At 71.0% G+C, this 56,883-nt stretch carries 49 protein-coding genes, 9 tRNA genes, 1 other RNA gene and 1 pseudogene (1 of these 60 only partly in view); 38 read left to right on the forward strand and 22 right to left on the reverse strand.

The window, feature by feature from the left end; all coding sequences use genetic code 11:
• The 3 genes from ABZ565_RS19605 to ABZ565_RS19615 form a co-directional block, all read right to left on the reverse strand.
• On the reverse strand, positions 1-1,891 hold a 1,891-nt coding region (locus ABZ565_RS19605; protein ID WP_361028450.1), incomplete at its 3' end, for a DEAD/DEAH box helicase.
• Positions 1,892-2,132: 241 nt separating this feature from the next.
• Positions 2,133-2,720, reverse strand: coding sequence for a hypothetical protein (locus tag ABZ565_RS19610; RefSeq protein WP_361028096.1), 588 nt, complete (start codon positions 2,718-2,720; stop codon positions 2,133-2,135).
• A gap of 136 nt (positions 2,721-2,856) precedes the next feature.
• Entirely contained in the window at positions 2,857-3,207 is a 351-nt protein-coding gene (locus tag ABZ565_RS19615) for a metallopeptidase family protein (RefSeq protein ID WP_018101725.1), read from the reverse strand.
• An 86-nt stretch (positions 3,208-3,293) separates the two neighbouring features.
• Between ABZ565_RS19615 and ABZ565_RS19620 the strand changes: the two genes are divergently transcribed.
• The 6 genes from ABZ565_RS19620 to ABZ565_RS19645 all read left to right on the forward strand — a co-directional run bounded on the left by ABZ565_RS19620 (position 3,294) and on the right by ABZ565_RS19645 (position 9,403).
• Complete coding sequence (locus tag ABZ565_RS19620) at positions 3,294-4,811, forward strand: metallophosphoesterase (RefSeq protein WP_361028099.1); 1,518 nt, start codon at positions 3,294-3,296, stop codon at positions 4,809-4,811.
• Between the two features lie 80 nt (positions 4,812-4,891).
• Positions 4,892-4,964, forward strand: a tRNA-Glu gene (locus ABZ565_RS19625).
• Positions 4,965-5,002: 38 nt separating this feature from the next.
• Positions 5,003-5,077, forward strand: a tRNA-Asp gene (locus ABZ565_RS19630).
• A 24-nt stretch (positions 5,078-5,101) separates the two neighbouring features.
• A tRNA-Phe gene (locus ABZ565_RS19635) sits at positions 5,102-5,178 on the forward strand.
• A 124-nt stretch (positions 5,179-5,302) separates the two neighbouring features.
• Positions 5,303-9,223, forward strand: coding sequence for an ATP-dependent RNA helicase HrpA (hrpA, locus tag ABZ565_RS19640; protein ID WP_361028102.1), 3,921 nt, complete (start codon positions 5,303-5,305; stop codon positions 9,221-9,223).
• Positions 9,224-9,328: 105 nt separating this feature from the next.
• A tRNA-Asp gene (locus tag ABZ565_RS19645) sits at positions 9,329-9,403 on the forward strand.
• Positions 9,404-10,191: 788 nt separating this feature from the next.
• Here ABZ565_RS19645 and bldC read toward each other — a convergent pair.
• Both bldC and ABZ565_RS19655 read right to left on the reverse strand, forming a co-directional pair.
• Entirely contained in the window at positions 10,192-10,398 is a 207-nt protein-coding gene (bldC, locus tag ABZ565_RS19650; RefSeq protein WP_003949541.1) for a developmental transcriptional regulator BldC, read from the reverse strand.
• Positions 10,399-10,932: 534 nt separating this feature from the next.
• The gene (locus ABZ565_RS19655) at positions 10,933-11,778 is read right to left on the reverse strand and encodes a hypothetical protein (protein ID WP_361028105.1); all 846 of its coding nucleotides are present in this window, start codon (positions 11,776-11,778) and stop codon (positions 10,933-10,935) included.
• 178 nt (positions 11,779-11,956) lie between these two features.
• Here ABZ565_RS19655 and ABZ565_RS19660 point away from each other — a divergent pair, with 178 nt between their 5' ends.
• Both ABZ565_RS19660 and ABZ565_RS19665 read left to right on the forward strand, forming a co-directional pair.
• Positions 11,957-13,048: a Glu/Leu/Phe/Val dehydrogenase dimerization domain-containing protein gene (locus ABZ565_RS19660; protein ID WP_361028108.1), complete on the forward strand. Its 1,092-nt coding sequence runs from the start codon at positions 11,957-11,959 to the stop codon at positions 13,046-13,048.
• A 290-nt stretch (positions 13,049-13,338) separates the two neighbouring features.
• Positions 13,339-13,596, forward strand: a complete 258-nt coding sequence (locus ABZ565_RS19665; protein WP_073966783.1) for a DUF3073 domain-containing protein — start codon at positions 13,339-13,341, stop codon at positions 13,594-13,596.
• A gap of 126 nt (positions 13,597-13,722) precedes the next feature.
• On the opposite strand, the gene purM is transcribed toward ABZ565_RS19665, so the two are convergent.
• The 4 genes from purM to ABZ565_RS19685 all read right to left on the reverse strand — a co-directional run bounded on the left by purM (position 13,723) and on the right by ABZ565_RS19685 (position 18,295).
• A complete protein-coding gene (gene purM / locus ABZ565_RS19670) occupies positions 13,723-14,796 on the reverse strand; it encodes a phosphoribosylformylglycinamidine cyclo-ligase (RefSeq protein WP_361028111.1) in 1,074 nt (357 codons plus the stop codon).
• A gap of 60 nt (positions 14,797-14,856) precedes the next feature.
• A complete protein-coding gene (gene purF / locus ABZ565_RS19675) occupies positions 14,857-16,383 on the reverse strand; it encodes an amidophosphoribosyltransferase (protein ID WP_073966781.1) in 1,527 nt (508 codons plus the stop codon).
• Between the two features lie 410 nt (positions 16,384-16,793).
• Positions 16,794-17,594: a sterol carrier family protein gene (locus ABZ565_RS19680; RefSeq protein WP_361028115.1), complete on the reverse strand. Its 801-nt coding sequence runs from the start codon at positions 17,592-17,594 to the stop codon at positions 16,794-16,796.
• Positions 17,595-17,656: 62 nt separating this feature from the next.
• Positions 17,657-18,295 (reverse strand): helix-turn-helix domain-containing protein, encoded by a 639-nt coding sequence (locus ABZ565_RS19685; RefSeq protein ID WP_361028118.1) that lies wholly within the window; start codon positions 18,293-18,295, stop codon positions 17,657-17,659.
• A 124-nt stretch (positions 18,296-18,419) separates the two neighbouring features.
• Here ABZ565_RS19685 and ABZ565_RS19690 point away from each other — a divergent pair, with 124 nt between their 5' ends.
• Complete coding sequence (locus tag ABZ565_RS19690; protein ID WP_361028121.1) at positions 18,420-19,952, forward strand: MFS transporter; 1,533 nt, start codon at positions 18,420-18,422, stop codon at positions 19,950-19,952.
• 123 nt (positions 19,953-20,075) lie between these two features.
• On the opposite strand, the gene purL is transcribed toward ABZ565_RS19690, so the two are convergent.
• From purL to purS, 3 genes are read right to left on the reverse strand one after another with little or no spacing between them, the layout of a single operon-like run.
• Positions 20,076-22,325, reverse strand: coding sequence for a phosphoribosylformylglycinamidine synthase subunit PurL (gene purL / locus ABZ565_RS19695; protein ID WP_361028124.1), 2,250 nt, complete (start codon positions 22,323-22,325; stop codon positions 20,076-20,078).
• Positions 22,322-23,002 carry a phosphoribosylformylglycinamidine synthase subunit PurQ gene (purQ, locus tag ABZ565_RS19700; protein ID WP_164402307.1) on the reverse strand — a complete coding sequence of 227 codons (681 nt, stop codon included), beginning with the start codon at positions 23,000-23,002 and terminating at the stop codon, positions 22,322-22,324. The genes purL and purQ overlap by 4 nt, the downstream gene beginning before the upstream one ends.
• On the reverse strand, positions 22,999-23,259 hold the full coding sequence (gene purS, locus ABZ565_RS19705; protein ID WP_361028127.1) for a phosphoribosylformylglycinamidine synthase subunit PurS: 261 nt from the start codon (positions 23,257-23,259) through the stop codon (positions 22,999-23,001). Before purS ends, purQ begins: the two co-directional genes overlap by 4 nt.
• Positions 23,260-23,645: 386 nt before the next feature.
• On the opposite strand from purS, the gene ABZ565_RS19710 reads away from it, so the two are divergent.
• The 8 genes from ABZ565_RS19710 to ABZ565_RS19745 all read left to right on the forward strand — a co-directional run bounded on the left by ABZ565_RS19710 (position 23,646) and on the right by ABZ565_RS19745 (position 28,394).
• Positions 23,646-23,981 (forward strand): Lsr2 family protein, encoded by a 336-nt coding sequence (locus ABZ565_RS19710; protein ID WP_361028130.1) that lies wholly within the window; start codon positions 23,646-23,648, stop codon positions 23,979-23,981.
• A gap of 133 nt (positions 23,982-24,114) precedes the next feature.
• Positions 24,115-24,186: transfer RNA gene (locus tag ABZ565_RS19715), tRNA-Gly, on the forward strand.
• A 79-nt stretch (positions 24,187-24,265) separates the two neighbouring features.
• Positions 24,266-24,338: transfer RNA gene (locus tag ABZ565_RS19720), tRNA-Gly, on the forward strand.
• Positions 24,339-24,509: 171 nt separating this feature from the next.
• Positions 24,510-25,454, forward strand: coding sequence for an ABC transporter ATP-binding protein (locus ABZ565_RS19725; RefSeq protein WP_361028133.1), 945 nt, complete (start codon positions 24,510-24,512; stop codon positions 25,452-25,454).
• The gene (locus tag ABZ565_RS19730; RefSeq protein WP_361028136.1) at positions 25,451-26,251 is read left to right on the forward strand and encodes an ABC transporter permease; all 801 of its coding nucleotides are present in this window, start codon (positions 25,451-25,453) and stop codon (positions 26,249-26,251) included. The genes ABZ565_RS19725 and ABZ565_RS19730 overlap by 4 nt, the downstream gene beginning before the upstream one ends.
• 18 nt (positions 26,252-26,269) lie before the next feature.
• Complete coding sequence (locus ABZ565_RS19735) at positions 26,270-27,685, forward strand: histidine kinase (protein WP_361028138.1); 1,416 nt, start codon at positions 26,270-26,272, stop codon at positions 27,683-27,685.
• Positions 27,686-27,687: 2 nt separating this feature from the next.
• A complete protein-coding gene (locus ABZ565_RS19740; protein ID WP_073863787.1) occupies positions 27,688-28,299 on the forward strand; it encodes a response regulator transcription factor in 612 nt (203 codons plus the stop codon).
• Between the two features lie 22 nt (positions 28,300-28,321).
• A tRNA-Gly gene (locus ABZ565_RS19745) sits at positions 28,322-28,394 on the forward strand.
• Positions 28,395-28,444: 50 nt separating this feature from the next.
• Here the strand turns inward: ABZ565_RS19745 and ABZ565_RS19750 are convergent.
• From ABZ565_RS19750 to ffs, 6 genes are all read right to left on the reverse strand, one after another.
• Entirely contained in the window at positions 28,445-29,359 is a 915-nt protein-coding gene (locus ABZ565_RS19750) for a phosphoribosylaminoimidazolesuccinocarboxamide synthase (protein WP_361028141.1), read from the reverse strand.
• A gap of 119 nt (positions 29,360-29,478) precedes the next feature.
• Complete coding sequence (locus tag ABZ565_RS19755) at positions 29,479-30,930, reverse strand: N,N-dimethylformamidase beta subunit family domain-containing protein (protein ID WP_361028454.1); 1,452 nt, start codon at positions 30,928-30,930, stop codon at positions 29,479-29,481.
• Between the two features lie 194 nt (positions 30,931-31,124).
• Complete coding sequence (locus tag ABZ565_RS19760) at positions 31,125-32,882, reverse strand: hypothetical protein (RefSeq protein ID WP_361028144.1); 1,758 nt, start codon at positions 32,880-32,882, stop codon at positions 31,125-31,127.
• Positions 32,883-33,122: 240 nt separating this feature from the next.
• On the reverse strand, positions 33,123-34,391 hold the full coding sequence (purD, locus tag ABZ565_RS19765) for a phosphoribosylamine--glycine ligase (protein ID WP_361028147.1): 1,269 nt from the start codon (positions 34,389-34,391) through the stop codon (positions 33,123-33,125).
• 83 nt (positions 34,392-34,474) lie between these two features.
• Positions 34,475-36,643 (reverse strand): DNA polymerase III subunit gamma and tau, encoded by a 2,169-nt coding sequence (locus ABZ565_RS19770; RefSeq protein WP_361028150.1) that lies wholly within the window; start codon positions 36,641-36,643, stop codon positions 34,475-34,477.
• A gap of 63 nt (positions 36,644-36,706) precedes the next feature.
• Positions 36,707-36,803, reverse strand: an RNA gene (ffs, locus tag ABZ565_RS19775) — signal recognition particle sRNA small type.
• 110 nt (positions 36,804-36,913) lie between these two features.
• Here ffs and ABZ565_RS19780 point away from each other — a divergent pair.
• From ABZ565_RS19780 to ABZ565_RS19800, 5 genes and pseudogenes are all read left to right on the forward strand, one after another.
• A tRNA-Ser gene (locus ABZ565_RS19780) sits at positions 36,914-37,001 on the forward strand.
• Between the two features lie 534 nt (positions 37,002-37,535).
• Positions 37,536-38,140 (forward strand): annotated as a pseudogene (locus tag ABZ565_RS19785) (HNH endonuclease).
• 67 nt (positions 38,141-38,207) lie between these two features.
• On the forward strand, positions 38,208-38,486 hold the full coding sequence (locus ABZ565_RS19790) for a CopG family transcriptional regulator (protein ID WP_361028153.1): 279 nt from the start codon (positions 38,208-38,210) through the stop codon (positions 38,484-38,486).
• Positions 38,483-38,908 carry a PIN domain-containing protein gene (locus ABZ565_RS19795; protein WP_361028156.1) on the forward strand — a complete coding sequence of 142 codons (426 nt, stop codon included), beginning with the start codon at positions 38,483-38,485 and terminating at the stop codon, positions 38,906-38,908. Before ABZ565_RS19790 ends, ABZ565_RS19795 begins: the two co-directional genes overlap by 4 nt.
• 343 nt (positions 38,909-39,251) lie before the next feature.
• A complete protein-coding gene (locus ABZ565_RS19800; RefSeq protein ID WP_361028159.1) occupies positions 39,252-40,145 on the forward strand; it encodes a phosphorothioated DNA-binding restriction endonuclease in 894 nt (297 codons plus the stop codon).
• 7 nt (positions 40,146-40,152) lie between these two features.
• Here ABZ565_RS19800 and serS read toward each other — a convergent pair whose 3' ends face one another.
• Positions 40,153-41,445: a serine--tRNA ligase gene (serS, locus tag ABZ565_RS19805; protein WP_361028162.1), complete on the reverse strand. Its 1,293-nt coding sequence runs from the start codon at positions 41,443-41,445 to the stop codon at positions 40,153-40,155.
• A 262-nt stretch (positions 41,446-41,707) separates the two neighbouring features.
• Between serS and ABZ565_RS19810 the strand changes: the two genes are divergently transcribed.
• The 4 genes from ABZ565_RS19810 to ABZ565_RS19825 all read left to right on the forward strand — a co-directional run bounded on the left by ABZ565_RS19810 (position 41,708) and on the right by ABZ565_RS19825 (position 45,594).
• Positions 41,708-43,786 carry a TerD family protein gene (locus ABZ565_RS19810; RefSeq protein WP_361028165.1) on the forward strand — a complete coding sequence of 693 codons (2,079 nt, stop codon included), beginning with the start codon at positions 41,708-41,710 and terminating at the stop codon, positions 43,784-43,786.
• A 93-nt stretch (positions 43,787-43,879) separates the two neighbouring features.
• Entirely contained in the window at positions 43,880-44,500 is a 621-nt protein-coding gene (locus ABZ565_RS19815) for an HhH-GPD-type base excision DNA repair protein (RefSeq protein ID WP_361028167.1), read from the forward strand.
• Positions 44,501-44,569: 69 nt separating this feature from the next.
• Positions 44,570-44,866: a type II toxin-antitoxin system VapB family antitoxin gene (locus ABZ565_RS19820; RefSeq protein WP_003955420.1), complete on the forward strand. Its 297-nt coding sequence runs from the start codon at positions 44,570-44,572 to the stop codon at positions 44,864-44,866.
• A gap of 131 nt (positions 44,867-44,997) precedes the next feature.
• Entirely contained in the window at positions 44,998-45,594 is a 597-nt protein-coding gene (locus ABZ565_RS19825; protein WP_361028457.1) for a LytR C-terminal domain-containing protein, read from the forward strand.
• Positions 45,595-45,630: 36 nt separating this feature from the next.
• Here the strand turns inward: ABZ565_RS19825 and upp are convergent, their stop codons facing one another.
• The gene (gene upp / locus ABZ565_RS19830) at positions 45,631-46,266 is read right to left on the reverse strand and encodes a uracil phosphoribosyltransferase (RefSeq protein WP_018521931.1); all 636 of its coding nucleotides are present in this window, start codon (positions 46,264-46,266) and stop codon (positions 45,631-45,633) included.
• Positions 46,267-46,382: 116 nt separating this feature from the next.
• Here upp and ABZ565_RS19835 point away from each other — a divergent pair, with 116 nt between their 5' ends.
• From ABZ565_RS19835 to ABZ565_RS19855, 5 genes are all read left to right on the forward strand, one after another.
• Positions 46,383-46,628 (forward strand): hypothetical protein, encoded by a 246-nt coding sequence (locus ABZ565_RS19835; protein WP_361028170.1) that lies wholly within the window; start codon positions 46,383-46,385, stop codon positions 46,626-46,628.
• Between the two features lie 191 nt (positions 46,629-46,819).
• Positions 46,820-47,371, forward strand: a complete 552-nt coding sequence (locus tag ABZ565_RS19840) for a hypothetical protein (protein WP_361028173.1) — start codon at positions 46,820-46,822, stop codon at positions 47,369-47,371.
• Between the two features lie 9 nt (positions 47,372-47,380).
• Complete coding sequence (gene tadA / locus ABZ565_RS19845) at positions 47,381-47,878, forward strand: tRNA adenosine(34) deaminase TadA (protein ID WP_361028176.1); 498 nt, start codon at positions 47,381-47,383, stop codon at positions 47,876-47,878.
• Positions 47,879-47,955: 77 nt separating this feature from the next.
• Positions 47,956-48,043: transfer RNA gene (locus tag ABZ565_RS19850), tRNA-Ser, on the forward strand.
• Positions 48,044-48,218: 175 nt separating this feature from the next.
• On the forward strand, positions 48,219-48,881 hold the full coding sequence (locus tag ABZ565_RS19855; RefSeq protein WP_361028179.1) for a class I SAM-dependent methyltransferase: 663 nt from the start codon (positions 48,219-48,221) through the stop codon (positions 48,879-48,881).
• Between the two features lie 10 nt (positions 48,882-48,891).
• Here ABZ565_RS19855 and ABZ565_RS19860 read toward each other — a convergent pair whose 3' ends face one another.
• Positions 48,892-49,386: an RNA methyltransferase gene (locus tag ABZ565_RS19860; protein WP_361028182.1), complete on the reverse strand. Its 495-nt coding sequence runs from the start codon at positions 49,384-49,386 to the stop codon at positions 48,892-48,894.
• A gap of 99 nt (positions 49,387-49,485) precedes the next feature.
• Here ABZ565_RS19860 and ABZ565_RS19865 point away from each other — a divergent pair, with 99 nt between their 5' ends.
• The 5 genes from ABZ565_RS19865 (at position 49,486) to ABZ565_RS19885 (ending at position 53,717) form a co-directional block, all read left to right on the forward strand.
• Positions 49,486-50,643 carry a DUF371 domain-containing protein gene (locus tag ABZ565_RS19865; RefSeq protein ID WP_361028185.1) on the forward strand — a complete coding sequence of 386 codons (1,158 nt, stop codon included), beginning with the start codon at positions 49,486-49,488 and terminating at the stop codon, positions 50,641-50,643.
• Positions 50,644-51,008: 365 nt separating this feature from the next.
• Complete coding sequence (locus ABZ565_RS19870; RefSeq protein ID WP_361028188.1) at positions 51,009-51,173, forward strand: hypothetical protein; 165 nt, start codon at positions 51,009-51,011, stop codon at positions 51,171-51,173.
• 9 nt (positions 51,174-51,182) lie between these two features.
• Positions 51,183-51,476, forward strand: a complete 294-nt coding sequence (locus ABZ565_RS19875; RefSeq protein WP_361028191.1) for a Dabb family protein — start codon at positions 51,183-51,185, stop codon at positions 51,474-51,476.
• A gap of 252 nt (positions 51,477-51,728) precedes the next feature.
• The gene (locus ABZ565_RS19880) at positions 51,729-52,616 is read left to right on the forward strand and encodes an RNA polymerase sigma factor SigF (RefSeq protein WP_361028194.1); all 888 of its coding nucleotides are present in this window, start codon (positions 51,729-51,731) and stop codon (positions 52,614-52,616) included.
• 234 nt (positions 52,617-52,850) lie between these two features.
• Entirely contained in the window at positions 52,851-53,717 is an 867-nt protein-coding gene (locus ABZ565_RS19885; RefSeq protein ID WP_361028197.1) for an RNA polymerase sigma factor SigF, read from the forward strand.
• 163 nt (positions 53,718-53,880) lie between these two features.
• Here ABZ565_RS19885 and ABZ565_RS19890 read toward each other — a convergent pair whose 3' ends face one another.
• Complete coding sequence (locus ABZ565_RS19890) at positions 53,881-54,093, reverse strand: hypothetical protein (protein ID WP_361028200.1); 213 nt, start codon at positions 54,091-54,093, stop codon at positions 53,881-53,883.
• A gap of 249 nt (positions 54,094-54,342) precedes the next feature.
• On the opposite strand from ABZ565_RS19890, the gene ABZ565_RS19895 reads away from it, so the two are divergent.
• Positions 54,343-54,864, forward strand: a complete 522-nt coding sequence (locus ABZ565_RS19895; protein ID WP_361028203.1) for a MarR family transcriptional regulator — start codon at positions 54,343-54,345, stop codon at positions 54,862-54,864.
• A 23-nt stretch (positions 54,865-54,887) separates the two neighbouring features.
• Positions 54,888-56,883: the 5' portion of an MFS transporter gene (locus tag ABZ565_RS19900; RefSeq protein WP_361028206.1), read on the forward strand. The gene runs 500 nt beyond the window's last position; the window shows 1,996 of its 2,496 coding nt (coding positions 1-1,996); the start codon lies at positions 54,888-54,890; its stop codon lies off the right edge, out of view.

Here is a 56,883-nt window from a genome sequence, read left to right on the forward strand (position 1 = left end):
GGTCGTCGCGGCGCTCGAAGGAACGGCCACCACGGTCGTCCCGGCGGTCGCCACCGGAGCGGAAACCGCCCGAAGGACGGTCGTCACGACGGTCGCGGTTGAACGACGGACGGTCGTCGCGGCGCTCGAAGGAACGGCCACCACGGTCGTCCCGGCGGTCGCCACCGGAGCGGAAACCGCCCGAAGGACGGTCGTCACGACGGTCGCTGCTGCTGCGGAACGAGGGGCGGTCGCTGTTGCCCCGGTAGCCGCTCTGGCCGGCGGGGCGGCCGGAGCGCTCGCCGACGCGGTCGTCGCGGCGGTCGTTGCCCCGGTAGCCACCACCGCGGTTGTCGCGGCGCTCGTAGTTGCCCCGGTCGTCGCGGCGGTCCTCGCGCACGGCCGGCTGCTCCGGCACGGAGGCGGCGGCAGCCGCGAGGGCGGCCTCGGCCTCGGCGGTGACCTCGGCCACGGCGGCCTCGGGGTCGTCGCCGCGCTCACGGGCGGCACGCGCCACCAGGCGGTCGGCCTCCTCGCGGAGCTCGACGGCGCGGCGCTGGGCGCGCTCCAGCTGCTTGGTCAGCTCGGCGGCCTCGCGCTCGGCCTGCTTCGCGGCGTTGTTCGCGGAGTCGGCCTGGACCTCGGTGAGCGAACGGGCGCCGGTGATCTCGGCGACCTCCGGCTCGAAGACGCCCGCGCCCTGCACGATGTGGCGCGAGGCGTCGACGCCTGCGTCCTCCATCAGGCGGAAGATCTGGCGGCGCTGGTGCGGCAGGGCCAGCGAGACGACCACGCCGGACTTGCCGGCCCGGGCAGTACGGCCCGAGCGGTGCAGGTAGTCCTTGTGGTCACCGGCCGGGTCCACGTTCAGGACCAGGTCGATGCCGTCGACGTGGATACCGCGCGCGGCGACGTCGGTCGCGACGAGCGCGTTGACGTACCCCTTCTTGAAGTCCTCCAGGACCCGGGTGCGCGCGCCCTGCGTCATGCCGCCGTGCAGCGCGTCCGCCTTGACGCCCGCGTCGACGAGCTGCTCGGCGATGCGGTCGGCGCCCAGCTGGGTGCGGACGAAGATGATCGTGCGGCCCTTGCGGGCGGCGATCGCGGAGGTGACCGGCGCCTTGTCCTTCGGCTTCACGACGAGGACGTGGTGCGACATGGTCGAGACGTTGCCCTGGGCGGAGTCGACCTCGTGGGTGACCGGGTTGCTCAGGTAGCGCTTGACCAGCGTGCCGATCTCGTTCTCCATGGTGGCGGAGAAGAGCATGCGCTGGCCGCCGCCGGGGATCTGGTCCAGGAGCTCGGTGACCTCGGGCAGGAAGCCCAGGTCGGACATCTGGTCGGCCTCGTCGAGGACGGCGACCTGGACGTTCTCCAGCGAGCACGCGCCGCGGTTGATGATGTCGCGCAGCCGGCCCGGAGTGGCGACGAGGATGTCGACGCCGCGCTCCAGGGCGTAGATCTGGTTGCCCATCGACGTACCGCCGCAGACGACCTTCATCTTCAGGCCGAGCACGTCGCCGTACGGCTGGAGCGCGTCCGCGACCTGCATCGCGAGCTCACGGGTCGGGGTGAGGATGATCGCGCGGGGCTTCTTCTTCTCGGTGCGGCCTTCCGCCAGGGCGGAGAGGGTCGGCAGACCGAAGGAGAGGGTCTTGCCGGAGCCGGTACGGCCGCGGCCCAGGATGTCCTTGCCGGCCAGGGCGTCCGGGATGGTCGCCGCCTGGATCGGGAAGGGCGTGGTCACACCGTTCTGCGCGAGCTTGCGGACGATGCCCTCGGGCAGGCCCAGATCGGCGAAGGTGACGGTCGGCTCGGCCGGCTCAGCAGCCTCGACGGCCTCGGCCTCGGCCTCGGCCACGACGGCCTCGGCGACAGCGGTGAGCTCGTCGTTCTCGACGTTCTCGGGCATGACGGTGTGGTCAGAACTGGAAATTGACATGCGAAATGCGAAACCTTCCGGAGTCTCGGCACGCGCCCATAACTCCGTGATTTCGCAATGTCGACCGCCTCAATGCGGTCCAGCCACGGCAAGGGAGAGTACGCGCCACACGGCGCTCTTCTGTGTCGGCGCCGGGCAATGGGATCAAACGATCTACCACCATACGCACTCTCCCCCACATCGCGCAACCCGCCTCCCGCCGGCCTCCCCCTCAGACCGGTCCCACCTGCGGTGATGCCTCCGGCGTCCGCAGCGCCGGCACCCCGTCGCGCCACCCCATGGCATCGGTACGGAACTGAGCGGCCGGAGACGCCGAGGGCACCGGAGGCGCGGACTCCGAGGGCTCCGGACCGGGCTCCTGCGGGTCCGGCGGCGCGGGCGTGTCCGCCGGATCCTGCGGGCCGGGTACGGGGTCGGGGTCGGCCGGCACCGAAGCCTCCGGCGGCGCGGGCTCGGGCGGGCCCGCCGGTACGGGGGGACGTGCGGCCCGGTCCCGGTCCCCGCCCTCGTCCGGCCCGCCCCTGGACCCCTCGGCGGCCGGGGCACTCCCGGAGGGCGACGCTGAAGCGCTCGTCCCGGCGCCCCGTCGCTCCGACTGCGCACCGGCGCCCCCGAACCGGGAGCGGCCGGTCCCCGTCACCGTGGAGCCGTTCGGCTCGACGGCGGCGCCCTTCGGCTCGGCGGACCGCGAGGGCGCCGGTTCCGCCCCGTCGGAGCCGACGCTCATACAGCCGGTGGACGTGACGAGCGTGACAGCGGTGACCGCTGCCCAGCGGACGGGAACGGAGAACTGGCGCACGGGGGCACCTCCGGGGGGCGCGAGGAAGGACGGGGCCTGACATGAACGAGCCGGGTGCGCTGTGCCCAACTCCCGCGACCCCGCCCGGGACACGCCCGCCGGGCCGGCTCCTTCCCCACGGCGCCCCGCGCTCGGCTCACCCGTAGCCGAGCGCGTGCAGCCTCTCGTCATCGATGCCGAAGTGATGGGCGATCTCATGGACGACGGTGATCTCCGTCTCGGCCACCACGTCCTCGCGCGTCTCGCACATCCGCAGCGTCGGACCCCGGTAGATCGTGATCCGGTCCGGCAGCACACCCGCGTACCACTCACCGCGCTCGGTCAGCGGCGTGCCCTCGTACAGCCCGAGCAGCTCCGGGTCGTCGGACTCCGGCTCGTCCTCGACGAAGACCGCGACGTTGTCCATCAGCCGGGTCAGCTCCGGCGGAATCCGGTCCAGCGCTTCGGCGACCAGTTCCTCGAACGCTTCCCGCGTCATCTCCAGCACCCGGCCATTGTCCCGTACGGCCACCCGGCCCGCCCAGGTCCCGGCACCCGGGCATACCCGCACCACGACTGGGGCAGGGGCACCCAATGGCCCGCGCCCGACTCCCCTTCCGCCGCCCGGTACCCCACCGCGCCGCCCACGGGCCCCTCGCCGCGCCCCGGCCGTTCGTCCGGGCCCTCGGACTGGTCGTCGTGGTGCTGTTCGGCGCCTGGCTCGGGCTGCTCGCGGTCGGCAGCGTCCGGACGACCGTGGGGCCGATGGACACGACGATGACCCTGCGCCCCTCGCTGAGCGGCGGCACCAAGATCAACGTGTCCCCGCTCGGCGCCCTGGAGCTGGACTCGCACCACGCCCCGGTCCGCCTCGACGTGGACGTGGACCGGCTCGACCCGGTCCGCTCGCAGGCCCTGGTCCAGCACCCCGAGCGGCTGGCCGGGCTGGAGGACGAGGTCACGTCGGACGTCGCGTCGGGCACCCGCGAGCTGGCCCTGCGCTCCTGCGTGGCGGTGGTGACCGGGGCGACGGCGCTGGGCCTCGCGGTCTACCGCCGGCCGCGCCGGGCCCTGGCCGCCGGAGGGCTGGCCCTCGCGCTGCTGGCCGCTTCCGGCGTCGGCGCGTACGCCACCTGGAACCCGAAGTCGGTCCTGGAGCCCAAGTTCTCCGGGCTGCTCTCCAGCGCCCCTTCGGTCGTCGGCGACGCCCGCTCGATCGTCAGCGACTTCGACGTCTACCAGCAGGAACTGGCCCGTCTGGTCACCAACGTCACCAAGCTGTACGACGCCACCTCGACGCTCCCCGTCTACAGCCCGGACCCGGCGACCCTGCGCGTCCTGCACGTCTCGGACGTCCATCTGAACCCGGCCGCGTGGCACATCATCGGCTCGCTCGTGAAGCAGTACGACATCGACGTGATCATCGACTCCGGCGACACCATGGACCACGGCGCCGCCGTCGAGAACAGCTTCCTGGACCCCATCGCCGACCTCGGCGCCCCCTACATCTGGGTGCGCGGGAACCACGACTCGGCGGTGACGCAGAAGTACCTGGAGAACGCGAAGCGCTTCAAGAACGTGCACGTCCTGGACCAGGGCCGGGCGGTGACCGTCGGCGGGCTGCGGATCGCCGGGATCGGGGACCCGCAGTTCACGCCCGACCGCACGGGCCCCGAACAGGCCGAGGACGTCGAGGGCGTGGCCGGCCGCACCCTCGCCGCCGCCCTGCGCGAGCAGCAGCGGTCCGGCACCCCCGTCGACATCGCCGTCGCCCATGAGCCGGAAGCGGTGAAGGAGACGGACGGCGAGGTGCCGCTGGCGCTGGCCGGCCATGTGCACCACCGGCAGAACGAGGTCCTGAAGGGCGGCACCCGCCTCATGGTCGAGGGCTCCACGGGCGGCGGCGGGCTGCGGGCCGTCCAGAACAAGAAGCCGGAACAGGTGCTCGCCTCGGTGCTCTATCTGGACCGCTCCACCCGCCGCCTGCAAGCCTGGGACGAGATCACCCTGGGCGGCCTGGGACTGACGACGGCCGAGGTCAGCCGCCATCTGCCCGAGCAGAAGCCGTCCCTCACGAGCCCGTCTCCGACCGCCCCGCACCCGTCCCCGTAAACCGTTTTGGCGAACGCCCCCGGCATCCCATATGCTTCTCACGTCCCCGACGCGCTGCAAGGCGCGCAGGTGGGCCCTTAGCCCTCATCGTCTAGTGGCCCAGGACGCCGCCCTTTCAAGGCGGTAGCACGGGTTCGAATCCCGTTGGGGGCACGCTTGAACGTGTGCGAGACTTGTCTCGCACATTGCTTGGTCCTGTGGAGCAGTTAGGAGTGCTCGCCACCCTGTCAAGGTGGAGGCCGCGGGTTCAAATCCCGTCAGGACCGCAGAGGTTTCACGTGAAACCTTGTGGCTGGGTAGCTCAGTTGGTACGAGCGATCGCCTGAAAAGCGATAGGTCGCCGGTTCGATCCCGGCCCCAGCCACCACCCGAAGGCCCCGTCCGGTGGACGGGGCCTTTGTCGTGCCGGACCGCCTCCGCCCTCCCCGGAGGGACCGACGCCCGAAATGGGTTCGCCCTTCCTCCGGCCCGGGTGAGATCCTGGGATCCGTATGTCTACTTCCTTCGCCGATCTCCAGTCCCGGCTCGCGCAGCTCTCGCTCCGCGACGCGAACCGGCTCGGCCGCCGCCTCGAAGGCGCCCGCCGCATCCGCAAGCCCGAGGCCCAGCGTGCCGTGCTGGACGAGATCGCCGCCCAGGCGGACAAGGCAGCCGGGCGGCTTGAGCAGCGGGCCGGCCGGATGCCCGCCATCACGTACCCCGAACAGCTTCCGGTCAGCCAGAAGAAGGACGCGATCCTGGAGGCGATACGCGACCACCAGGTCGTGATCGTCGCCGGTGAGACCGGCTCCGGCAAGACCACCCAGATCCCCAAGATCTGCATGGAGCTGGGCCGGGGCCTCCGGGGCATGATCGGGCACACCCAGCCGCGCCGGATCGCCGCGCGTACGGTGGCCGAGCGGATCGCCGACGAGCTGAAGACGCCGCTCGGCGAGACCGTCGGCTGGAAGGTCCGCTTCACCGACCAGGTGAACCCGGACGCGACCTTCGTCAAACTGATGACGGACGGCATCCTGCTCGCCGAGATCCAGACGGACCGCGAGCTGCTCGCGTACGACACGATCATCATCGACGAGGCCCACGAGCGGTCGCTGAACATCGACTTCCTGCTCGGCTATCTGGCCCGGCTGCTGCCCAGGCGCCCCGATCTGAAGGTCGTCGTCACCTCCGCGACCATCGACCCGGAACGCTTCTCGCGCCACTTCGGTGACGCGCCGATCATCGAGGTCAGCGGGCGTACGTACCCGGTGGAGGTGCGGTACCGGCCGCTGCTCGAAGAGGACGGCGACGATGCCGACCGGGACCAGATCACCGCGATCTGCGACGCCGTGGACGAGCTCCAGGGCGAGGGCCCCGGCGACGTCCTGGTCTTCCTCTCCGGCGAGCGCGAGATCCGCGACACCGCCGACGCACTCGGCAAACGCCACCTGCGCAACACCGAGGTGCTCCCCCTCTACGCGCGCCTGTCGCACGCCGAGCAGCACCGGGTGTTCCAGCGCCACACCGGCCGCAGGATCGTGCTGGCCACCAACGTCGCCGAGACCTCGCTGACCGTCCCCGGCATCAAGTACGTGATCGACCCGGGCACCGCCCGCATCTCCCGCTACAGCCACCGCACCAAGGTGCAGCGGCTGCCGATCGAGCGGATCTCGCAGGCCAGCGCCAACCAGCGCAAGGGCCGCTGCGGCCGTACCTCGGACGGCATCTGCATCCGGCTGTACTCCGAGGACGACTTCCTGACCCGCCCGGAGTTCACCGACGCGGAGATCCTGAGGACGAACCTGGCCTCCGTCATCCTCCAGATGACCGCCGCCGGCCTCGGCGACATCGAGAAGTTCCCCTTCATCGACCCGCCGGACCACCGCAACATCCGCGACGGCGTACAGCTCCTCCAGGAACTCGGCGCGCTCGACCCCGCGGAGAAGGATCCGAAGAAGCGGCTCACCCCGCTCGGCCGCAAGCTCTCGCAGCTGCCGGTGGACCCGCGCCTCGCCCGTATGGTCGTCGAGGCCGACCGCAACGGCTGCGTCCGCGAGGTCATGGTCATCGCCGCCGCGCTCTCCATCCAGGACCCCCGCGAGCGGCCGTCCGACAAGCAGACGCAGGCCGACCAGCAGCACGCCCGGTTCAAGGACGAGACGTCCGACTTCCTGGCCTTCCTGAACCTCTGGCGGTACATCCGCGAGCAGCAGAAGGAGCGCGGCTCCTCCAGCTTCCGCCGGATGTGCAAGCAGGAGTACCTGAACTTCCTCCGCATCCGCGAGTGGCAGGACATCTACGCCCAGCTGCGCTCGGTCGCCAAGCAGATGGGCATCGAGCTCAATGAGGACGACGCCCCCGAGCAGTCGGTGCACACCTCGCTGCTGGCCGGGCTGCTGTCGCACATCGGGCTGAAGGACACCGAGAAGAACGAGTACCTGGGCGCCCGCAGCGCCAAGTTCGCGATCTTCCCCGGTTCGGCGCTCTTCAAGAAGCAGCCGCGGTTCGTGATGTCGGCGGAGCTCGTGGAGACCTCCCGGCTCTGGGCGCGGGTCAACGCCAAGGTCGAGCCGGAGTGGATCGAGCCGCTGGCCCAGCACCTGCTGAAGCGCACCTACAGCGAGCCGCACTGGGAGAAGGACCAGGCCGCGGTGATGGCGTACGAGCGGGTCACGCTGTACGGCGTGCCGATCGTCGCCCAGCGCAAGATCAATTTCGGCCGGATCGACCAGGAGGCCTCGCGGGACCTCTTCATCCGCAACGCCCTGGTCGAGGGCGACTGGCGCACGCACCACCAGTTCTTCCACGACAACCGCAAACTGCTCGGCGAGGTCGAGGAACTGGAGCACCGCGCCCGGCGCCGCGACATCCTCGTGGACGACGAGACGCTGTTCGACTTCTACGACCAGCGCATCCCCGAACACATCGTCTCCGGCGCCCACTTCGACTCGTGGTGGAAGCACAAGCGGCGCGACGAGCCGGACGCGCTCGACTTCGAGCGCTCGATGCTCATCAACGAGAAGGCCGGGGCCGTCACCAAGGACGACTACCCGGATTCCTGGCGGCAGGGAAAGCTCAAGTTCCGGGTGACCTACCAGTTCGAGCCGGGCGCGGACGCCGACGGTGTGACCGTCCACATTCCGCTTCAGGTGCTGAACCAGGTGACGTCCGAGGGCTTCGACTGGCAGATCCCTGGCCTGCGCGAGGAAGTCGTCACCGAACTGATCCGCTCGCTGCCCAAGCCGATCCGCCGGCACTACGTGCCCGCGCCGAACTACGCCGACAAGTTCCTGGACCGGGCCGTGCCCCTCCAGGAACCGCTGCCGGTGACGCTCGCCCGTGAGCTCCAGCGGATGGTCGGGGTCCCCGTCACCGCCGACGACTTCGACCTGAGCCGGGTCCCCGACCACCTCAAGATCACCTTCCGGATCGTGGACGAGCGGCGCCGCAGGGTCGCCGAGGACAAGGACCTGGAGGCGCTGAAGCTCCGGCTGCGCCCGAAGGCCCGTCAGGCCCTCTCCAAGGCCGCCGCGGCCACCGCCGGGCCCTCCGGCGAGTCCATCGAGCGCTCGGGCCTGAAGGACTGGACGATCGGCACGCTGGACAAGGTCTTCGAGACACGGAGGGCCGGCCAGCCGGTCAAGGCGTACCCGGCGCTGGTGGACCAGGGCGAGACCGTGGCCGTACGCCTCTTCGACACGGAGGCCGAGCAGCAGCAGGCGATGTGGCGGGGCACCCGGAAGCTGATCCTGCTGAACATCCCGGTGAACCCGGCGAAGTTCGCGTCGGACAAGCTGACGAACCAGCAGAAGCTGGCCCTGTCCCGCAATCCGCACGGCTCGATCCAGGCCCTCTTCGACGACTGCGCGACGGCGGCCGCCGACCGGCTGATCGCCGCGCACGGCGGCCCCGCCTGGGACGAGGCGTCCTTCCGGACGCTGTACGACAAGGTGCGCGCGGACCTGGTGGACCTCACCGTGCGCACGATCGGCCAGGTGCAGCAGATCCTGGCGGCCTGGCAGGCGTGCGAGCGCCGGCTGAAGGCCACCAACAGCCTGGTCCTGATCAACAACGTCACGGACGTACGCGATCACCTGGCGCGCCTGATGCCGCCCGGCTTCGTCACCGCGACCGGGCTGCGCAGGCTGCCCGACCTGATGCGCTATCTGGTGGCCGAGGACCGCAGGCTCCAGCAGATGCCGACCAACGTCCAGCGCGACACCACGCGCATGGAGAAGGTCCACGAGATGCAGGACGAGTACGCCTGGCTGCTGGAGCAGCTGCCCAAGGGCCGGCCCGTCCCGCAGGAGGTGCTGGACATCCGGTGGATGATCGAGGAGCTGCGGGTGAGCTACTTCGCGCACGCCCTGGGCACCGCGTTCCCCGTCTCGGACAAACGGATCGTGAAGGCGATCGACGCCGCCGCGCCCTAGCGCGTCTCCGTAACGGGACCGCCACCCGCAGTGAGTTCGACCGCACCCGCCGCACTCCTGTACAGTCTGTTTTCGCAGCCGGACGCGAGGAAGGCAGCGAAACCTGGTCCTGTGGAGCAGTTAGGAGTGCTCGCCACCCTGTCAAGGTGGAGGCCGCGGGTTCAAATCCCGTCAGGACCGCAGAACGAAAGCCCGGATCGTATCGATCCGGGCTTTCGCGCGTCTTGACTGCGGCGTCCGCCGACGAGTACTCAGAAACCGGGCCGCCCCCGGTTTTCCGGAGCGGGGCGGCGCGCACCCACCGGGAGGTGGCGCGATGAGGGGCGGTCACGGGCGCGAGTCACCGCGAGCGGGCACCCTGCCTGCCACGGCTCGCCCTGAAGCCCGTACCTGCCCCACAGGCCGCCCGGACACCGGATGAGCGCCACCGGACCGCCCGAGCCGCCCTCGAGGCCCCGACGGGCCTCCGTACGGCCTTCACCGAGCCGGGACGTAAGTCCTCCCACGACATGACCTTCGGCGCGGCCATCGACTTCCTCACAGTGGCAGGCTCGTAGTTGGCAACACTCATGCGGTGTGACGGGTGTCACTGAATCAGTTTTGAGAAGGGGTGCCTTTACACCCTTCCTACAACTAGCGAATTTAATATGTGCAATTGCACCTCCCGGAAGGATGTCTTCCGGATACCCCCGCACCGCCCGCCGACGCCCCCTCCGCGGACCCCGGCCGCCGGGCCGGGCTGCGAGAACGGCGTCGTAGGCCGACAGGGAGCGGGGTGCGGAGCGGAAGCGGTCCGGGCGCAAAAAAATCGCGCTGGACCCGGCGGAGTCCAGCGCGATCGGATGACATGACCCGTGCGGCACAGGTATGGCGCCCGTTGGGGCGGGCGCCCGTCATATGGAGCTATGGGTGAGCAAGTGGGTTGGGGGACCCAAAAGCCCAGGTGTGACGGGGTGACAGGGGGTTTGTCAGGCCTCGCTGCGCTGCTGCGGAATACCCGCAAGCAGTGCGCGGACCTCTGCCTCGCGGTACCGGCGATGCCCACCGAGCGTGCGGATGGACGTGAGCTTGCCTGCCTTCGCCCAACGGGTAACCGTCTTCGGGTCCACGCGGAACATCGTGGCAACCTCAGCCGGGGTCAGCAGCGGCTCGGCATCAGGGGTGCGAGCGGTCATGAGCGGCCTCCTCGGGAGAACCGAACCATCTCGGTTCTTTCCTCTAAATTCTGCACCTTGACCCACGTTGCCCGAAATGGCGGACGCGGGCCGAGTCGGTTATAGGACGAACGGCTTGTCCTCGGCACTACAACTACACCATCCGTCCAGCCACGTCGGCCAAACCGATGGAATTGCCCTCCCAGGTGTTCATCAGCGACGGAAAGCCGATGGACCATGCCATAGCGGACAGTCACACCACCGTGACGATCAGTCACAGAGCGATCAGGAGTCATCAGACCCCCCATAGCGTGCAATGCTGAGCGATCCGCCCATACATGGACGGATGGAGTCCTCACCGGACTCCTTGTCCTATTTTGGCACGAGGGGTGGGGAAGGGCGCAAGGGCCCCGTAAGTGCTATCCATCACGGTTGAGGCAAAGGCCCGGTTCGGGACGTAGGTCCCGCCGCCCCTCGGGCACCTTCCGCCTCTTCACCCACACGTGTCACATCCGACACCGGTTCACGAGCCGTCCGTGCAGGGTGCCTCGGCGGTCAGTTGGCGAACTGACGGTCCCTTACGGCCCGCCAGCGCTCCGCGAGACGCGCATACGCCTCGGCCGCCCGCTCCGCGTCGCCCGCCCGCAGCGCGGCGATCCCCTCCGCCACGTCGGCGGCGCTCCGGTCGACGCTGAGCTCCCGCTCCGGCAGCGCGTGCACGAGCCCGCCGTAGTCCAGCTCCACGAGCGAGCGCGGGTGGAACTCCTCCAGCCACCGCCCGACGTCCACGAGCCCCGCGGTCAGCGGCCCCTCGTCCATCGTCTCCCGCAGCGTCCGCAGCGACCTGGCCAGCCGGCGCCGGGCCTCGACCATCGGCGTCCGGTACCGGAACACCGGAGGCTCTCCGTCCGGGCCGGCGACCACATGCTCCCGCTCCTCGTCGGCGAACAGCACGAACCAGCGCACCGGAACCTGCCACACCGCCGTCCTGATCCACGGCCGGGCGTCCGGATTGCGCTCCGCCCACCGCTCGTGGTCGGCCAGCGCCTGGCCGCGGACCACCGGCGGCAGCACCGCGTCCAGGACCGGCCCGGGGAACAGCTCCGCCAGTCCGTCCAGAGCCAGCCAGCCGCGCAGCCGGGTCCGCCACGGGCACACGCACACCACACCGTCCACCTCGGCCACGAACGCGTCGGCGCTCTCGTGCGCCGGCACACCGGCGGGCGGGGTGGCCGCCAAGTCGGCCAGTGAGCGCCTGAGTTCGTCCTGTGCCGTGGGCATCCGGTCACGGGCCGCATAACGGGCCCAGTGGGCGCGCTCGCCCTCCGGGAAGGCCGCCAGTGGCTCGTACACCCGGAGGTAGGACGCGTAGGGAACCAGCACCGAAGACACCACCGACATGCGGTGATCGTGTCACGCCTGTCCCCCGGTGGGGGGTGATCCTTGGCACTGGAACAGATCTACGTGGGGGTAGGACTTACGCTCTTGCCCAGCCGGGCCGTCCGTACGGCCGGTCCGGCGGGCCCTCCCCACCTTCAGGAGGGTCTTTTCCGCCGCTTCGTACTTGGGAGTCACCACAGTGACCGATGTGACCGGCGCGCCTGTCGATGTCCTGCACACCCTGTTCCACTCGGACCAGGGCGGACACGAACAAGTCGTCCTCTGCCAGGACCGGGCCAGCGGCCTCAAGGCCGTCATCGCCCTCCACTCCACCGCCCTGGGCCCCGCTCTCGGCGGCACCCGCTTCTACCCGTACGCCTCCGAGGCCGAGGCCGTCGCCGACGCGCTGAACCTCGCGCGCGGCATGTCGTACAAGAACGCCCTGGCCGGGCTCGACCACGGTGGCGGCAAGGCCGTCATCATCGGCGACCCCGAGCAGATCAAGAGCGAGGAACTGCTGCTGGCCTACGGCCGGTTCGTCGCCTCGCTCGGCGGCCGGTACGTGACGGCCTGCGATGTCGGCACCTATGTCGCCGACATGGACGTCGTGGCCCGCGAATGCCGCTGGACCACCGGCCGCTCCCCCGAGAACGGCGGCGCCGGCGACTCGTCGGTGCTCACCGCGTTCGGCGTCTTCCAGGGCATGCGGGCCTCGGCCCAGCACCTGTGGGGCGACCCGACGCTGCGTGGCCGAAAAGTGGGGGTCGCCGGCGTCGGCAAGGTCGGTCACTACCTGGTCGAGCACCTGCTCGCGGACGGCGCCGAGGTCGTGATCACCGATGTGCGCGAGGAGTCCGTGCGCCGGATCACCGACAAGCACCCCGAGGTCGCCGTCGCGGCTGACACCGAGGCGCTGATCCGCACCGAGGGCCTGGACATCTACGCCCCGTGCGCGCTGGGCGGGGCCCTCGACGACGACACCGTGCCGGTGCTCACCGCGAAGGTGGTGTGCGGCGCGGCCAACAACCAGCTCGCACACCCGGGCGTCGAGAAGGACCTGGCCGACCGCGCCATCCTGTACGCGCCCGACTACGTGGTGAACGCGGGCGGAGTCATCCAGGTCGCCGACGAGCTGCACGGCTTCGACTTCGACCGGTGCAAGGCGAAGGCGACGAAGATCTTCGACACCACGCTGGCCATATTCGCACGTGCGAAGGAAGACGGCATTCCGCCGGCCGCCGCGGCCGACCGGATCGCCGAGCAGCGCATGGCGGAGGCCCGCCGCCGCTGACCCGGCGCCCCTCCGTGCGGCCGCGACCCGCCGACCGGCGAGACAAGACTCACGCCGGTCGGCGGGTCGCCTGCCGATAAGAGGTTAAAATCGCAGTTGACCAGCGAGGACGGGGCGTCTCGAGGGTCCTCTTCCGGGGCGCGTGATGCGGGCGGCGTACCGTATGGCCGCGGAAGCAGGTACCGTTAAAGCTCTACAGGCACGGTCTCTCTGCCGAGAGTCCGTCCTGAAACATGAACGCGTGTCAAGACTCTGGGGCCGTCGAGCCCCGTCACCGAGGGGGTCGAGCCATGGGGCGCGGCCGGGCAAAGGCCAAGCAGACCAAGGTCGCCCGCCAGCTGAAATACAGCACCGGCGGGACGGACCTGTCGCGTCTGGCCAGTGAGCTGGGCGCATCGACTTCGAGTCAGCCACCGAACGCGGAGCCGTTCGAGGATGACGACGAGGAAGATGACCCGTACGCACAGTACGCGGATCTGTACAACAACGACGAGGACGAGGACGAGAACGACCAGTCCGGTCCGTCGTCCAAGCGCCGCGGCGCTTGACCTCGCGCTGACACATCACCCCGGTTCGGAGCTTCTCCGGACCGGGTTTTGTGCTGCCTGCGTACGGGAACGGAGGGGCGGCGGCCGGTGACCGGCCGGGCCCGTCGGCCCGGCCGGTGCTCCCGATCAGCGTGCGTACGAACCCACCAGCTCGGCGCCCGTCGCGTGGTCGCCACGGGCGGTGATCTCCCCGGCGACCCAGGAGTCGACACCCCGGTCGGCCAGCGTCGTCAGGGCCGCGTCCACGGACTCGGCGGGGACGACCGCGATCATGCCGACACCCATGTTGAGCGTCTTCTCCAGCTCCAGCTGCTCGACCTGGCCGGCCTTGCCGACGAGGTCGAACACCGCGCCCGGGGTCCACGTGGAGCGGTCCACCGTCGCGTGCAGGCTGTCCGGGATGACCCGGGCCAGGTTGTTGGCCAGGCCGCCGCCGGTGACGTGGCTGAACCCGTGCACCTCGGTCGTACGGGTGAGGGCCAGGCAGTCCAGCGAGTAGATCCGGGTCGGCTCCAGGAGCTCCTCGCCCAGGGTCCGGCCGAACTCCTCGACCTGGCGGTCCAGCGCCCAGCCGGCGCGGTCGAAGACCACGTGGCGGACGAGCGAGTACCCGTTCGAGTGAAGCCCGGAGGACGCCATGGCGATCACGGCGTCGCCCTCGCGGATGCGGTCGGGGCCCAGCAGGCGGTCGGCCTCGACCACGCCCGTACCCGCTCCGGCCACGTCGAAATCGTCCGCGCCCAGCAGCCCCGGGTGCTCGGCGGTCTCGCCGCCGACCAGCGCGCAGCCGGCCAGCACGCAGCCCTCGGCGATGCCCTTGACGATGGCCGCGACACGCTCGGGGTGCACCTTGCCGACGCAGATGTAGTCGGTCATGAACAGCGGCTCGGCGCCGCAGACGACGAGGTCGTCCACGACCATCCCGACGAGGTCGTGACCGATCGTGTCGTACACACCCATCTGGCGGGCGAGGTCGACCTTGGTGCCGACGCCGTCCGTGGCGGAGGCCAGGAGCGGACGCTCGTAGCGCTTGAGCGCCGAGGCGTCGAAGAGTCCGGCGAAGCCGCCGAGGCCGCCGAGACCCGCGACCTCGGGGCGCTGCGTCTTCTTCACCCACTCCTTCATCAGCTCGACGGCGCGGTCGCCGGCCTCGATGTCGACGCCCGCTGCCGCGTAGGAAGCACCTGTTGTCTCAGACATTGCCTGGGATCTTTCGTGTGGAGATACGGGGCTGGGGGAAGGGCTGCCGGACGGTCCGGGTCACGGACGCCGCAGCGCGTCGGACGCCGCGGTCGCCGCGGGGCCCGCCGCCAGCTCGGTCTCCAGCAGCTGCTTGCCGAGCAGCTCCGGGTCCGGGAGCTCCATCGGGTACTCGCCGTCGAAGCAGGCACGGCACAGGTTCGGCTTGTCGATCGTCGTCGCCTCGATCATCGAGTCGATCGAGATGTACGCGAGCGAGTCGGCGCCCATCGACGTGCCGATCTCCTCGACGGACATGCCGTTGGCGATCAGCTCGGCGCGGGTCGCGAAGTCGATGCCGAAGAAGCAGGGCCACTTCACCGGCGGGGACGAGATCCGGATGTGGATCTCGGCGGCGCCGGCCTCGCGGAGCATCCGGACCAGTGCGCGCTGGGTGTTGCCGCGGACGATCGAGTCGTCCACGACCACCAGGCGCTTGCCCTTGATGACTTCCTTGAGCGGGTTCAGCTTGAGGCGGATGCCCAGCTGGCGGATCGTCTGGGAGGGCTGGATGAAGGTCCGGCCGACGTAGGCGTTCTTCACCAGGCCGGCGCCGAACGGAATTCCGCTGGCCTCCGCGTAACCGATGGCGGCAGGGGTGCCGGACTCCGGCGTCGCTATGACCAGATCCGCCTCGACGGGCGCCTCGGCGGCCAGTTTGCGGCCCATCTCCACACGGGAGAGGTAGACGTTGCGGCCCGCGATGTCGGTGTCGGGGCGTGCCAGGTAGACGTACTCGAAGACACAGCCCTTGGGCTTCGCTTCCGCGAATCGCGAGGTACGCAGACCGTTCTCGTCGATGGCGACCATCTCGCCCGGCTCGATCTCGCGCACGAAGCTGGCGCCGCAGATGTCGAGGGCGGCGGACTCCGACGCGACGACCCAGCCGCGCTCCAGGCGTCCGAGGACCAGCGGGCGGATGCCCTGCGGGTCACGAGCCGCGTAGAGCGTGTGCTCGTCCATGAAGACCAGGGAGAAGGCGCCCCGCACCTCGGGAAGGACCTTGGCGGCCGCCTCCTCGATGGTCAGCGGCTTGCCGTCGTCGTCGGTCTGGCCGGCGAGCAGCGCGGTCACCAGGTCGGTGTCGTTGGTCGCGGCGACCTGGGTGGCGCGGCCGTCCTTGCGCGGGAGGTCGGCGACCATCTCCGCGAGCTGGGCCGTGTTGACCAGGTTCCCGTTGTGACCGAGGGCGATCGAGCCGTGCGCGGTCGCACGGAACGTCGGCTGCGCGTTCTCCCACACCGAGGCACCGGTGGTGGAGTAGCGGGCATGACCGACCGCGATATGGCCCTGGAGCGATCCCAGGGAGGTTTCGTCGAAGACTTGCGAGACCAGTCCCATGTCCTTGAAGACCAGGATCTGGGACCCGTTGCTCACTGCGATGCCCGCGGACTCCTGTCCACGGTGCTGCAGGGCATACAGTCCGAAATAGGTGAGCTTGGCGACCTCTTCGCCCGGAGCCCAGACACCGAAGACGCCGCAAGCGTCCTGGGGGCCCTTCTCTCCGGGGAGCAGGTCGTGGTTGAGTCGTCCATCACCACGAGGCACACCATCGAGTGTAGGGGAGATCGACCACTGGTCCGAATTGGGGATCCCTCGCTCCACCACCGGCGGAGCACCGTCGGAGCGCCCTCCCGGACCAGCCGGAACGGTCACGCACAGTCATCAAGGCCCTTCCCCGATCTACGCGCGGCAACCGCCGGAGGGCAGGCGGCGCCCGGAGCACGGGCCGTCCACCGACAGGTTCCGGCCACCCGGCAGAGCGCTTGAGCGGGCTCGTCGTGGCACTGCGTGAGCCGGTCCCCGGACTGCGCGAGCAAGCAGCCCGACCGGTCGTTTCGTGGCGAGCCTCACACCGCAGGCGCCCGGTATGCGGCATCTCGGGCCACCCACCGGGTGTTCCGGCCGGTCGTACGCTCAGCTGTTCCGGCCGGCCACCGAGGCGCCGAGCCCCGGGGTCAGCCCATCAGCGGCAGCAGCTCGGAGAGGTCCGCGCGCTCGCCGCTCGCGGCGACCTTCGCCGCTTCGACCTCACGCGCCCACTCCGTACGCCCGGTCGCCAGCCGTATCCAGGTGAGCGGGTCGGTCTCCACGACGTTGGGCGGGGTGCCCCGGGTGTGACGCGGCCCCTGGACGCACTGGACCACCGCGAACGGCGGTACCCGGACCTCGACCGAACCGCCGGGTGCCCGCTCGGCCAGCGCGTCGGCGAGGAGCCGGCTGCACGCGGCGAGCGCCTGCCGGTCGTACGGCACGGAGAGCCCGGTCGCCTCGTTGAGGTCCCAGGTGTGGACGACCAGCTCCACGGTGCGGGTGACCAGGAAGTCGCCGAGGCGCATCGCCCCGATCCGGGTGGCCAGCAGCCGGTCCTCGGAGGCGCCGGGCACCAGGGCCTCGAAGCGGGCGGCGACCTCCGCGTAGAGCGCGTCCAGGTCGGGGGCGGCGGCGGCCCGTTCGGCGGTGTCGTCCGCGATCCGGGGGGCGCGGGCCGCTGTGGTGAACGGCCACTCCAGGAGGGACACCTCGGGTTTGGCGAGGGCCGGGGCGGGAAGCTCCAGCGTCCGGCTGACGTGCGAGAGGGCCATGGTGATGTGCGCGGCGAGCTCGCGCACCGTCCAGTCACCGAGTCCGCTCGGCGCGGCGAGCTGCTGCGGGCTCAGCGTGCGCACGGCGTCCCGGACGTGGGCGAACTGGGCGAGGACCGCGGTGCGGGTCTTGACGGGGTCGTAGCGACGGGCGCGCTTCTGCGAGGGCGGCATGCCGGGGAGCCTACGACGCGGCACCGACAGGGCGTCCGCCCCGCATGGGCGAAGCCCCCGGGTCAGGCGCGGGTCGCGTAGTCGCCGAGGCCCTTCTCCAGCAGGTCGAAGCCCCGGTGGGCGAGGGCGACGGCGTCGGGGACGACCGCGGCGGCCGGCTCGCCGGCCAGTAGGCGCCTGCGGTTCTCGGTGAGCAGCGCGTTTCGCGTACCGAGGAGCTGGGAAGCGACGATGCGCGCGATGACCGGTTCCTCGCCCTCCTCGATCAGGGCCTCGGTGAGCTGGTCCTGCGTACGCACGAAGAAGGAGTGGGCGCGTGTGAGCAGGGCGGGTGTCTCCAGGATGAGCCGCACGATGCCGAGCGCCACCGGCGAGTCCCCCATGCCCACCGAGGGGTCGTGGCGTTCGACCGCCGCCACGAACTGCCGGCGCAACGCGGCGACCGCCGACTCACCGGGCGCGCGCTCCCGCACGATCCGGGCGGCATCGCCGACATGCTCCTCCAACGGCGCGAAGACCAGGTCTTCCTTGCTGTCGAAGTAATTGAAGACGGTCATTTTCGACACATCGGCCGCGTCGGCGATCTCCGCGACGGAGACCTGATCGAACCCGCGCTCGGAGAAGAGCTTGGTGGCCGTTTCCAGCAGCCGCCGCCGGGTTTCCCTCTTCTTGCGCTCGCGCAGGCCCATCCCCTCGGTCATACCCTCACTGTACCAGGATGAAAATTAATCCTGGATAAAAAATTGACCCAGTATATAAATCGGATGAACAGTGGGCTCGACCGCGGCGATGCGCGCCAGCACCGCTCAGGAGGGGATTCGAGTCATGCCCGGAACAGCCACCGCGCTCTCGCCACGACAGACGGCCGAGACCGAACAGCCGCCCAGCGGCCGGAGCGCCACGATCGCCGTGGCGCTCTGCATCGTCACGATCCTGCTGGCGGTGCTGGACTCGAACATCGTGTCCTCGGCGACCGTCCCCATCGTCCGCGACCTGGATCCGGTCCACGGCGTCGACCGGATCCCATGGCTGATCGCCGCCTATCAACTGGCCGCGACCGCCGCACTGCCCCTGTACGGCAAGCTCTGTGACTCCCTCGGCTCGAAGAAGGTCTTCATCGGGGCGCTCGCCACCTTCCTCACCGGATCCGCACTGTGCGGAATGGCCCAGTCCATGGGCGAGCTGATCGCCGCACGCGCCTTCCAGGGCATCGGCGGGGGCGGACTGATGAGCGTCACCATGGTCGTCCTCCACCAACTCGGCGCCGCGGCCGGGGCGAAGACGGGCAAGGCCGAGAAGAAGGCCAAGGGCGGCGACAAGAAGGGCAACATCGGCGGAATCATCGCCGGTGCGGGCATGGCGCTCGGCCCTTGGCTCGGCGGTGCCCTGGCCGACCACGCGGGCTGGCGCTGGATCTTCTACGTGAACCTGCCGGTCGGCATCACCGTCCTGATCGCCGCGGTCTTCGTGGTGAAGCTCCCCGTCCGCACGACGCGCCACCGCATCGACTTCCTCGGAGCCGGCCTCGCCGCCGCCTTCTCCACCGCGCTGCTCCTGGTCACCGAGTGGGGCGGCGAGGACTACGCGTGGACCTCGCCGGTCATCGTCGGCCTCGTCGTCGCCGCCGCCGTCGCGCTCGGCCTGTTCCTGTGGCGCCAGGCCACGGCCGCCGAACCGATCCTGCCGCTCTCGCTCTTCCGCCTGCGGACCATGCGGTGCGGCTTCGCGATCCAGGGGCTCGTGGGCGTCGCGATGATGGGGTCGATCGTCTACGTGATGATCTACCTCCAGGTGGTCCGCGGGGTCGCCGCGACCTCGGCCGGTCTCTTCCTGGTCCCGATGGCGACCGGGATGACCGTCGTCGGGCTCCTCTCGGGGCGCCTGGTCGCGGCCGGCTGGTCGCAGAAGACCTTCGTCGTCAGCGGCACGGTCTTCGCCTCGGCCGCCCTCGCCCTGCTGACCACCCTCGACCCGGACACCGGCCTGTGGACCGTGCGCGGCGCTCTGCTGCTCATGGGAATCGGCTTCGGCCAGCTCATCGGCCAGCTGATCCAGCTCGTCCAGGACACCGCCCCGCCGGCCCAGCTGGGCGTCGCCACCACCGGTGTCCGCTTCTTCCAGACCCTCGGCACCGCCCTGGGAGCCTCCCTCTTCGGGGCCGTGCTCAGCAGGGTCTACGCCGCCAAGGGCCCCGGTGGGACGACGAGCGGCATCGGCCGCCTCACCGGGACCGCCCGCGACCAGGCCCTGGACGCCTTCGTCTCCTCGACGGACGTGGTCTTCGCCTGCGCCACCGGAGCGATGATCCTCGCCCTGATCCTGGCGACCCGGCTGCCCGGCACCCGTACGAGCCCCTGACCCTTCCCCGTACGCGCACGGGCCGAACATCCCACCGGAGCGCCGCACTTCCCCGTCCGCACCACGCGAAAACCCCCGACCGGGCGGAACCGGTCGGGGGTTTCGGCGTGTGCTGTCCGGGAACTACGCGAGCAGCGCCGGGATCGTCTCCTCGTGCGCCGTGCGCAGCTCGCTCAGCGGAATGCTGAACTCACCCTGGACCGCGATCTCGTCACCGTCCACGACACCGATGCGGGTCACGGGCAGACCGCGCGCCCCGCACATGTCGTTGAACCGCAGCTCCTCGCTGCGCGGCACCGAGACGACCGCGCGGCCCGCGGACTCGGAGAAGAGCAGCGTGAACGCGTCGAGGCCGTCCGGCACGACCAGCCGGGCACCCTTCCCGCCGCGCAGGCAGGACTCGGTGACCGCCTGGATCAGACCGCCGTCCGACAGGTCGTGCGCCGCGTCGATCATGCCGTCGCGGGAGGCCGAGATCAGGATCTCGGCGAGCAGCTTCTCGCGGCCCAGGTCCACCTTGGGCGGCATGCCGCCGAGGTGGTTGTGGACGACCTCGGACCAGGCCGAGCCGCCGAACTCCTCGTGGGTGTCACCCAGCAGGTAGAGGAGCTGGCCCTCTTCCCCGAAGGCGACCGGCGTACGCCGCGTGACGTCGTCGATCACACCGAGCACGGCCACGACCGGCGTCGGGTGGATCGCCGTCTCACCGGTCTGGTTGTACAGCGAGACGTTGCCGCCGGTGACCGGGGTGCCCAGCTCCAGGCAGCCGTCCGCGAGACCGCGGGTGGCCTCGGCGAACTGCCACATGACGTCCGGGTCCTCGGGCGAACCGAAGTTCAGGCAGTCCGAGATCGCGAGCGGCTTGGCGCCGGTCGCGGCGACATTCCGGTACGACTCCGCCAGCGCGAGCTGCGCACCGGTGTACGGGTCGAGCTTCGCGTACCGGCCGTTGCCGTCGGTCGCCATGGCCACGCCGAGGTTGGACTCCTCGTCGATGCGGACCATGCCGGCGTCCTCGGGCATCGCGAGCACGGTGTTGCCCTGCACGAACCGGTCGTACTGGTCCGTGATCCAGGACTTCGACGCCTGGTTCGGCGAGGCGACCAGCTTGAGGACCTGCTCGCGCAGCTCAGCGCCGTTCGCCGGGCGGGCCAGCTTGCCGGCGTCGTCGGCCTGGAGCGCGTCCTGCCAGGACGGGCGCGCGAACGGGCGGTGGTATGTCGGGCCCTCGTGGGCGACGGACCGCGGCGGCACGTCCACGATCTGCTCGCCGTGCCAGAAGATCTCCAGCTGCGAGCCCTCGGTCACCTCACCGATGACGGTGGCGATGACGTCCCACTTCTCGCAGATCTCCAGGAAGCGGTCGACGTGCTGCGGCTCGACGATGGCGCACATGCGCTCCTGCGACTCGCTCATGAGGATCTCCTCGGGCGAGAGGGAGGAGTCGCGCAGCGGCACGGTGTCCAGCTCGACGCGCATGCCGCCGGAGCCCGCGGAGGCCAGCTCGGACGTGGCGCAGGAGAGCCCGGCACCACCGAGGTCCTGGATGCCCGCGACGAGCTTCTCCTTGAAGATCTCCAGGGTGCACTCGATGAGGAGCTTCTCCTGGAACGGGTCGCCGACCTGGACGGCCGGGCGCTTGGCCGGGCCGCTCGACTCGAAGGTCTCCGAGGCCAGCACGGAGACGCCGCCGATGCCGTCGCCGCCGGTGCGGGCGCCGTACAGGATGACCTTGTTGCCGGGCCCGGAGGCCTTCGCGAGGTGGATGTCCTCGTGCTTCATCACACCGATGCAACCGGCGTTGACGAGCGGGTTTCCCTGATAGCAGGCGTCGAAAACGACCTCGCCGCCGATGTTCGGCAGACCGAGGCAGTTGCCGTACCCGCCGATACCCGCGACGACACCCGGCAGCACCCGCTTGGTGTCCGGGTGGTCGGCCGCACCGAAGCGCAGCGGGTCCACGACGGCCACCGGGCGGGCACCCATGGCGAGGATGTCGCGGACGATGCCGCCGACGCCGGTCGCCGCGCCCTGGTAGGGCTCGATGTACGAGGGGTGGTTGTGCGACTCGACCTTGAAGGTGACCGCGTACCCCTGCCCGACGTCGACCACACCGGCGTTCTCACCGATGCCGACGAGCATGGCGTCGTTGGCGGGGACCTTCTCGCCGAACTGTTTGAGGTGGACCTTGCTGCTCTTGTACGAGCAGTGCTCGGACCACATCACGGAGTACATGGCGAGCTCGGCGCCGGTGGGACGGCGGCCCAGGATCTCGCGGATGCGGGCGTACTCGTCCTCCTTGAGGCCGAGTTCCTTCCAGGGCTGCGCGGTGTCCGGGGTTTCGGCCGCGTGCTTGACCGTGTCCAGGCTCATGCGTTGACCAGCTTCTTGATGATCGAGGTGAAGAAACCGAGACCGTCGGTGCGACCGGTGCCGATCAGCGGCTCCACGGCGTGCTCCGGGTGCGGCATCAGGCCGACGACGTTGCCCGCGGCGTTGGTGATGCCGGCGATGTCGCGCAGCGAGCCGTTCGGGTTGTGGCCCACGTAACGGAAGGCCACGCGGCCCTCGGCCTCCAGCGCGTCGAGCGTGTGCTCGTCGGCGGTGTAGCGGCCGTCCATGTTCTTGAGCGGTACGGAGATCTCCTGACCCGCGGAGTAGTCCGAGGTCCAGGCGGTCTCCGCGTTCTCGACGCGCAGGGTCTGGTCGCGGCAGATGAAGTGCAGGTGGTTGTTGCGCAGCATCGCGCCGGGCAGCAGGTGCGCCTCGGTCAGGATCTGGAAGCCGTTGCAGATACCGAGGACCGGCATGCCCGCCTTCGCCTGCTCGATCACCGTCTCCATGACCGGCGAGAACCGGGAGATGGCTCCGGCGCGCAGATAGTCGCCGTACGAGAAACCGCCCGCCAGGATCACCGCGTCGACCTGGTGCAGGTCCTTGTCGCGATGCCACAGCGATACGGGCTCGGCGCCCGCGACGCGAACGGCCCGCAGGGCGTCCTGGTCATCGAGCGTGCCCGGAAAGGTGACGACTCCGATACGAGCAGTCACTTCGGCTCCTCGGCGTTCTCCACCTTCACGGTGAAGTCCTCGATCACGGTGTTGGCGAGGAACGTCTCCGCCATCTCATGAATACGGGCGAGGGCGGCGTCATCGACCGGCCCCTCGACCTGCAGCTCGAAACGCTTTCCCTGACGTACGTCCGCGATTCCCTCGAAGCCGAGACGGGGCAGTGCGCGCTGCACCGCCTGTCCCTGCGGGTCGAGGATCTCGGGCTTGAGCATGACGTCGACTACGACGCGTGCCACTGGCACTCCCGGTGTGGTGGTGTGGTGCGGCTGTTTCTCCGGAGGGGGTACCCCGGACCCCCGCGGGTCCACTCAGCGTACCTGGCCGGAAATTCTACGCGGGTAGATATCAATCGGGATAGATCACGCCCAGATATCGGCCGACCACCGGACGGCGGAAAAGCCGCGAAACAAATGCTCACCAGCGGCACACATAGCGGGCGGACACGCGGGAGTAATTGGACGGGCTTCACAATGCGGCACCAGTCGCTGTACAAATGATTACCGGGGAATGCAGCATTGCCCCGGAGCACCGACACCAGTCGGCCCGCATCCGCGCTCACAGCCGGAAGGCCGGCATCGGCGCATGTCAGACGCGCCGATGCCGTAGGAAAGGACCGATATCCGTGGCGCAGCGCGTAGTGGTCACACTCTCCGACGACATCGACGGGGGAACAGCGGCGGAAACGGTCACCTTCGCCCTGGACGGGAAGTCGTACGAGATCGACCTCAATCCGTCCAACGCAAAGAAACTGCGGAACGCCCTGGCCCCGTACATGGCGGCCGGCCGCAAGCAGACAAACGCCGGCAAGCACGGCAAGGCTCCCGTTCCGTACCGGCACACCTCGCTCGCTCCCGACCCCGCGGCAGTGCGCGCCTGGGCGCGCTCGCACCGGATGGACGTGCCCGCCCGGGGCCGCATCCCGAAGAGCGTGTACGAGGCGTTCCAGGAAGCGAGTTGACCCCGCGAAAGGTCCGGCGGGGCACCGGCGGAGGATCTGCGGGGGAGCCGACTTGCGCGACACCCCCGCAGGTCGGCTAGAGTCTGGAGCACGCCGAGGGGCGAGGCCGAAAAGGCCGAACCCCACGCAGCGTGCGGGTGTAGTTCAGTAGTAGAACATCCCCCTTCCAGGGGGAAGGCGCAGTGTGCAATTCCTGTCACCCGCTCCGCACGACTCGCAGGACCACTCCGGTGGATCAGGTAGAGTAGTGCTCGCTCCACCGGTGAAAGCCGAGTGGTTGCCATGCGGACGTAGCTCAGTTGGTAGAGCGCAACCTTGCCAAGGTTGAGGTCGCCAGTTCGAACCTGGTCGTCCGCTCAGAATACGAAGGCCCCGGTCAATTCCGACCGGGGCCTTCGCCGTGTGACGAATATGCCGGCCGGCTCCAGGTGTCTTCCCGGCCCGTGTGCCACCACCCATGACGTTTGTCATGAGTGGTGGTGACAGTCCGCACTGCCCCCGGCCCGCCGCGGACGGAAACCTGAAGACATGACCAGCGACGACATGTCCCGTGAGTGCGTGATCCAGGCGGAAGACGTCCGGCGCAGCTATGCCGGCGGCTTCGAGGCCGTGTCCGGCGTCTCCTTCTCCGTGGCACGCGGCGAGCTCTTCGCCCTCCTCGGTACGAACGGCGCTGGCAAGACCTCCACCGTCGAACTGCTGGAGGGCCTGGCCCGGCCCGACGGCGGCACGGTCCGCGTGCTGGGCCACGACCCCTACGGCGAGCGCTCGCAGGTCCGCCCGCGGATAGGCGTGATGCTCCAGGAGGGCGGCTTCCCGTCCGAGCTGTCGGTCACCGAGACGGTACGGATGTGGGCGGGCTGCACCAGCGGCGCCCGGCCCACCGGCGAGGCCCTGGAGCTGGTCGGGCTCGGCCACCGCGCCCGGGTCCGGGTCAAGCAGCTCTCGGGAGGTGAGCGGCGCCGGCTCGACCTGGCGCTGGCCCTGCTCGGCCGGCCCGAGGTGCTCTTCCTCGACGAGCCGACCACCGGTCTCGACGCGGAGGGCCGCCGCGACACCTGGGCGCTCGTCCGCCGGCTCCAGGAGGACGGCATCACCGTGCTGCTCACCACGCACTACCTGGAGGAGGCCGAAGCCCTCGCGGACCGGCTGGCGATCATGCACCGCGGCCGGATCGTGACCGCGGGCACCACGGCCGAGGTGACGGCCGCCCGCCCCGCCCGCATCCGCTTCGAGCTGCCCGAGGGCGTTCGGCCGGCGCGGTTGCCCCTGAAGCTCCACGCCGCCGCCGAGGGCCCCCGGGTCGAGATACGGACGCACCACCTCCAGGACGCCCTGACCGAACTGCTCCGCTGGGCCGCCGAGTCCGACGTCCGGCTGCACGGGCTCGACGCCCGCTCCGCCTCGCTCGAAGAGGCGTTCCTCGACATCGCGAAGTCCGCCGCCGAAACCGAAGAGGTGCCCGTCCCATGACCACCGCGACCACCCCCTCCGCCGGCCCCGCGCGCACGACGGCCGTGAGCCGGCTGGCGGCCCTCGGCCGGGCCGAGCTGTCGCTGCTCGCCCGGAACAGGACGGCGATCTTCGTCGCACTCCTCATGCCGGCGGCCATGATCATGGCGATGAAGTCGGCGTTCGAGAAGGTCGACCTCGACGGGACCGGACTCACCGTCGCCGGAGCGGCCCTCATGGGTGGCGTCGGGACGGTGCTCATCCAGGCCGTCTACATGAACCTCGTCGCCGCCTACGTGGCGCGGCGCGAGGAGCTGGTCCTGAAGCGGCTGCGCACCGGCGAGGTCACGGACGGGGAGATCCTGGCCGGGACCGCCCTTCCGGCGGGTTCCCTCGCCCTGGCGCAGAGCGCGGTGATCGTCGTCGCCGGTACGGCCTTCTTCGGTCTCGGCGCACCGGAGCGTCCGGAACTGCTCGTGGCGGGGCTGCTGTTGGGCGTGGTGCTGCTGACGGTCCTGGCCGCGGTCACCTCCGTGATCACCCGCACCGTGCAGACCGCCCAGCTGACGACGCTGCCGCTGTTCCTCGTCTCGATGATGGGCTCGGGCCTCTTCATCCCGCTGGACATATTTCCTGACCGGCTCGCGGCGGTCTGCGAGTACCTGCCGCTGACCGGTGTGATGACCCTGGTCCGGGCCGGGTGGTTCGGCGGCCCCGAGGGCACCGACCTGCTGGGTGCCGCGTTGACCGGGCTGGTCTGGACGGCGCTGGCCGTGTTTGCTGTGCAGCGGTGGTTCCGCTGGGATCCGCGACGCTGACATGGAGGTTGGGCCGCGATGCGCGTACGGGGATGGCGCCGCAGCTGGCAGGAGCGCAGCAAGATGGAACGGATCGATCTGTACTCGCGGTTCACCATCTCCTGCATCCCCTGGTTCTTCACCCTGGCCTGGCAGGGGGCGCCCTTCCACCAGGACATCCGCCACGAACCGCTTCCGCTGGCCCTCGGCCTGGCGCTGCTCCTGGTGAGCCTCGGGCAGTGCCTGCTGAGCAATCGCAACCTCACGGCGTCGTACGGGCACTACCTGGGCGTCTCCGTCTTCCCGGGGCGGCGCCTGCTGGCCCCCGTGGTGCTTCTGGTCGTGGCCGTCGGACTCCTGGCGGCCCTGGCCGGGGTGGACGGCGTCAAGGGCTCGGGGCTGCTGCTCATGACGTTGAACGCGCCGATGGCCCTCGTGATCACGCGGGTGCTCCTGGTGCCGGTCCGCCGCTTCCTGGTCGAGTCCCTCTGCCTCACCGCCCTGATCACCGGCGCCCTCGCGGTGGCCGGCGTCAAGGGCGGCACCCTGGCGGGAGTGGTGCCCTGCAGCCTCTTCGGCTGTGTGCTGGTCCTGATCTCGGTCCGGCCCAGCGCCTGGAGCATGAGCGTGATGTGGCAGGCCGAGCAGGCCCGGGACATACAGGCCAGGCTCGCCGTGGCGGAGGAGCGGCTGCGGTTCGGACGGGACATGCATGACGTGCTGGGCCGCAACCTCGCGGTGATCGCGCTCAAGAGCGAGCTGGCGGTGGAGCTCGCCCAGCGCGGCAGGCCGGAGGCGGTGGACCAGATGGTCGAGGTGCAGCGGATAGCGCGCGCCTCGCAACAGGAAGTACGCGATGTGGTGCGCGGCTACCGCGAAGCGGATCTGAACACGGAACTGGCGGGCGCGCAGGGCGTTTTGAGCGCGGCCGGTATCGAGTGCACGGTGACCGGCGACAGCGGCGGGCACCTGCCCGCGCCCGTGCAGTCGGCACTCGGCTGGGTCGTCCGGGAGGCGGCCACCAACGTGCTGCGCCATGGCGACCCGCGCCGCTGCGTGATCCGGGTCGGGGTCACCGCCGACGCCGTGGTGCTCCAGGTGGAGAACGACGGCGCGACGCCAGCCGGGACGGCGCCCTCGCCCACGTCCCCGTCCGACGGGCCGGGCTCCGGGCTGGCCGGCCTCCGGGAACGGCTCGCCGCGCTGGACGGCTCGCTGGAGGCGGGCCCGGCGAAGGGCGGCCTGTTCCGGCTGACGGCGACGATCCCGCTGACGGCGATCCCTTCGGAGACCGGGGAGAGGGGAGGGGGCGGGGGCGGGGGGAAGCCCGGTAAGGCCGAGGAACCCCGTCCCCAGCCGCCGGCCGCCCGCCGTGCGCCCGTGAACCTGCGTCCCGGGGCCATGGTGGCCCCAGGTGTGATGGTGGGGCCGGGTCCCGGCCTCATGGAGGGATGACGATGACCGCGGTACGGGTGCTGCTCGCCGATGACGAGCATCTGATCCGGGGCGCGCTCGCCGCCCTCCTCGCTCTGGAGGAGGACCTGGTGGTGGTCGCGGAGGCGGCGACGGGGCCGGAGGCGCTCGCCATGGCCCGGGCCCACCGCCCGGATGTCGCGGTGCTGGACCTGGAGATGCCCGGGGCGGACGGTGTGAGCGTCGCCACATCACTGCGGGCCGAGCTGCCGGACTGCCGGACCATGATCGTGACCAGTCACGGCCGGCCCGGCCACCTCAAGCGGGCCCTCGCGGCGGGCGTCCGGGGTTTCGTGCCGAAGACCGTGAGCGCCCGCCAGCTGGCCGGCATCATCCGCACCGTGCGGGCCGGGAACCGTTACGTGGACCCGGAGTTGGCGGCCGACGCCATCGCCGCCGGAGACTCCCCGCTGACCGTCCGGGAGACCGAGGTGCTGGAGCTCGCGGTCGACGGCGCGCCGGTCTCGGAGATCGCCGAGCGGGCCTCGCTCTCGCAGGGGACCGTACGGAACTACCTCTCGGCGGCCGCCTCGAAGCTGGGTGCGGAGAACCGCCATGCGGCAGTGCGTCTCGCACGCGAGCGGGGATGGGTATAGTAGTTCTCGCGCTTCGGCGCTCGCGGACGTAGCTCAGTTGGTAGAGCGCAACCTTGCCAAGGTTGAGGTCGCCAGTTCGAACCTGGTCGTCCGCTCAGATGAATAAAGCCCCCGGCCCTTCGGCCGGGGGCTTCTTCGTGTGGCGTTACTTCCAGGGCGTGCCGGTGAGCAGTTCGTACGCCTCGATGTACTTGGCGCGGGTGGCGTCCACGATCTCCTGAGGCAGCGGCGGCGGAGGCTGCTCGCTCTTGCGGTCCCAGCCGGAGGCCGGGGAGGTCAGCCAGTCGCGGACGAACTGCTTGTCGTACGACGGCTGGGCGTGGCCCGGCTCCCAGGTGGCGGCCGGCCAGAAGCGGGAGGAGTCGGGGGTCAGGACCTCGTCGGCGATGATCAGTTCCTCGCCGCCGTCGGCGGTGGGCGCGTAGCCGAACTCGAACTTCGTGTCCGCGAGGATGATCCCGCGCTCACGGGCGATGTCGCGGGCCCGGCCGTAGACGTCCAGGGTGGTCCGGCGCAGCACGACGGCGGTCTCCGTACCGACCTGGCGGGCCACCTCCTCGTAACTGACGTTCTCGTCGTGGTCGCCGACTGCGGCCTTGGTGGCCGGGGTGAAGATCGCGCCCGGGAGCTCGGATCCGTCGACCAGGCCGTCGGGGAGCCCGATGCCGCAGACGGTGCGCGAGGCGTTGTACTCGAGCAGGCCGGAGCCCGCGAGGTAGCCGCGGGCGACGCACTCGACCGGGACCATCCGCAGGGACTTGCAGATCATCGTGCGGCCCTCCCAGTCGGCGGGGGCCCCGGCGGGCACCTCGGTCGACAGGACGTGGTTCGGCACGAGGTCGGCGAGCTGGTCGAACCACCACATCGAGAGGCGGGTCAGGACACGGCCCTTGTCCGGGATCTCCGTCGGCAGCACCCAGTCGTACGCGGACATCCGGTCGCTGGCGACCATGACGAGGTCACCGGCCTCGTTCCGGTACAACTCGCGCACCTTGCCGGTGTGCAGGTGGGTGAGTCCCGGCACCTGCACCGGCTCGGGCTTTTCTACGAATCCGGACACGCTGCCTCCGCGTAGGTTGTTCCAGGAACCGTTCCGATTGTCCCGTATCCGGCAACGGGCGGCTGCGGAGGGGTGCCGTCCGGGTGGGCGGGGAAGCGGCGGGGGTGACCGTCCTCCGGTCAGGCGCGCTTGCAGATCCGGTCGAGGAGGTTGGCGGTGGCCTTCTGGATGCGGGGGTCCACATGGCCGGGGCGGTCCAGGGCCGGGGACCAGGCGAACGTGCCCGAGGCGAAGACCAGCGCGCCGGACGGGGCCCGGTACAGGGACGTCTCCTGGTGGCGCATCACGCCCTCGCCGTCCTGGTACGGGGAGTGGGCGAGCAGGATGCGGTTGTCGTGCTCCGGCAGCGTGGTGCGGGGGAAGTAGCGGTCGGCCTCGCCCGCCACCAGGCCCTCGATCTCGTCGCCCTCACCGGCGCCCGTCGCGTCCCACAGCCAGTGCTCCGCGTTCCGCACGACCAGGGGGTGGGGCTCGGGGACCCGGCCCGCGTACTGGATACCGAGCAGCTGCTGCTCCGGGCGGTCGATCTCGCGCCAGAGCGCGGGCTTGCCGGGCCCTCGGCGCTTGCGGCAGGTGAGCAGGCGGTCCGGCACCCCGGACGCCGAGGGCCCCAGGCTGACCTGCCAGTACATGGTGTTGGCGGAGAGGTAGACCAGGGAAGTACCGTGCTCCCGGGCGCGCTCGGCGGCACGGCGCATCGGCACCGACCAGTACTCGTCGTGGCCCGGGAAGACCAGGCCCCGGTAGCGGGTGGGGTCGACCCGGCCCGCGTGCAGGTCGCGGGTGTCGGCGTAGGCGAGGTCGTAGCCGTAGCGCTCGGCCCAGCGGATGAAGTCGTACGCGTGCCCGACATGCAGCGGGAGGCCCGCGCCCGCGTAGGGGCGGTCGAAGGAGACGGTGACCGCCGCGTCCTCCTCCCCCAGCAGCCGGCCCTCCTCGTCCCAGGCGTGGTAGAGGCTGGCGCCGGTCCGGCCGTCCTCCGGGTAGAGGTTGTACGCCTGCCAGGTGACGTCCGGGAGGACGAGCAGCAGATCCGCCGGGTGGTCGTCGCGGATGGTGAACGGGATGTGGGAGCGGTAGCCGTCGAGCGTGGTGAGCACGGCGACGTACGCCCCGATCGACCAGTAGCTGGGGATCTGCAGCCGCCAGGACAGCCACCAGTGGTGGCAGGAGACCGTGCGGTCGGCGGTGAGGGGGGCCGGCTGGACGATGCCCGACAGCCGGGGGCTCGTGGTGATCTTCGAGGCGCCGTCACCCCCGTAGTGGCCGATCCGGTAGACGTCCACGGAGAACTGCTGCGGCGGGTCCACCGTGATGTGGAAGTCGATCGCCTCGCCGGGGGCCGCGGCCCCCGTGGAGGTGAAGCCCTTGATCTGCCGGCGCACGTCGTCGGCGGTGCGGGTGCCGCCGCCGGACAGGGTGGGGTCCACGTACCAGGGCACGACCTGGCCGGTGTCGTCGAAGTAGTTCTCGCTGCCGCGCAGCCAGGGCAGCGGCCCCTGGCCGAAAGGGTCGGTCACGGCATGCGCCAAGGCACCCGATTCCCACCGACGGATCTGTTCCGCCCCCATCACGCTCCCCCTCCCTCAGGCCCCCGGATCAACAGTGGTGCGCCGTCAGTCAGCGCCGTTCCCCAGCACATCACATAACGCACGCACTCCGTCACCGTTCGTCGTGAATTGACGTGAACGGAAGCTGTCGCTCCGGTTATGCGGTTGTTCTCGGCCATCCCGTCCGCCGCGTCCCGTGTCGGCGGGGGCCTGTTTCAGACAAGGCGGACGGGCTTGTCGGTGCGTACGCCGACCGACGCGAGCCAGGAACGCAGCGGTCCGGAGTCGCCGTCCTCGATCAGGCTGAGAACGGGGCTGCCGAGGTCCGCGCGGCGCTCGCCGTCGACCAGCAGGGTGGGCCCGTCGAGCCAGTCGAGGCCGGGCGCCGCGCCCGCCGTGTCCACGGCGGCGCAGCAGACCATGGCCGCGACGTGGTCGGCGAGCAGTTCGGTGCCTGTACGGGGCGGCTGGAGCGGGAACAGCGGGAGCGGGTCGGGACCCCAGAGGGCGACGAACTCGTCGCCGGCGGCGTCGGGGCCGCCGGGGGTGGCGGCGCCCACGCCGGCAGGGCCGCCCGGGCCCGTGGAGCCCTCCGGTCCGCTCGCGCCGCCGGGCCCGCCCGCGCCCGGGCCGGACAGGTCGCCCGGGGCCGTCGCCCGCTCCTGGGCCTCGGCCTCCTCGCGGGCCACCGCGGCGCTGATCCCGGCCGCCAGCTCCTCGCCGCCGGTCTCCCCCGACTCCAGGTGCTCGACCACGCGGGCCAGCGTGGGCACCCCGCCGAGGGCGGCCGCGGGCGGAACGCCCATGGCGTCCAGGACGCGGTGCAGCCGGGCCGCCTCCGAACGCCACTTCCGGTCCACCACCTCGTCCGGATACTGCTGCCAGTCCACCGGGGACCAGTCGGGGCCGGCCACGGCGGGCCCGCCGTGGAAGAGCCGGGCCGCCAGCAGGGACGCCGCCTCGTCGGCCGCCCCCGGCTCCTCCAGGAGGTCGCAGGCGGGCCGCTCGCCGAGCCGGGAGGCGTACCCCTTGGCCAGCCGGTCGCGGCGGGAGAGCTCGGTGAGCGCGGCGACGACGCCCGCATCCAGCTGCGAGGGCCAGCGGCCCATCCGCCAGGCGGGCAGTGCGACCCGGGTCAGCAGCCGGTCCCAGCCCGCGTAGGCGAGGCCCACCTGCTCCTGCGCGACGATCCGCAGCCCGTAGTCCACTTCCCGGGCGCGCGAGGACGCGGCGGCGGCGACCCCCCGCTCCATCTCCGCGGCATGACCGCGACAGTTGCGCAGCAGTATCCGGGCGATCCGCCCGATGAAGACGCGCGGCAGCCGCAGGGCCCGGCGCACCGGCCCCCGGGCGGGCGCGGCGGCATCGGCGACCGCCCCGTCCAGGCCCCGGACGAAGCGCCGGGCGGCGGCTATGTCTGGCTGGGCGGACGCGCTGGTGCCCGCGACGACCGGGGCGAGAAGCGCGCGCAGCTCGGCGACCCGCATCCACCACAGGAACGGGGAGCCGATGACCAGCACGGGGGCCGCCTCCGTCCGCCGGGCGGGGCCGCCGGCCGCCGGATGGGTGCGGTCCTCGAGCCAGCTGTCGCAGTCGGGCGTGAGGGCTATGGCCGAGGGCGCGGGCACATCGAGCCGGTCCGCCAGCTCGCGGACCAGGCGGTAGAGGTCGGGCGCCGCCGCCTCGCTGAGCGGCACGGTCGGGCTGACCGCCGGCTTCGCCCGTACGACCGCGAGCGCGACGGCTCCCGCGATCAGCAGCACCACGACCGCGCAGGCGGCCACGGCCCAGCGCGCCGCGTCCCAGCCGCCGCCGTCCGCGAACCCTCGCGCGCCCGCGGCGAACAGCACCACGGCCAGCGCGGCGGGCAGCAGCGCGACCGCCGTCGCCCTGCCGCGGATGCGCAGCAGGACGAGCGCCCGGGCCCGCGCTGCCCGCGCACCCGGCTCCTCACCCGTACCGGTACCGGACACGGCTGGACCTCACCCCCTCTGCCCCCACGGCGGTGTTGCTCACTCCCCCACGATGGCACCCGCCACTGACATCGCAATGCCGGTGGGCCAAGTGCCGGAACGCTTGCGCCGCACCCTAGTTGGGGGTGCGGCGGCCGTCATCCGGATGGCTCAGCCGTCACTCGATGGAATGGCTTTGGTCAAAGGTGTTGAGGGGCAGGGGGCCAGCGGGGTACGGGCTGGGCCCGCCGCCCGTCCGGCTCAGGCTCCGGCGGCCGCCGCTTCCTCCGCGGCCTTCTTCGCGATGTCCGTACGGAGCTGGGAGCCGTCGAGCCGGATCCGCGCCGCCGCCGCGTAGGCGCGCTCGCGGGCGCCCGCCAGGTCATCGGCCGTCGCCGTCACGGACAGCACGCGGCCGCCCGCGCTGACGATCGCGTCGCCGTCGCGCTTGGTGCCGGCGTGCAGCACGTACGCGTGCGGGGCGTCCTGCGCCGCGACCTCGTCCAGCCCCTCGATCGGGTCACCCGTGCGCGGGGTGTCCGGGTAGTTGTGCGAAGCGATGACCACGGTGACGGCCGCCTCGTCGCGCCATGCCAGGGGCGGCAGCTGGTCGAGCGTGCCGTTGGCGGAGCCGAGCAGCACACCGGCCAGCGGCGTCCGCAGGCGCGCCAGGACGACCTGGGTCTCCGGGTCGCCGAACCGGGCGTTGAACTCGATGACCCGCACCCCGCGCGAGGTGATCGCGAGGCCCGCGTACAGCAGCCCCGAGAAGGGCGTACCGCGCCTGCGCAGCTCGTCCACGGTCGGCTGGAGCACCGATTCCATGACCTCGTCGACCAGCTTGGGGTCGGCCCAGGGCAGGGGGGAGTACGCGCCCATGCCGCCGGTGTTCGGGCCCTCGTCGCCGTCGAGGGCCCGCTTGAAGTCCTGGGCGGGCTGGAGCGGCAGCACGGTGGTGCCGTCGGTGATCGCGAAGAGGCTCACCTCGGGGCCGTCGAGGAACTCCTCGATGACCACCCGGTCGCAGGCCAGCGCGTGGGCGCGGGCCACCTCGACGTCCTCGGTCACGACGACGCCCTTGCCCGCGGCCAGGCCGTCGTCCTTGACGACGTACGGCGCGCCGAACGCGTCGAGGGCACTGTCGATCTCGGCGGGCGTGGTGCACACATAGCTGCGGGCGGTGGGCACGCCCGCCCCGGCCATGACGTCCTTGGCGAACGCCTTCGAGCCCTCCAGCTGCGCTGCGGCGCCGGACGGGCCGAAGCACGGGATGCCCGCGGCGCGCACCGAGTCGGCGACACCGGCGACGAGCGGCGCCTCCGGGCCGACGACCACCAGCCCGGCGCCCAGCTCTGCGGCGAGGCGCGCGACGGCGGCGCCGTCGAGGGCGTTGACCGGGCGCAGTTCGGCCACCTCTGCGATGCCGGCGTTGCCGGGGGCGCAGTACAGATCGGTGACGTCGGGGTCGAGGGACAGAGAGCGGCACAGGGCGTGTTCGCGGGCGCCGCCGCCGATGACGAGGACCTTCACGGGGTGCAGCCTAGCCGCCGGGGCGCGGCACCCTTGACGGCCGCCGGTCCGTGGACAGGGGACGGCGGCCCGCACCGGCGCGCCTACTCGTTGGTGTACTCCTCGACCACCGTGGCACCCAGCTCGCGAACGATCAGCTCGTGCCCGGAGAGGGCGGAGTCGACCAGGTCGGGGTCGTCGGCCTCCGGGATGTCGTCCTCCGGCGCGACCGGCGTCGGTGCCTCGGGGGCCGAATAGGGCGCGGGCGGCAGCCCGGCCGAGGGGGCGGAGCCGGGGCCCGGCTGCTGCGGGGCGGACGCGGGGGCAGGGGCGGGCGCGGGGGCGGCGGGCCGCTCGTACGGCTGCGGCGCGGGCGCGGCGGGGCGCTGCGCGGCGGGCGGCGGGTTGTACGGACGCTGGCCGCCGGACGCGGGCTGCGGGGGCTGTCCGGCACCGCCCGAGGGGTCGACGATCGCCTCGATCTTCCACTGGGCGTTGAACTGCTCGGCCAGCGCCTGCCGCAGCACGTCCTCGCTGCCGCTGCTCGTGAAGTTGTCCCGGGCACCGGCGTTGAGGAAGCCGATCTGCAGCGTGCTGCCGTCGAACCCGGTCACCTGGGCGTTCTGGCTGAGAAGGATCCACGTGAAACGTCGGCGGTTCTTCACCGCCTCCAGGATGTCGGGCCACATGGTGCGCACCTGGCCGGCGCCCTGCGCCATGCCCGGAGCGGGCTCGGACGCGGCGGGCCCGGGGGGCGCGGCAGGGGCGCTCTGCGGAGCCGGGGCCGGGGCGGGGGCCCGCCCGGGCGCGGCGGCGGTGGGCCAGCCGCCGGGCCGGCGCCCCTGGTCCGGGGCGGACGCGGCGGCGGGCCAGGCACCGGGCCGCTGCCCGGCGGCGGGCGCTTCCGCGGGGGGCGGTGCCTGGACGGGCGCGGGGGGCGGGGTCTGGGGCGCGACCGGGGCCGGGGCGGGGGGCTGCGCGTCCCCCCGGACGGCGGCGCGGCCGGCGGCGGGCCCGGCGTCCGGCTGGGCGGCGGGCGGGACCGGTGCGTGGGCGAGGGCCTCGGGGCCCGGCACGTACCCCATGGCGGGGCCGGGACCGGTGGTGGCGAAGGAGGCACCCCGCTCCAGCCGGTCCAGCCGGGCCTGCATGGAACGCTCGTCGTCGAAGGCGGCGGGCAGCAGGACCCGGGCGCAGATCAGCTCGACCTGGAGGCGTGGCGAGGTGGCGCCGCGCATCTCCGTAAGCCCCTCGTTGACCAGGTCGGCGGCGCGGCTCAGCTCGGCGGCCCCGAACACGGACGCCTGGGCCTGCATCCGCTCCACGACGTCGGCGGGGGCGTCGATCAGCCCCTTCTCGCCGGCGTCCGGCACGGCGGCCAGGATCACCAGGTCGCGCAGCCGCTCCAGCAGGTCGGCGACGAACCGGCGCGGGTCGTTGCCGCCCTCGATGACCCGGTCCACGACCTCGAAGGCCGCGGCCCCGTCGCCCGCCGCGAAGGCGTCCACGATCGAATCGAGCAGCGAGCCGTCCGTATAACCGAGCAGTGCCGTCGCCATGGCGTACGTCACACCCTCGTCGCCCGCGCCGGCGAGCAGCTGGTCCATGACGGACATCGAGTCACGCACGGACCCGGCCCCGGCGCGCACGACGAGCGGCAGGACACCGTCGTCCACATGGCTCTTCTCCCGGTCGCAGACCTCGGCGAGGTAGTCGCGCAGGGTCCCGGGGGGGACGAGACGGAAGGGGTAGTGATGCGTACGCGATCGAATGGTCCCGATGACCTTCTCGGGCTCCGTGGTCGCGAAGATGAACTTCAGGTGCTCCGGCGGCTCCTCCACCACCTTCAGCAGGGCGTTGAACCCCGCCGACGTCACCATGTGCGCCTCGTCGATGATGTAGATCTTGTAACGACTCGACGCGGGCCCGAAGAACGCCTTCTCCCGGAGGTCACGGGCGTCGTCCACACCACCGTGCGAAGCGGCGTCGATCTCGATCACATCGATGGACCCCGGCCCGTTGCGCGCCAGGTCACGGCAGGACTGGCACTCTCCGCAGGGCGTGGGCGTGGGCCCCTGCTCGCAGTTCAGGCAGCGGGCCAGGATGCGCGCACTCGTCGTCTTGCCGCAGCCTCGCGGCCCGCTGAACAGGTACGCGTGATTGACCCGGTTGTTCCGCAGGGCCTGCTGGAGCGGGTCAGTGACATGCTCCTGACCGATGACCTCGGCGAACGACTCGGGGCGGTAGCGGCGGTACAGCGCAAGGGACGACACACCTACGAGGTTATCGGGGCGCACTGACAACCGGCCCCGACCGTGACCCGCACCACCCGGAAACGCAAGGGCCCCCCACGCACCCGCCAGAGCCGACCTACCCTTGCTGCCTTCCGGCCCTGGGGGAGTTCAGTCAGATAGCGCCACGTGAGGGGCTGACGCCCACCTTAACCGATCCCCACCCCCACAAGTCCACCTCGGCCACCGCCCCGTCCCCTCCCCGGGGAACGGGTTCGCGAGCACTCCTCAACGTCTTGTATTGTTTGCGGCGGAGGATTCGCCTAGTGGCCTAGGGCGCACGCTTGGAAAGCGTGTTGGGGGCAACCCCTCACGAGTTCGAATCTCGTATCCTCCGCCATTGCTCTCACCGGGCAATACGTCGAAGGCCCCCGCAGCTCGCTGCGGGGGCCTTCGACGTTGATGGTCTCAGTTCTGATCTCATTCATTTCCGACACAAGAGACATTTCATTCCGCCGATTGCCGTCGCCAGGTCGAGTCACAGGACATCGCCTTCACTCAGAAGCGGGTTTCTGCCGGCTCAGGACGCAAGCGTCCCCCGCGATCCGCCCTTCTGGGTCTGTGCAGGACCGATTCCGGTCGGAGACCACCGGCACTCGTCTTTGTGAGGTCCCCATCGGCAAGCCCAGTGGATCAGCTCTGGCCGCGTGGCTGAGTGATCTGGAAGCCGACCGGCTTGAGCGGGTCCTTGCAGCTCGCCCGGAGGCCGTGTCCCCGTCGGAACCACGATCGTTCGGCGAACTCGCGGACCGCCTTCAGCGCCCCGCGTCGGTGGCCCCGGCGCTGACCGGACTCGCGCTGCCACACCTGCAGGTAGCCGGGACACTGGCGGCATTGGGGCCCGTTCCACTTACCGCCCTGGCCGATCTGCTGGATGCGACCGGAACGGAGAGCACTCGCGGGCGGGACGCGGGCTCCGCACAAGCCGTTGCTGTTCCTGTACGCGCTCAGCCGGTTCCAGCAGGACGCCGATGACGAGCTGCGGTACAGCGCCGTGCGAAGCCGTCGGCCTGGAGCTGGAGGAGGCCGAGACCGCACTGCTCTCGGCCGCGCGCAGGCAGCGGGACCGGCGGATGCGGGAGATGGTCCTGCCGGCGTACGAGTACCAGTGCGCCTTCTGCGGGTACGACGGCAGGACCGGCGCGGTGCCGGTCGGGCTTTGAGAGCGCCCATGTGCGCTGGTGGGCGTTCGGCGGACCGGACGACGTCGAGAACGGGCTCTGCCTCTGCTCCCTGCACCACAAGCTGTTCGACAAAGGCGCAATCGGTCTCGGCGAAAACCATGGCAAGGGCCACCGCATCCTGGTCTCCCAGAGCTTCGTCGGCCACAGCGCCGCCGCCCGCGAGCACGTCATCACGCTCACCGGCCGTCCGGTCATCGGCCCCCAGCCGGGCGTCCGTCCCATCACCGCCGCCCACCGTTCCTGGCACACCAGTCAGGTCCTCCACGGCAGCCCCCGTCCCGCCAAGACCGCCTGACCGCCGACCTGGCGGTCACGAGAATTGCGCTGGTAAGGAGCGCGATACCAAGAGTATGGTCGCTTGTATGGCGACGAAGAAGGTAACGGTGACGATTCCCGAGGATCTCCTGGACGAGATCCGTGCGGAGGCGGCAGAACGGGGGATGTCGGCGTACGTCACCGAGGCGCTGCGCTTCAAGCGCGACCGGGACCGGCTGCGGGAGCTGTCGGACTGGCTGCAGGAGGAACACGGTCCTCTCACCGAGGAAGAGCGCACCACAGCGTTCGAGGAGCTGGAGGGCCTCGACGCCGAGCATGAGCGCCGGCGCGCCACCGGAACGCACGGCGCCGGAGAAGCCGCGTGAGGAAGCGGTCCGGCGCACCCGGGCAGCGGCCGCTACGCGTCTTCGTACTCGATTGCGAAGCCCTGTCCCTGGCCGTACGCGGCGACCGGAAGATGATCGCGTGGCTCGACCTCGCGGCCCGGGGTGAAGCCGAGGTCGTCACGTCTCCGATGACGCTGGTCGAGGCGTACGACGGCAGAACCACGGAGCAGCGCTGGGACTGGGTACTCTCCCGGCTCGAAGTCGCTGACATCGGGAAGGACGAGGCCCGCCAGGCCCGCCGCCTGCTGGCGGATGCCGATCTGCACGGCCACAAGTACGCGATCGACGCGATACTCGCCGTCATCGCGCGCCGGCAGAAGGGGCAGGTCACCGTCTTCACCTCGGACGTGGACGACCTGGAGAGGCTGGTTCCGGAGTCGATCGTCGTCAAGAAGGTATGACCCGGCGCTCCGGTCTCAGTCCTGGTCTCATTCGCCCCCGTCCAGTGCCGTTCACCGCCCCTCCGACGCGCGGCTCCATCCCAGGCCGGAACAACTCCGCCCCTCTCCGGACCCCCGGGCGAACAGGTGGAAAGCGTGTTGGGGGCAACCCCTCACGAGTGCGAATCTCGTATCCTCCGCCATTGCTCTCACCGGGCAATACGTCGAGCCCGGGTGCCCGGTGAAGCTCGGGCCGGCAGCGGAGCGCGCCTGCCGCGCGACGGCGGGAGCGGCCGGACAGCCGTGTGTCATGATCGGCGGTGTTTCGAAGACCCTGGCCCTCACGAGGAGATCCGGCTGACGGATGGACTGGCTGGAGCGCACCCGGAAGTTGCGGCAGTGGACCCGGAGTGGGGCTCGGGCGCCGCACAAGCCGTTGTTGGTGTTGTACGCGCTTGCGCGGTTTCAGCGGGATGCCGCGGACGAGCTGCGGTACAGCTCCGTGGAGGCGGACCTTAGGCGGCTGCTCGACGAGTACGGGCCGGGGCGTCCGACGACGCCGGCGTACCCGTTCCACCACCTCGTGAGTGACGGGGTGTGGGAGGTGCGCACCGAACGCGGGGCGGGGAGTCCCGGCACCGGCGTACGGGAGTTGCGGGCGTCGGGGGCGACCGGGCGGCTGGTGCCGGAGTTGCGGGACGCGTTGCGGCGGGAGCCGTCGCTGCTCGGGCGGATGGCGCGGGTACTGCTCGACCTCAACTTCCCGCCCTCCCTGCACGAGGAGCTGTGCGAGGCGGTCGGCCTGGAGCTCCTGCCGGCCGAGACCGCGGAGGCGGGCGCGGCCGGGCGTCGGGGGCGGGATCCGCGGATGCGGGAGAGGGTGCTGACGGCGTACGAGTACCGGTGCGCGTTCTGCGGGTACGACGGGCGGATCGGCGCGGTGCCCGTAGGACTGGAGGCCGCCCATGTGCGGTGGTGGGCGTTCGACGGGCCGGACGTCGTCGAGAACGGGCTCTGCCTCTGCTCCCTGCACCACAAGTTGTTCGACAAGGGCGTCCTCGGCCTCGGCACCGACGACCGCATCCTCGTCTCGCAGAGCTTCGTCGGCCACAGCGCGGCGGCCGGCGCGCACGTCATAGCGCTCGCCGGCCGCCCGCTCATCGGGCCGCAGCACTCCGCCGCCCCGGTCGCCCCCGCCCACCGCGAGTGGCACGCGCGCGAGGTGTTCCACGGCGTGCCGCGCACGGCGGCCGTCTGAGGCCCCTTTACGCCTCCGGCGTCCCGTCCGCCGCGATCCTGCGGAAGCCCAGGTACGGGGTCAGGGCCTCGGGCAGGACGAGGGAGCCGTCCTCCTGCTGGCACTGTTCGAGGAGGGCGGCCAGGGTGCGGCCGATGGGGAGGCCGGAGCCGTTGAGGGTGGCGACGAGCTTGGGCTTGCCGTTCTCGTCGCGGGTGCGGATGTGGGCGCGACGGGCCTGGAACGTACCGAAGTTGGAGACCGAGGAGATCTCGCGGTACGTGTTCTGGCTCGGGATCCAGACCTCGATGTCGTACGTGAGCTGCGCCGAGAAACCCGTGTCGCCGGCGGCGAGCATGACGACGCGGTAGGCGAGGCCGAGCTCCTTCAGGCACGCCTCGGCGTGGCCGACCATCCGCTCCAGTTCCGCGTCGGCCTCCGCCGGGTCGACGATGCGGACCATCTCGACCTTGGAGAACTGGTGTTGGCGGATCAGGCCCCGGGTGTCCCGGCCGTACGATCCCGCCTCGGACCGGAAGCACGGGGTTTGGGCGGTCAGGGCGAGGGGAAGCTCGGCGGGCGGGATGATCTCGTCCGCGTACAGGTTGGTCAGCGGAACCTCGGCCGTCGGGATGAGGAAAAGCTCGCGGTCGGCCACGCCGGTCTTGAACAGGTCCTCCTCGAACTTCGGGAGCTGCCCGGTGCCGGTCATGGTCTTACGGGTGACCAGGTACGGGACCGCGTGCTCCACGTAGCCGTGGCGGCGGGTGTGCAGGTCGAGGAAGAGGGTCGCCAGGGCGCGTTCCAGGGCCGCGCCCGCGCCGCGCGTGACCGCGAAGCGGGGGCCCGAGAGCTTGGTCGCCCGGGCGAAGTCGAGGATGCCCGTCGCCTCGCCGAGGTCCACGTGGTCCTTCGGCTCGAACGAGAACACCGGCGGCGTGCCCACGCGCCTGACCTCGACCGCGTCCGCGTCGCTGTCGCCGTCCGGGGCCTCGTCGGCCGGGAGGTTCGGGATCGTGAGGAGGAGGTCGCGCAGCTGCTCCTGGATCTGCTCCTGGCCCGCGTCGATGTCCCGGATCTCCTCCTTCAGCTCACGGGCCCGCTTCTTCAGCTCGGTGATGTCACCGCCCTGACGCGCCGTCTGCTGGACCTCGCTCGCCACCCGCTTGGACTCCGCCCGCAGCTCGTCGGCCGAGCGGATGTTCTGGTTGCGCCGGGACTGGAGGTCCTCCAGTGCGGGCAGGTCCAGCGCGTATCCGCGACGAGCGAGCCGGCGTACCGCTTCGGCACCCATGTCGATCAGGGCGCGGGCATCATGCATGGGGAAGATCCTTCTGGTCCGGCGAACGGGTCGGTGCGTGGTGGGACCGACGGTAGCAACCAGCGCACCGCGTGCGACCCGCAATACCGGCGGGGCCGCCCGGCCGGCTCCGCGCGGCCCGCAATCGGACTTCACGGTTCCTTCACCTCTGGTCCATACGGGCGATACGGTTCTCCCGTGTGCGGCGAGGCGCTGTGTCACGGAACAACCTGCTGCCGTCGCCAGGGCGCGACCCGACGCGGCCGCGCGTCTGGGGGACTGCATGCGTGAGATGACCAAGGGTGCCAACGTCGGGCTGGCGGACCTCAGCGACGATGCCGGATCGGTCATCGCGAGCCTCAGCTGGAGCAGCACCGCCGGGGACGGTGACGCGGACGTGTCCGTGCTCCTGCTGGACGCCAACGGCAAGGTCCGCGGCGACGCCGACTTCTTCTACTACAACAACCCCGCCGCGGCCGACGGCAGCGTGCAGCTGCTGGGCAAGACGCCGACGGACGGCGGCAGCGAGGACCGCATCAGCCTCGACCTGACCGCCGTCCCCGAGGACGTCGATCGCCTGGTCGTCGCCGCGAGCCGGTACGGCGGCTCCCGCTTCGGCGACCTCGACGACCTGCGGATGACCGTCGCCGACCGGTCCGGCGAGGTGCTGCTCGGGTTCTCGATCGGCGACGCGTCCGTGGAGAGCGCCTTCATCTTCGGCGAGCTGTACCGGCGCGGTACGGAGTGGAAGTACCGGGCCGTCGGCCAGGGTTACGAGACCGGGCTCGCCGGCCTCGCCGCCGACTTCGGCATCGATGTGGACGACGAGGGGGAGAACGAGACCGCGGACGGGGTTGCGGGCCCGGTCGACGGGGAAGGGGCCGCACCCGCCGTCGAGTCCGCCGGTCCTGCTCAGCCGCTCCCCGCCGTTCCCGCGCAGCCGGGCCCGCAAACCGTGGCGGCCGAGCAGCCGGCCGCGTCCGCCCCCGCGCCCAAGCGGCCCCGGGCCCGTACGGCGAAGAAGAAGGTGACCCTCCCCGCCGTCGCCACGAAGTCGCTCGCCGAGAACGACTCCTGGCGGGCCGCACGGCTCTTCCCCGCCTCGAACCTGAAGAGCGACAAGGAGCGCGAGGTCCGGGCGACCTCCGTGCTGCTGTCCGTGATGGCGCAGGTGCCGGAGTTCGGCCGCCGGCTCACCGCCGCCTTCGGAGCCCCGGCCGGGCGCATGCAGACCTTCACCGAGGTCTCCCTCCCGCACGGCGAGACCCCGAAACGTCCCGACGGGGTGATCCGGGTCGAGCGGGCGGGGAAGCTGTGGACCGCGCTCGTGGAGACGAAGACCAACGGGAACGCGCTGAAGTCGGAGCAGGTCCAGAACTACATGGACATCGCCGCCCGCCGCGGCTACGAGGCGGTGATCACCCTGTCCAACGACGTGGCGCTGGAGGGCAGCCCGCTGGTCGAGGTCAAGACCGACGGGCGGCGCAAGCACAAGGTGGCCCTGTGGCACCTGTCGTGGGCGGAGGTGGCGCACCAGGCCCAGATGCTCATCCGGCACGAGGGCGTGGGCAACGCCGCCCACGCCTGGCTCCTCCAGGAGCTGCTGCACTACCTCCAGCACGAGAACTCCGGCTGCCACGGCTTCCAGAACATGGGCCCCTCCTGGGTGCCCGTGCGCAACGGCATCGACGAGGAGACACTCAGTCAGGGCGACCCGCGTGCCGTGGAGGTGGTGGAGAGCTGGGAACGGCTCATCCGCCAGGTCTGCCTGCGGATCGGCGGCGAGCTGGGGCAGAAGGCCCTGCCCGTCCAGCGCACCCAGCGCGGCACCACCGCCCTCTCCCGGCGCGCGGCGCACGCCGGCCGGCTCTGCGAGGAGGGGCGGCTCGCCGCCGAACTGCGGGTGGACGGATCGCCCGGCACCATCACGATCGTCGCCGACCTGCGGACCGGGAAGCTGCGCACCTCGGTGGAGATCCCGGTGCCCGAGGGGGCCTACCCGCTGACGTCGGCCAAGCGCCTGATGCGGCAGCTCGCCGAGGCACCCGCCGATCTCCACGTCGAGACGCTGGTCGAGGGGCAGAGCGGCCCGCGCGGCACTCTGGAACGCCTCCGTCCGGAGCCGGGCGACGTACTCCCCCGCGACGGCAGCCGGATCACGGGATTCCGGCTCTCCCTCTTCAAGAACATGGGCGCCACGCGGGGCAACGCGGAGACCGGGTTCATCCGCAGCGTCGACAACGCCGTGGACCGTTTTCACTCGCACGTGGTCGCCCACCTCGCGCAGGCCGAGCGCCGCACCCGCCGCGCCTCGGCGCCGGAGCAGGGAGGGGCCCCGGTCCCGGCGCCCGCGGGGGCCTGAGCCGGCCCCCGCTGACCGGCAAACGGCTGCAAACCGGTCGGTCGGCGGTGGTTGTGCTGGCCGTCGCCCCCGGCGCTCGCCATGATGCCGCCCATGACCAAGAGCGACGATGGCCGAGACATCACCCTCCGGATCGCCCAGGAGCCGGCGGCGGACGAGCTTCTCGCACGCAGTCCGCTCGCCGCCCTGGTGGGCATGCTGCTCGACCAGCAGGTGCCCATGGAGTGGGCCTTCGCGGGCCCGTACGCCCTGGCGCAGCGCATGGGCAAGGACGATCTGGACGCCCATGAGATCGCCACGTACGACCCGGAGGCGTTCACCGGACTGTTCACCGCCAAACCCGCGCTGCACCGTTATCCGGGCTCGATGGCCAAGCGCGTGCAGCAGCTGTGCCAGTTCCTGGTGGCGCAGTACGACGGTGACGCGGCCGCCGTGTGGAGCGATGCCGCGACCGGGGCGGAGCTGCGCCGGCGGCTCAACGCCCTGCCCGGGTTCGGTACGCAGAAGGCGCAGATCTTCCTCGCGCTCCTCGGCAAGCAGTTCGGGGTCCGGCCGCCGGGCTGGCGGGAGGCGGCGGGGTCGTACGGGGAGGAGGGCTCGCACCGGTCCGTCGCGGACATCACCGGCCCCGATTCACTGGCCGAGGTGCGCGCGTACAAGCAGGAGGCCAAGCAGGCGGCGAAGGCCGCGAAAGCCGCGGCGAAGGGCAAGTGAGGCTTCTTGCACGCGGCATGGTGGCAATCGTGGCTGCGCCCGGTGGCTCTTGACCGGTAGGCTTTCCGTGTGATCTTCAAGCGCATCGGAAATGGGCGGCCTTATCCCGACCACGGCCGGGAAAGCACCCGGCAGTGGGCGGACGTCGCGCCGCGCCCGGTCCGCCTCGACCAGCTCGTCACCACCAAGGGCCAGCTGGACCTCGAAACCCTCCTCGCCGAGGACTCCACGTTCTACGGCGACCTGTTCGCGCACGTCGTGAAGTGGCAGGGCGACCTCTATCTGGAGGACGGGCTGCACCGCGCGGTCCGTGCCGCGCTCCAGCAGCGCCAGGTGCTGCACGCCCGCGTGCTCGAACTCGGCTGACGGCTCGGAGCCCGTACGGGGTTCGTTCGGGTGTTTTCCCACCCGGACGGGTGCGATCCATTGATCATTTAGTAGGCATCATCACCGGGTCGCACTACGCTGCGCCCATGAGCATGCTCACTCCCCCCGGCATGGGCGGAAAGTACCGCATCACGGGTGACAAGTACCCCCGCATGCGGCGCCCCCGCCGCCGTAGCAAAGTGGTCCTCGCGGCCGTCGCCTCCGTGGTCGCCCTCGGGCTGGCCGGATGGGGCACGCTGCAGCTCATCGATGTCTTCACGGGCGGCGACAAGACGGCGAGCGCCGCCGACCGGACCGAGCGCTGCCCGTCCCCGAAGGCGTCGAAACCCGCCAAGGTGCTGCCGCAGCCCGCGAAGATCACGGTCAACGTCTACAACGCGACCACGCGCGGCGGTCTCGCGAAGGCCGCCGCCGACGAGCTGAAGAAGCGCGGGTTCAAGATCGGCGAGGTGGGGAACGCCCCCGCCGCGTTCGACAAGAAGGTGCCGGGTACGGGCATCCTGCTCGGCGCCCCGGCCGCCGCCGACGGCACGTTCCCGGTGCTGGGCGCCCAGCTGCCCGGGGCCACGACGAAGACCGACGCCCGTAAGAACGGGGAGGTCGACCTGATCATCGGAAAGAAGTTCACGGCGTTCAGCAAGCCGCAGACGGCCGCCGCCGCGCTGTCCGCGCTCACGAAGCCCGCCCCGGCGCCCTCCTCCTGCTGAGAACGGCGCCGAGCGGGGGCGTTCGCCTGAGGGTGCCTAGTCGACGGTGCCGTACATGCGGTCGCCCGCGTCACCGAGGCCCGGGACGATGTAGCCGTTCTCGTTGAGCCGTTCGTCGACCGAGGCGGTGACCACGGTGACCGGCGTCCCGGCGAGCTCGCGCTCCATGACCTCGACGCCCTCGGGGGCGGCGAGGAGCACGACCGCGGTGACGTCGTCGGCGCCGCGCCTGATCAGCTCCTGGATGGCCGCGACGAGCGTGCCGCCGGTGGCCAGCATCGGGTCGAGCACATAGACCTGGCGGCCCGAGAGGTCGTCGGGCATCCGGCTCGCGTACGTGGACGCCTTGAGCGTCTCCTCGTCGCGGATCATGCCCAGGAAGCCCACCTCGGCGGTCGGCAGCAGCCGGACCATGCCGTCGAGCATGCCGAGACCGGCCCGCAGGATCGGGACGACCAGGGGACGGGGGTGCGACAGCTTCACTCCGGTGGTGGGTGTCACCGGGGTCTCGATGTCGACCTGTTCGGTGCGCACATCGCGGGTGGCCTCGTACGCGAGCAGGGTCACCAGCTCGTCGGCGAGGCGCCGGAAGGTCGGGGAGTCGGTGCGCTTGTCGCGCAGGGTGGTGAGTTTGTGCGCGACCAGCGGGTGGTCGACGACGTGGATCCGCATGACTCCCAGCGTAGCCGCGCCTCCCGTACCCGTGCGCTGGCATCATCCACGCGTTCGGGGGGAAGGTGGTGGCATACGGACCCAGCGACGCAGCCAGCCTTGGGGGTGAAGAGCCGATGGCCGACGGGGCACAGAGCGCCGAGAACCCCAGGAACGCGCGGAACCCCAGGAGCACACCGGACACCCTGGACGCACCCGGCTCCCCCGACACACCTGAGACCGAGGCGCAGCGCCGTCGGCGGCGCGCCCAGTTCCTCCGCGAGCTCCACGAGGCGAAGGCGCTGCGCGACCGGGTCCAGCCTCGGCGGGTCAAAGCCGCCCGAATGCGCCAGGCCATGCGGATGCGTACGTTCCGCTGGTAGCCCCTCCGGCCTGCGGAAAAGCCGCTGGTGACGGTGGTGGAGAGAACTGATGGCCGACTCAACCGTCGAACTGCTCTCGCGAAGCGCCGGTTTCTGTCACGATGCCGAATGGGCGGGACGCAGGGCAGCCGGAGCACCGGCTGCTTCCCGCCGGACCGGCCCTTGGCCCCGAGACCAGTGGGAGAGTCACGGTGTACTTCGCCGCACTGCTCGCGCGCACCGAAGACGGGTGGGAAGCGAGCGACACGGAGCTCGACGATGTGGAGACCCTGTCCGACCTGACGGATCTGGCCCGTGACGCCTCGGTTGACGAGGACACGGTGCTCGTATTCATCGAACAGGAGGACGCCTGGTTCGGCGTCGTCCGGGTGGACGGTGAGGAGGACCCCCGGATCTACGTCTCGGACGCCTCCGCCGCCGCCCGCTCCTCGTACGGGGAGATCCTGCTCACCGATGAACTGCTCGGCCGCGAACCAGGGGCCGAGGACACGATCGCCGCCCTGGAGGAGCTCGTCGGCCTCGACGGCTCGGAGGACGGCGAGCCCGAGACCACCGCCAACGACGACGACGATGACGACGACGGGCCCTCCGCGGGCGTCGTCCCGGCCGGCCCGATCGGCGACTCCGGGGTCCTGTCCGACCTCGGGCTCCCCGAGGCCGAGCTGCTGATGCTGCGGACGGACGCCCTGTCGGAGATCGCGGACGCCCTGGGGGCGGCCGAGGTGCTGGAGACCGTCCGCTAGGGTCCGCGGGTGACCGAAGCATCCCGTCCGCACGCCCCGGACCTGCCCGATCCCGTACGGGACCCGTGGCGGGCGGTGATGCGCAGCGCCCTGGCCGAGGCCGACCGCGCGGCGGCGACCGGTGACGTACCGGTCGGCGCCGTCGTCCTCGGCCCGGACGGGGCGCCGCTGGCCACCGGGCACAACGAGCGCGAGGCGACCGGCGACCCCACCGCGCACGCCGAGGTCCTGGCGCTGCGCCGGGCCGCCGCCGCGCTCGGTGAGTGGCGCCTGTCCGGCTGCACCCTGGTGGTCACCCTGGAGCCCTGCACGATGTGCGCGGGCGCCCTGGTGCAGGCCCGGGTGGACCGGGTGGTCTACGGCGCCCGGGACGAGAAGGCCGGAGCCGCCGGTTCGCTCTGGGACGTCGTACGCGACCGCCGCCTCAACCACCGCCCCGAGGTGGTCGCCGGGGTCCTGGAGGCCGAGTGCGCGGCCCCGCTGACGGCCTTCTTCCGGGACCGCTGAGCTGCCCGGGCCGGGGCACGCGACGGCGCCCCGTAACGGATTTCGGCGTAGGGCCAACATGGTCTAAGCTCTCTCTCGGTAGCGTGTCCGAGCGGCCGAAGGAGCTCGCCTCGAAAGCGAGTGTGGGGAAACTCACCGAGGGTTCAAATCCCTCCGCTACCGCCAGCGAGAACCGCCCCCGAACCGTGTGAACGGATCGGGGGCGGTTTTGCGTGTGCCCGCGTCCGGTGCCGGTTGGTCACCGGACGCCGCGCTGGGGGATCATGCCGGGGGCGGCGGGCCGCCCGCCGGGGCCGGCCACCGCCGGTCGGGCAGCCGAGAGAAGAAAGCACTGGCCGTTATGCAGATCGTGCGGGGCAAGAAGCTCGAAAAGGCCGCCGAGGGTGAATTCGAGCGACTGGTCCAGGAGAGTTCCCGGGTCGTCGTCGATGTCGGCACGGGGGACGCCCGGGCGTCCTATCGCATCGCCAAGGAGAATCCGGAGTGGCTGGTCGTGGGCGTGGACCCGGCCTGGCAGCGGATGACACAGACGAGCATTCGCAGCCGCCGCAAGCCCGCCAAGGGCGGCGTGCCCAATCTGCTGCTCGTGAACGCGTCGATCGAGAATGCCCCGGAGGAGCTGCTGGGGGCCGCCGACGAATTGCTGGTCCTGATGCCGTGGGGGAAATTGCTCCACGGTCTCGTGCGCGGTGACGAGGACATCTGGGGCGGCCTTCGGACCGTCGCCAAGCCGAATGCGCCGCTCACGGCGACGGTCGGCACCAGCATTTGGCGGGAACCGGTGCCGCGCGACATCCAGGGGCTTCCGGAGCTGACCCGTCCGTACGTCGAGGAGGTCCTCGCCGGAAAGGCCCTCGCAAGCGGGTGGAAGGTCACCGACTTCCAGCTCACGAAGGCCGAGGAGGCCGCCGCCGTCTCCTCGTCGTGGGCGCGCAGGCTGGACTCGGACAGCACCGAGGTCATCGCGACCCTGACGGCGGTCACGGCCGGACCGGAGGAATGAGCCCGGCGGGTCAGCCCGTCGGGAACTGCCTGCAGTACTCGTACATGGCCATGGCGCCGGCCGTGGCGACGTTGTAGCTGTGCGGGGAGCCCCAGACCGGAATCTCCACGCACTCGTCGACGCAGGCGAGCTCGTCCTCCTTGAGGCCGGTCCGCTCGTTTCCGAGGACGATGACCGACTTACGGGGGAAGCTGATCTCGTGCAGGCTCTTTGAATTGGTGGCCTGTTCGAGCGCGATGATGGTGTAACCGTCCTCGCGCATCTTCTTCAGCACCGGCGGAAGGCTCCGGCGCATTTCGATCTCGACGTTCTCGGCACCATCGCGCGCGATCTTCGGGTCGAGTTTCACATTGCCGCAGGCGACGATCCGCTCGACTCCGCAGCACCCCGCCGTCCGCACCACGCTGGAAAGATTCACGCGGCTGCGGAACGCCGAGCACGCGATGACGAGCTCGCGATTACGGAGCAAAGGGGTGCCCGGCTTATGGCGGAGGTGTTCGAACATGCCGGGAAGTCTACTGGGCCCCGGCCGCCCCGCCCCGCGCCCGCGGGCGCGGACTACCATGACCGGTCCGGACAACGCACCTAGGGCCTGGAGAAGGCAATGAAGATCCACGCCAAGGGGCACGCGAACGTCCGCGCGACCCACGCCAAGACCCTGGAGTTCACCGGCGAGCGGGAGATCACGCCCCGGGCGACCTGCGTCGTCGGGGTGGGCGCCGTCTTCGACGAGGAGGGTCTGGCCCTCCTGCGCGGCCCGGTCGCCGTCCGCCTCGCCGCCGGGCCCCACGTCGCGACCGGCACCGCCGTGGTCAACCCGCACCACGAGGTGACCGACCGCCTGGTGCTCCGGCGCAGCGACCACGCCTCACCGGACACCTTCGCCTTCCGCAGCACCCTGGTGGCGAGCGACCTCGGCCCGGACTTCGTGGCAGCGCTGGGAGACCCGGCGGCCGAGGTGACCCTGACGCTCTCCGAGACCGGGCGCCGCCGGCCGCTGGTCCTCGTCCACCGCCGCGGCCTGCCGGAACCGGAGGGGCGCCCGGGGCTCCTGTGGCGCACGGCGGACGCCTCGGTGGACCTGGACGCGGCGCGCGTCCCGGACGAGGCGCGCGCGGCCCTCGCGGACGGCGGGGTGATCGCCGCGTCCGTCTCCGGCGCGCTGGAGGGCGTCTCGCAGGCGGCCGGGGCATGGCTGGCCGATGCGGCCGGCCGGGGGGCCCGGTTCGAGGTGACGGGCGACGCGGCCGGGACCGCTGCGGCACTGCTCGCGGCAGGCCTGCCGGTCGCGCCGGCGGTCCACCTGGGCCGGACCGACCGCCGGGCGCTGACCGTCCCGCCGCACGCGGAGCTGCTGCGTACCGCACCGGCCCCCGTGGTGTTCCGGGCGCCCGCCGCCGACCTCGGCGTGCTCGTGGAGGTGCTGGCCGGGTCCGCGGAGGACCGCCGGATCGCCGTGCCGGACGGGCATCCCGACCTCGGGCAGGGGATGACGTGGCTGCCGCTCTCCGAGGCGGTCGCGGCCTTCGAGGGCGAGGAGGAGGGTGTGTTCGTCCTCGCGCCCCCGCAGCACGCCGCCTGGAACGTCGATCTGCGGCCCCTGGTCCCGCTGCTGGTGGAGCAGGGGGTCACCGCGCGCACCCTGAGCACGGTGCTCCGGCCGTTCGGGATCAGCCGGCGGGACCTGTACGACGCGCTGGGCGATGCGCCGGCTTCCCGGAGCAAGGGCTCACGAGACGGGGAACGCGGCGAGAAGAAGTAGGAGGAGGAGGGGGAAGCGGCATCGGGGGGGATGTGCCGCTTCCCCCGGTCACGGGGCCTGCCGCTCCTTTGCCGCGGTCGGGGGAGGCCACGGCATGGGTCCCCGGCAGGGGTCCCGTTCCCGGCCCCCCGGAGTCCGAGGGGCTCACCTTCCATCCTGCCTCGCCGACCCCCGTTCGCGGGCGGACCAAGGACCCCGATGCGCGGGACGTTGGTCCCTGGGGCTCGTATCGAGTTCCCCGTCCGCGCCCCGCGTCACCCGCAAGTGACGGAAACGGCCGACGGATTAGCGCATGTGTGTGGATAGACTCGCCCGACCGCACAGGGGATCGAAACCGCAGGGGATCGAAGGGGAGTCAGGGGCTGATGGCGCAAGCGAAGAAGATAGCTCTCTACGTGATAGTCGTCTTCGTGCTCTACACGATCATCAACTCCCCCGCCCGGGCCGCGGACCTGGTCCAAGTAGGGTTCGAGGGCATCGCGGACGCCGCGCAGGGCGTCGGCGACTTCATGTCCGAGCTCGTCAACTAGGGGTACCGCGTGATCCGCCATCTGGTCCTGTTCAAGCTGAACGACGGCGTCGAGCGGGACGACCCGCGGGTCGTCGCGGGTGCGGAGGCGTTCCGGGCACTGGAGGACACCGTCCCGGAGCTGGAGTTCTGGGAATGCGCGTGGAACATCACCGACCGGCCGATCGCGTACGACTTCGCCATCAACTCCGCGGTCGCGGACGAGGCGGCGCTGAAGCGCTACATCGAGCACCCCGACCATCAGGCGGCCGCCGGTCAGTGGCGTGAATTCGCCACCTGGGTGATCGCCGACTACCCGTTCTGACGCCTTCGGCCCTGCGAGCCCCTCACCGCGACGGTGAGGGGCTTTTCTTTGTCCCAGGACCCGATGGACACCCGGTGGACGTTTTAAACCCGGGCGAGGTCAACACGGCGCTATGGGGTGCTTGCGCATAGTGGTCATGTCTTGTGATGCTATGACCGCTTTTGACGGACGGATTGACCGAAGTTGACCGCAAGCCGTAGTTGTCGACCGCGAAGGGGTGGCGTCACCGTGCCGGCCAGTACAGCGCCTCAAGTGCCTCCCCAGGTCCACCAGGCGGCACCGGCCGCCCCGCCCGCCGGGCCGTCCGCTCCGCCGCCGGGCCAGGCGCAGACGACGGTCCACGAGACCCCCGACGAGACGGCCGCCCCCGCCCGGTCCCGGACCGCCGACACCAGGGCGCTCACCCAGGTGCTCTTCGGACAGCTCAAGAAGCTGGAGCCGGGCACCGCGGAGCACGACCGGGTGCGCACCGCGCTGATCGAGGCCAACCTCCCGCTCGTGCGGTACGCCGCCGCGCGGTTCCGCAGCCGGAACGAGCCGATGGAGGACGTCGTCCAGGTCGGCACCATCGGACTGATCAACGCGATCGACCGCTTCGACCCCGAACGCGGTGTCCAGTTCCCGACGTTCGCGATGCCCACCGTCGTCGGCGAGATCAAGCGGTACTTCCGGGACAACGTGCGCACCGTCCACGTCCCCCGCCGGCTGCACGAGCTCTGGGTGCAGGTCACCGGCGCCACCGAGGACCTGACGACCGCGCACGGCCGCTCACCCACCACCGCGGAGATCGCCGAGCGGCTGAAGATCTCCGAGGACGAGGTGCTGGCCTGTATCGAGGCCGGGCGCTCCTACCACGCGACCTCGCTGGAGGCCGCCCAGGAGGGCGACGGGCTCCCCGGCCTCCTCGACCGGCTCGGCTACGAGGACCCGGCCCTCGCGGGCGTCGAGCACCGGGACCTGGTCCGGCACCTCCTCGTACAACTGCCCGAGCGGGAGCAGCGGATCCTGTTGCTGCGGTACTACAGCAACCTGACGCAGTCCCAGATCAGTGCCGAGCTGGGGGTCTCCCAGATGCACGTGTCAAGGCTCCTCGCCCGGAGTTTCGCCAGACTCCGATCCGCAAACAGGATCGAGGCGTAACCGAAACGGGTAGACCGTTCTCAGGGCCTTCCCCCGGGGCCAAAAGCCTCACACCCCTTGTTAACTGCGCAGACTCCCCCTGGACTTGTCGACAAGTCACTACAGCGTGTTGCCGACATGTGACATTCTGCGGGAAGTGAGTTTGCCGCAGCCCCGCCTCCGGTATTCAGGTGGAGGCTGCGTTCCTCCGATGGTCGTGGCCACCGCGACCGTCCGCGACCTCAAGGGGGTGGCATGTCCGAAGAACAGGGCAGCTCGAAGGTGCTCACGCTCGACAAGAGCGAGCCCGCACCCGTTGCGCTCACCAGCTCGCCGGAAGCCATCGACACCCGCACGCTCTCCCGCTCCCTCTTCCTGCGGCTCGCCGCGCTGGGCCCCGCCCCGGGCCCCGGCGGGACCGACAGCCCGGAGCGTGCCTATGTGCGGGACACACTCATCGAGCTCAACCTGCCCCTCGTGCGGTACGCGGCGGCGCGGTTCCGGAGCCGTAACGAACCCATGGAGGACATCGTCCAGGTCGGCACCATCGGCCTGATCAAGGCGATCGACCGCTTCGACTGCGAGCGGGGCGTGGAGTTCCCGACGTTCGCGATGCCCACCGTCGTGGGCGAGATCAAGCGGTTCTTCCGGGACACCTCGTGGTCGGTGCGGGTACCGCGCCGCCTCCAGGAGCTGCGGCTCGCCCTCACCCGGACCAGTGACGAGCTCGCGCAGAAGCTGGACCGCTCGCCGACCGTCCCGGAGCTGGCCCGGGCGCTCGGGGTCACCGAGGAGGAGGTGGTCGACGGCCTGGCCGTGGGCAACGCCTACACCGCCTCGTCTCTGGACTCGCCCGCCCCCGAGGACGACGGCGGCGAGGGCTCGCTGGCCGACCGGCTGGGTTACGAGGACACGGCGCTGGAAGGCGTCGAGTACCGCGAATCGCTCAAGCCGCTGCTGGCCAGGCTCCCGGCGCGCGAGCGCCAGATCATCATGCTGCGGTTCTTCGCCAACATGACCCAGTCGCAGATCGGCGAGGAGGTCGGCATCTCGCAGATGCACGTCTCCCGCCTGCTGACGCGTACGCTCGCCCAGCTCAGGGAAGGGCTCATCGCGGACTGAGCGCCGCCCCGAGGGGCCTGCTCACCCGGCCGCCGAGGCGCCCCCTCGGCGGCCGTGCGCGTTCCCGTACGGCGGCGGCCGCAAACCGACGGCGCCGCCCGCTCGCGGATCGGCGAGGGGGCGGCGCGGAGACGGATGCGGGACGGGACGCGTAACGGGTTCGTCAGCCCAGCGCGAGCCAGGCGACCGCGCCGAGCACGATGACCACCGCGACGATTCCGGCGATCAGTCCGGTCCTCGGGCCGGAGGAGGCGGCAGCGGCGGGCTGCTGGCGCTGCGGTTCGCCCTCGTCGACGAAGGCGCGGAACATCTGGGTGCTGCCGGCCGGGTCGTAGGAGCCCTCGGGACCCTGCGGTGCGTGGGGATTGTGTGCCATGTCGCAGGACCCTAGCGAACTCGGGCGAACGGCCCAACCCCCGGGCGCCGCGCGCCGATCCGCCCCCGGTGTGGCGCGTAACACATCGGCCCCTCCTTTACCGCAGACGCTGCGGGTTTGACCAGGACCCGGCGCACCCTTTTGCGTTCCTTTACTTCCGCAAGCCCCTTTTCGTTTGCCTGCAGCAACCAACGGCTTCTATGGTTGCCCTAAGCAACAAGATGACCGGTGAGATTGTCTGGGGGTCCCGTGGCCGCACGGAGTCAGTACGAAGAACTGGCCCGGCAACTGAGCGCCATCGGAGCCATCAAGAGAGGTCTCGCCCGCATCCTGCCCGCCGAGTGCCCCGGTGGCTCCGCCGCCGTGCTGACTCTGCTGAGCCGGCACGGGGAGATGCGGATCAGCCGGCTGGCCGAGCTCCTCGCGGTCGACATGTCGGTGACCAGCCGGCACGTCGCCCACGTGGCGGAACGGGGCTGGATCGAACGGTTCCCGGACCCGGCGGACAAGCGCTCCCGCATCCTGCGGCTGACCCCCGCGGGGGAAGGGGTGCTGGACGACCTCTCCCGCCGGTCGACCGAGATGTTCGCCTGCCATCTTCAGGATTGGTCCGACGACGAGGTCGGACAGCTCAACACGTTGCTGGCCCGGCTGCGCGACAGCTTCTCCTGTCGCGGCACCGGAGGGTGCACCTCCGGAAAGCACAGCGGCGACTGCCGCTCCCGCCGGGCCGATGGCCATGACGGCCCGTACACCCGTACACCCGCGTAACAGAAGCAAAGACAAGGACTTACATGGCTACGACCACACCAACCGGTGTGCGGGGCGGCCACGCCAAGCACGGGGGCCACGACGCCTCCGACGGCACGCCGATGACACACCGGCAGATCATGGAGGCACTGGCCGGGCTGCTGCTCGGCATGTTCGTCGCGATCCTGTCGTCGACCGTCGTCTCCAACGCCCTGCCGGAGATCATCTCCGACCTGGGCGGCGGCCAGAGCGCCTACACCTGGGTCGTCACCGCCTCGCTGCTGGCGATGACCGCCACCACCCCCCTGTGGGGCAAGCTCTCCGACCTGTTCAGCAAGAAGCTGCTGGTCCAGATAGCCCTGATCATCTACGTCGCGGCCTCGGTCGTCGCCGGGCTCTCGACCAGCTCCGGCATGCTGATCGTCTGCCGCGTGGTGCAGGGCATCGGCGTCGGCGGTCTCTCCGCCCTCGCCCAGATCGTCATGGCCGCCATGATCGCCCCGCGCGAGCGCGGCCGTTACAGCGGTTACATCGGCGCGGTCTTCGCCGTCGCCACCGTCGGCGGCCCGCTGCTCGGCGGCGTCATCACCGACACCAGCTGGATGGGCTGGCGCTGGTGCTTCTACGTGGGTGTGCCCTTCGCGGTCATCGCCCTCATCGTGCTCCAGAAGACCCTGAAGCTCCCCGTCGTCAAGCGGGAGGTCAAGGTCGACTGGACCGGCGCCTTCTTCATCAGCGCCGCCGTCTCGCTGCTGCTCCTGTGGGTGACGTTCGCGGGCGACAAGTACGACTGGATGTCCTGGCAGACCGGTGTGATGCTCGCGGGCTCCGTGGTCCTCACGCTGCTCTTCGTCTTCACCGAGTCCCGCGCCAGCGAGCCGATCATCCCGCTGCGGCTCTTCCGCAACCGGACCATCACGCTCGCCTCGCTCGCCTCGCTGTTCGTCGGCATCGCGATGTTCGCCGGCACCGTCTTCTTCAGCCAGTACTTCCAGCTGGCGCGCGGCAAGTCGCCGACGATGTCCGGTGTGATGACGATCCCGATGATCGGTGGTCTGTTCATCTCCTCGACCGTCTCGGGTCAGATCATCACCAAGACCGGCCGCTGGAAGGCCTGGCTGGTCAGCGGTGGCTTCCTGGTCACCGCCGGTCTCGGCCTGCTCGGCACGATCCGCTACGACACGACGTACTGGCACATCGCGGTCTTCATGTTCGTGATGGGTCTCGGCATCGGCATGATGATGCAGAACCTGGTGCTCGCCACGCAGAACCAGGTGGACCCGTCGGACCTCGGTTCGGCCAGCTCCGTCGTCACCTTCTTCCGTTCCCTCGGTGGTGCGATCGGCGTCTCGGCGCTGGGCGCCGTCATGGCGAACCGCGTCACCCATTACGTGAAGGACGGCCTGGCGGACCTCGGTCCCCAGGGTGCGGCCCTGGGCCACGGCGGCACCGGCGGCGGGGGCATCCCCGACCTGGACAAGCTGCCCGCCCCGTTCCGTACGGTCATGGAGACCGCCTACGGGCACGGCGTCGGTGACGTCTTCCTGTACGCCGCTCCGGCCGCGCTGCTCGCCTTCCTGATCACGCTGTTCATCAAGGAGGTCGCGCTGAGGACGCGGGCCGGCGGTGACGCCCCGGCGCAGGCCGAGGCCCCCGCCGACACCGTCACCGAGGCGGTCGCCGAGGGCGCCGCCGGGGTCACCTCCGTCGACACCGCCGAGGCGGCCCCCGCCGCCGAGGCCGCGACCGAGGCACCCGTGGACTTCGCCGAGGGCGGCACCCCCGTCCGCGGTGTGGTCCGGGGCGCCGAGGGCGCGCCCGTGGCCCGGGCGGCCGTCACGCTGATCTCGCTCGGCGGCCGGCAGCTGGGCATCGCCGCGGCGCAGGCCGACGGGAGCTACGCGCTGGCCGCCCCGGGCGCCGGTTCGTACGTCCTGATCGCGTCCGCCGACGGCTTCCAGCCGCAGGCGTCCACCGTGGTCGTCGGCGACGAGCCGCTGGCGTACGACATCCTCCTCTCGGGTACGAGCGGCCTGGCCG

It is taken from the genome of Streptomyces sp. NPDC016469 (genome assembly GCF_040632905.1).
GTDB lineage: Bacteria > Actinomycetota > Actinomycetes > Streptomycetales > Streptomycetaceae > Streptomyces.

Excerpts from the sequence above, each read along its gene's own strand:
- ABZ565_RS19620 (WP_361028099.1), top strand. The coding sequence starts at position 3,294 with ATGGCCCGCGCCCGACTCCCCTTCCGCCGCCCGGTACCCCACCGCGCC.
- hrpA (WP_361028102.1), top strand. The coding sequence starts at position 5,303 with ATGTCTACTTCCTTCGCCGATCTCCAGTCCCGGCTCGCGCAGCTCTCG.
- bldC (WP_003949541.1), bottom strand. The coding sequence starts at position 10,398 with ATGACCGCTCGCACCCCTGATGCCGAGCCGCTGCTGACCCCGGCTGAG.
- ABZ565_RS19655 (WP_361028105.1), bottom strand. The coding sequence starts at position 11,778 with ATGTCGGTGGTGTCTTCGGTGCTGGTTCCCTACGCGTCCTACCTCCGG.
- ABZ565_RS19665 (WP_073966783.1), top strand. The coding sequence starts at position 13,339 with ATGGGGCGCGGCCGGGCAAAGGCCAAGCAGACCAAGGTCGCCCGCCAG.
- purM (WP_361028111.1), bottom strand. The coding sequence starts at position 14,796 with ATGTCTGAGACAACAGGTGCTTCCTACGCGGCAGCGGGCGTCGACATC.
- ABZ565_RS19680 (WP_361028115.1), bottom strand. The coding sequence starts at position 17,594 with ATGCCGCCCTCGCAGAAGCGCGCCCGTCGCTACGACCCCGTCAAGACC.
- ABZ565_RS19685 (WP_361028118.1), bottom strand. The coding sequence starts at position 18,295 with ATGACCGAGGGGATGGGCCTGCGCGAGCGCAAGAAGAGGGAAACCCGG.
- ABZ565_RS19690 (WP_361028121.1), top strand. The coding sequence starts at position 18,420 with ATGCCCGGAACAGCCACCGCGCTCTCGCCACGACAGACGGCCGAGACC.
- purL (WP_361028124.1), bottom strand. The coding sequence starts at position 22,325 with ATGAGCCTGGACACGGTCAAGCACGCGGCCGAAACCCCGGACACCGCG.
- ABZ565_RS19725 (WP_361028133.1), top strand. The coding sequence starts at position 24,510 with ATGACCAGCGACGACATGTCCCGTGAGTGCGTGATCCAGGCGGAAGAC.
- ABZ565_RS19730 (WP_361028136.1), top strand. The coding sequence starts at position 25,451 with ATGACCACCGCGACCACCCCCTCCGCCGGCCCCGCGCGCACGACGGCC.
- ABZ565_RS19735 (WP_361028138.1), top strand. The coding sequence starts at position 26,270 with ATGCGCGTACGGGGATGGCGCCGCAGCTGGCAGGAGCGCAGCAAGATG.
- ABZ565_RS19740 (WP_073863787.1), top strand. The coding sequence starts at position 27,688 with ATGACCGCGGTACGGGTGCTGCTCGCCGATGACGAGCATCTGATCCGG.
- ABZ565_RS19755 (WP_361028454.1), bottom strand. The coding sequence starts at position 30,930 with ATGGGGGCGGAACAGATCCGTCGGTGGGAATCGGGTGCCTTGGCGCAT.
- ABZ565_RS19790 (WP_361028153.1), top strand. The coding sequence starts at position 38,208 with ATGGCGACGAAGAAGGTAACGGTGACGATTCCCGAGGATCTCCTGGAC.
- ABZ565_RS19800 (WP_361028159.1), top strand. The coding sequence starts at position 39,252 with ATGGACTGGCTGGAGCGCACCCGGAAGTTGCGGCAGTGGACCCGGAGT.
- serS (WP_361028162.1), bottom strand. The coding sequence starts at position 41,445 with ATGCATGATGCCCGCGCCCTGATCGACATGGGTGCCGAAGCGGTACGC.
- ABZ565_RS19810 (WP_361028165.1), top strand. The coding sequence starts at position 41,708 with ATGCGTGAGATGACCAAGGGTGCCAACGTCGGGCTGGCGGACCTCAGC.
- ABZ565_RS19815 (WP_361028167.1), top strand. The coding sequence starts at position 43,880 with ATGACCAAGAGCGACGATGGCCGAGACATCACCCTCCGGATCGCCCAG.
- ABZ565_RS19825 (WP_361028457.1), top strand. The coding sequence starts at position 44,998 with ATGGGCGGAAAGTACCGCATCACGGGTGACAAGTACCCCCGCATGCGG.
- upp (WP_018521931.1), bottom strand. The coding sequence starts at position 46,266 with ATGCGGATCCACGTCGTCGACCACCCGCTGGTCGCGCACAAACTCACC.
- ABZ565_RS19835 (WP_361028170.1), top strand. The coding sequence starts at position 46,383 with ATGGCCGACGGGGCACAGAGCGCCGAGAACCCCAGGAACGCGCGGAAC.
- ABZ565_RS19855 (WP_361028179.1), top strand. The coding sequence starts at position 48,219 with ATGCAGATCGTGCGGGGCAAGAAGCTCGAAAAGGCCGCCGAGGGTGAA.
- ABZ565_RS19860 (WP_361028182.1), bottom strand. The coding sequence starts at position 49,386 with ATGTTCGAACACCTCCGCCATAAGCCGGGCACCCCTTTGCTCCGTAAT.
- ABZ565_RS19865 (WP_361028185.1), top strand. The coding sequence starts at position 49,486 with ATGAAGATCCACGCCAAGGGGCACGCGAACGTCCGCGCGACCCACGCC.
- ABZ565_RS19870 (WP_361028188.1), top strand. The coding sequence starts at position 51,009 with ATGGCGCAAGCGAAGAAGATAGCTCTCTACGTGATAGTCGTCTTCGTG.
- ABZ565_RS19885 (WP_361028197.1), top strand. The coding sequence starts at position 52,851 with ATGTCCGAAGAACAGGGCAGCTCGAAGGTGCTCACGCTCGACAAGAGC.
- ABZ565_RS19890 (WP_361028200.1), bottom strand. The coding sequence starts at position 54,093 with ATGGCACACAATCCCCACGCACCGCAGGGTCCCGAGGGCTCCTACGAC.